This window comes from Cupriavidus sp. CuC1, assembly GCF_044627735.1.
Lineage (GTDB): Bacteria > Pseudomonadota > Gammaproteobacteria > Burkholderiales > Burkholderiaceae > Cupriavidus > Cupriavidus ulmosensis.
In genome coordinates this window covers 1-54183 of record NZ_JBIUHC010000055.1, presented here as the reverse complement: position 1 = coordinate 54183, position 54183 = coordinate 1, and the positions used below count along the sequence as shown (strand labels likewise).

Annotated in this window: 57 protein-coding genes and 2 pseudogenes (1 of these 59 only partly in view); 33 read left to right on the top strand and 26 right to left on the bottom strand. The window is 65.9% G+C overall.

Annotation, left to right across the window (positions count from 1 at the left end):
* The 7 genes in view from ACGLHR_RS23185 to ACGLHR_RS23155 are tightly spaced (at most 34 nt apart) and all read left to right on the top strand, a layout consistent with a single transcriptional unit that may run on beyond the window.
* Positions 1-33, top strand: partial view of a glycosyltransferase family 39 protein gene (locus ACGLHR_RS23185; RefSeq protein ID WP_400096531.1) — the 3' end only. 1740 nt of this gene lie to the left of the window's left edge; only the last 33 of its 1773 coding nucleotides appear in the window; its start codon lies off the left edge, out of view; the stop codon is at positions 31-33.
* Positions 30-401: a multidrug efflux SMR transporter gene (locus tag ACGLHR_RS23180; protein ID WP_043355625.1), complete on the top strand. Its 372-nt coding sequence runs from the start codon at positions 30-32 to the stop codon at positions 399-401. Before ACGLHR_RS23185 ends, ACGLHR_RS23180 begins: the two co-directional genes overlap by 4 nt.
* A gap of 34 nt (positions 402-435) precedes the next feature.
* Positions 436-1599 carry a DegT/DnrJ/EryC1/StrS family aminotransferase gene (locus tag ACGLHR_RS23175; protein WP_400096530.1) on the top strand — a complete coding sequence of 388 codons (1164 nt, stop codon included), beginning with the start codon at positions 436-438 and terminating at the stop codon, positions 1597-1599.
* Positions 1578-2570, top strand: coding sequence for a glycosyltransferase (locus tag ACGLHR_RS23170; RefSeq protein WP_400096529.1), 993 nt, complete (start codon positions 1578-1580; stop codon positions 2568-2570). The genes ACGLHR_RS23175 and ACGLHR_RS23170 overlap by 22 nt, the downstream gene beginning before the upstream one ends.
* The gene (locus ACGLHR_RS23165; protein WP_400096528.1) at positions 2558-3517 is read left to right on the top strand and encodes a formyltransferase; all 960 of its coding nucleotides are present in this window, start codon (positions 2558-2560) and stop codon (positions 3515-3517) included. Before ACGLHR_RS23170 ends, ACGLHR_RS23165 begins: the two co-directional genes overlap by 13 nt.
* On the top strand, positions 3514-4566 hold the full coding sequence (locus tag ACGLHR_RS23160) for a bifunctional UDP-4-keto-pentose/UDP-xylose synthase (RefSeq protein ID WP_052495092.1): 1053 nt from the start codon (positions 3514-3516) through the stop codon (positions 4564-4566). The genes ACGLHR_RS23165 and ACGLHR_RS23160 overlap by 4 nt, the downstream gene beginning before the upstream one ends.
* A gap of 13 nt (positions 4567-4579) precedes the next feature.
* Positions 4580-5470: a polysaccharide deacetylase family protein gene (locus tag ACGLHR_RS23155; protein ID WP_400096527.1), complete on the top strand. Its 891-nt coding sequence runs from the start codon at positions 4580-4582 to the stop codon at positions 5468-5470.
* Positions 5471-5531: 61 nt separating this feature from the next.
* Here ACGLHR_RS23155 and ACGLHR_RS23150 read toward each other — a convergent pair whose 3' ends face one another.
* A complete protein-coding gene (locus tag ACGLHR_RS23150; RefSeq protein WP_400096526.1) occupies positions 5532-7955 on the bottom strand; it encodes a heavy metal translocating P-type ATPase in 2424 nt (807 codons plus the stop codon).
* Positions 7956-8113: 158 nt separating this feature from the next.
* Between ACGLHR_RS23150 and czcI the strand changes: the two genes are divergently transcribed.
* From czcI to ACGLHR_RS23130, 4 genes are all read left to right on the top strand, one after another.
* The gene (czcI, locus tag ACGLHR_RS23145; protein WP_400096525.1) at positions 8114-8509 is read left to right on the top strand and encodes a cation efflux protein, CzcI family; all 396 of its coding nucleotides are present in this window, start codon (positions 8114-8116) and stop codon (positions 8507-8509) included.
* 74 nt (positions 8510-8583) lie between these two features.
* Complete coding sequence (locus ACGLHR_RS23140; protein ID WP_400096524.1) at positions 8584-9852, top strand: TolC family protein; 1269 nt, start codon at positions 8584-8586, stop codon at positions 9850-9852.
* Between the two features lie 17 nt (positions 9853-9869).
* The gene (locus ACGLHR_RS23135) at positions 9870-11162 is read left to right on the top strand and encodes an efflux RND transporter periplasmic adaptor subunit (RefSeq protein WP_400096523.1); all 1293 of its coding nucleotides are present in this window, start codon (positions 9870-9872) and stop codon (positions 11160-11162) included.
* Between the two features lie 22 nt (positions 11163-11184).
* Positions 11185-14391 (top strand): CusA/CzcA family heavy metal efflux RND transporter, encoded by a 3207-nt coding sequence (locus ACGLHR_RS23130; RefSeq protein ID WP_400096522.1) that lies wholly within the window; start codon positions 11185-11187, stop codon positions 14389-14391.
* 164 nt (positions 14392-14555) lie between these two features.
* Here ACGLHR_RS23130 and ACGLHR_RS23125 read toward each other — a convergent pair whose 3' ends face one another.
* Entirely contained in the window at positions 14556-14804 is a 249-nt protein-coding gene (locus ACGLHR_RS23125; RefSeq protein WP_400096521.1) for a transposase, read from the bottom strand.
* 305 nt (positions 14805-15109) lie between these two features.
* Between ACGLHR_RS23125 and ACGLHR_RS23120 the strand changes: the two genes are divergently transcribed.
* Positions 15110-15343 (top strand): DUF2164 family protein, encoded by a 234-nt coding sequence (locus tag ACGLHR_RS23120; RefSeq protein ID WP_400096520.1) that lies wholly within the window; start codon positions 15110-15112, stop codon positions 15341-15343.
* A 105-nt stretch (positions 15344-15448) separates the two neighbouring features.
* Here the strand turns inward: ACGLHR_RS23120 and ACGLHR_RS23115 are convergent, their stop codons facing one another.
* Both ACGLHR_RS23115 and ACGLHR_RS23110 read right to left on the bottom strand, forming a co-directional pair.
* A complete protein-coding gene (locus ACGLHR_RS23115) occupies positions 15449-16894 on the bottom strand; it encodes a heavy metal sensor histidine kinase (protein ID WP_400096519.1) in 1446 nt (481 codons plus the stop codon).
* Positions 16895-16919: 25 nt separating this feature from the next.
* The gene (locus tag ACGLHR_RS23110) at positions 16920-17594 is read right to left on the bottom strand and encodes a heavy metal response regulator transcription factor (protein ID WP_318231020.1); all 675 of its coding nucleotides are present in this window, start codon (positions 17592-17594) and stop codon (positions 16920-16922) included.
* 156 nt (positions 17595-17750) lie between these two features.
* Here ACGLHR_RS23110 and ACGLHR_RS23105 point away from each other — a divergent pair, with 156 nt between their 5' ends.
* The 6 genes from ACGLHR_RS23105 to ACGLHR_RS23080 all read left to right on the top strand — a co-directional run bounded on the left by ACGLHR_RS23105 (position 17751) and on the right by ACGLHR_RS23080 (position 22476).
* Positions 17751-18269, top strand: a complete 519-nt coding sequence (locus tag ACGLHR_RS23105) for a hypothetical protein (RefSeq protein WP_400096518.1) — start codon at positions 17751-17753, stop codon at positions 18267-18269.
* Positions 18270-18356: 87 nt separating this feature from the next.
* Positions 18357-18719, top strand: coding sequence for a hypothetical protein (locus ACGLHR_RS23100; RefSeq protein ID WP_400096517.1), 363 nt, complete (start codon positions 18357-18359; stop codon positions 18717-18719).
* A gap of 9 nt (positions 18720-18728) precedes the next feature.
* The gene (locus tag ACGLHR_RS23095) at positions 18729-20189 is read left to right on the top strand and encodes a TolC family protein (protein WP_400096516.1); all 1461 of its coding nucleotides are present in this window, start codon (positions 18729-18731) and stop codon (positions 20187-20189) included.
* A gap of 2 nt (positions 20190-20191) precedes the next feature.
* Positions 20192-21493 (top strand): multicopper oxidase family protein, encoded by a 1302-nt coding sequence (locus ACGLHR_RS23090; RefSeq protein WP_400096515.1) that lies wholly within the window; start codon positions 20192-20194, stop codon positions 21491-21493.
* A gap of 29 nt (positions 21494-21522) precedes the next feature.
* On the top strand, positions 21523-22023 hold the full coding sequence (locus ACGLHR_RS23085; RefSeq protein ID WP_400096514.1) for a plastocyanin/azurin family copper-binding protein: 501 nt from the start codon (positions 21523-21525) through the stop codon (positions 22021-22023).
* Positions 22024-22113: 90 nt separating this feature from the next.
* A complete protein-coding gene (locus ACGLHR_RS23080) occupies positions 22114-22476 on the top strand; it encodes a copper-binding protein (RefSeq protein WP_400096513.1) in 363 nt (120 codons plus the stop codon).
* 8 nt (positions 22477-22484) lie between these two features.
* Here the strand turns inward: ACGLHR_RS23080 and ACGLHR_RS23075 are convergent, their stop codons facing one another.
* The 9 genes and pseudogenes from ACGLHR_RS23075 to ACGLHR_RS23035 all read right to left on the bottom strand — a co-directional run.
* Positions 22485-22817: an H-NS family nucleoid-associated regulatory protein gene (locus ACGLHR_RS23075; RefSeq protein WP_318231013.1), complete on the bottom strand. Its 333-nt coding sequence runs from the start codon at positions 22815-22817 to the stop codon at positions 22485-22487.
* A gap of 239 nt (positions 22818-23056) precedes the next feature.
* A complete protein-coding gene (locus tag ACGLHR_RS23070; RefSeq protein WP_400096512.1) occupies positions 23057-23455 on the bottom strand; it encodes a DUF350 domain-containing protein in 399 nt (132 codons plus the stop codon).
* A gap of 60 nt (positions 23456-23515) precedes the next feature.
* Entirely contained in the window at positions 23516-23845 is a 330-nt protein-coding gene (locus ACGLHR_RS23065; RefSeq protein ID WP_400096540.1) for a hypothetical protein, read from the bottom strand.
* Positions 23846-24030: 185 nt separating this feature from the next.
* Positions 24031-24120, bottom strand: a pseudogene (locus ACGLHR_RS23060) (hypothetical protein); the annotation flags it as partial.
* A 95-nt stretch (positions 24121-24215) separates the two neighbouring features.
* Positions 24216-25178 carry a phosphatidate cytidylyltransferase gene (locus ACGLHR_RS23055; protein WP_400096511.1) on the bottom strand — a complete coding sequence of 321 codons (963 nt, stop codon included), beginning with the start codon at positions 25176-25178 and terminating at the stop codon, positions 24216-24218.
* Positions 25179-25184: 6 nt separating this feature from the next.
* Positions 25185-25811 carry a lysophospholipid acyltransferase family protein gene (locus ACGLHR_RS23050; protein WP_400096510.1) on the bottom strand — a complete coding sequence of 209 codons (627 nt, stop codon included), beginning with the start codon at positions 25809-25811 and terminating at the stop codon, positions 25185-25187.
* 6 nt (positions 25812-25817) lie between these two features.
* Positions 25818-26288, bottom strand: a complete 471-nt coding sequence (locus tag ACGLHR_RS23045) for a hypothetical protein (RefSeq protein ID WP_400096509.1) — start codon at positions 26286-26288, stop codon at positions 25818-25820.
* Positions 26269-27690 carry a phosphatase PAP2/dual specificity phosphatase family protein gene (locus tag ACGLHR_RS23040; RefSeq protein WP_400096539.1) on the bottom strand — a complete coding sequence of 474 codons (1422 nt, stop codon included), beginning with the start codon at positions 27688-27690 and terminating at the stop codon, positions 26269-26271. Before ACGLHR_RS23040 ends, ACGLHR_RS23045 begins: the two co-directional genes overlap by 20 nt.
* Positions 27691-27713: 23 nt before the next feature.
* Positions 27714-28088 (bottom strand): annotated as a pseudogene (locus ACGLHR_RS23035) (CDP-alcohol phosphatidyltransferase family protein); the annotation flags it as partial.
* 501 nt (positions 28089-28589) lie between these two features.
* Between ACGLHR_RS23035 and ACGLHR_RS23030 the strand changes: the two are divergent.
* The gene (locus tag ACGLHR_RS23030; RefSeq protein ID WP_400096508.1) at positions 28590-28856 is read left to right on the top strand and encodes a hypothetical protein; all 267 of its coding nucleotides are present in this window, start codon (positions 28590-28592) and stop codon (positions 28854-28856) included.
* 23 nt (positions 28857-28879) lie between these two features.
* Here the strand turns inward: ACGLHR_RS23030 and ACGLHR_RS23025 are convergent, their stop codons facing one another.
* Together ACGLHR_RS23025 and ACGLHR_RS23020 are read right to left on the bottom strand one after the other, a co-directional pair.
* Positions 28880-29722 (bottom strand): 3-keto-5-aminohexanoate cleavage protein, encoded by an 843-nt coding sequence (locus ACGLHR_RS23025; protein ID WP_400096507.1) that lies wholly within the window; start codon positions 29720-29722, stop codon positions 28880-28882.
* A 45-nt stretch (positions 29723-29767) separates the two neighbouring features.
* Positions 29768-30745, bottom strand: a complete 978-nt coding sequence (locus ACGLHR_RS23020) for a 3-hydroxyacyl-CoA dehydrogenase family protein (protein WP_400096506.1) — start codon at positions 30743-30745, stop codon at positions 29768-29770.
* A gap of 196 nt (positions 30746-30941) precedes the next feature.
* Between ACGLHR_RS23020 and ACGLHR_RS23015 the strand changes: the two genes are divergently transcribed.
* Positions 30942-31868 (top strand): LysR family transcriptional regulator, encoded by a 927-nt coding sequence (locus ACGLHR_RS23015; protein ID WP_400096538.1) that lies wholly within the window; start codon positions 30942-30944, stop codon positions 31866-31868.
* Positions 31869-32105: 237 nt separating this feature from the next.
* On the opposite strand, the gene ACGLHR_RS23010 is transcribed toward ACGLHR_RS23015, so the two are convergent.
* The 3 genes from ACGLHR_RS23010 to ACGLHR_RS23000 all read right to left on the bottom strand — a co-directional run bounded on the left by ACGLHR_RS23010 (position 32106) and on the right by ACGLHR_RS23000 (position 36455).
* On the bottom strand, positions 32106-33677 hold the full coding sequence (locus ACGLHR_RS23010; protein ID WP_400096537.1) for a sensor domain-containing diguanylate cyclase: 1572 nt from the start codon (positions 33675-33677) through the stop codon (positions 32106-32108).
* A gap of 242 nt (positions 33678-33919) precedes the next feature.
* Entirely contained in the window at positions 33920-34561 is a 642-nt protein-coding gene (locus ACGLHR_RS23005; protein ID WP_400096536.1) for a GntR family transcriptional regulator, read from the bottom strand.
* Between the two features lie 94 nt (positions 34562-34655).
* Complete coding sequence (locus ACGLHR_RS23000) at positions 34656-36455, bottom strand: IlvD/Edd family dehydratase (RefSeq protein ID WP_400096505.1); 1800 nt, start codon at positions 36453-36455, stop codon at positions 34656-34658.
* Positions 36456-36700: 245 nt separating this feature from the next.
* On the opposite strand from ACGLHR_RS23000, the gene ACGLHR_RS22995 reads away from it, so the two are divergent.
* A complete protein-coding gene (locus ACGLHR_RS22995; RefSeq protein WP_400096504.1) occupies positions 36701-37729 on the top strand; it encodes a tripartite tricarboxylate transporter substrate binding protein in 1029 nt (342 codons plus the stop codon).
* A 210-nt stretch (positions 37730-37939) separates the two neighbouring features.
* Complete coding sequence (locus ACGLHR_RS22990; RefSeq protein WP_400096503.1) at positions 37940-38494, top strand: hypothetical protein; 555 nt, start codon at positions 37940-37942, stop codon at positions 38492-38494.
* A 156-nt stretch (positions 38495-38650) separates the two neighbouring features.
* Here ACGLHR_RS22990 and ACGLHR_RS22985 read toward each other — a convergent pair whose 3' ends face one another.
* Positions 38651-39073 carry a hypothetical protein gene (locus tag ACGLHR_RS22985; protein WP_318230999.1) on the bottom strand — a complete coding sequence of 141 codons (423 nt, stop codon included), beginning with the start codon at positions 39071-39073 and terminating at the stop codon, positions 38651-38653.
* Positions 39074-39480: 407 nt separating this feature from the next.
* On the opposite strand from ACGLHR_RS22985, the gene ACGLHR_RS22980 reads away from it, so the two are divergent.
* The 5 genes from ACGLHR_RS22980 to ACGLHR_RS22960 all read left to right on the top strand — a co-directional run bounded on the left by ACGLHR_RS22980 (position 39481) and on the right by ACGLHR_RS22960 (position 42617).
* Entirely contained in the window at positions 39481-39684 is a 204-nt protein-coding gene (locus ACGLHR_RS22980) for a diguanylate cyclase (RefSeq protein ID WP_400096502.1), read from the top strand.
* Positions 39685-39905: 221 nt separating this feature from the next.
* The gene (locus ACGLHR_RS22975) at positions 39906-40658 is read left to right on the top strand and encodes a head GIN domain-containing protein (RefSeq protein ID WP_400096501.1); all 753 of its coding nucleotides are present in this window, start codon (positions 39906-39908) and stop codon (positions 40656-40658) included.
* A gap of 397 nt (positions 40659-41055) precedes the next feature.
* Positions 41056-41961 (top strand): NAD(P)-dependent oxidoreductase, encoded by a 906-nt coding sequence (locus ACGLHR_RS22970; RefSeq protein WP_400096535.1) that lies wholly within the window; start codon positions 41056-41058, stop codon positions 41959-41961.
* 250 nt (positions 41962-42211) lie between these two features.
* Entirely contained in the window at positions 42212-42394 is a 183-nt protein-coding gene (locus ACGLHR_RS22965) for a glycine zipper 2TM domain-containing protein (protein WP_400096500.1), read from the top strand.
* Between the two features lie 64 nt (positions 42395-42458).
* On the top strand, positions 42459-42617 hold the full coding sequence (locus tag ACGLHR_RS22960) for a DUF3309 family protein (RefSeq protein ID WP_183034576.1): 159 nt from the start codon (positions 42459-42461) through the stop codon (positions 42615-42617).
* Positions 42618-42744: 127 nt separating this feature from the next.
* Here the strand turns inward: ACGLHR_RS22960 and ACGLHR_RS22955 are convergent, their stop codons facing one another.
* From ACGLHR_RS22955 to ACGLHR_RS22935, 5 genes are all read right to left on the bottom strand, one after another.
* Positions 42745-43917 (bottom strand): acyl-CoA dehydrogenase family protein, encoded by a 1173-nt coding sequence (locus ACGLHR_RS22955; protein WP_400096499.1) that lies wholly within the window; start codon positions 43915-43917, stop codon positions 42745-42747.
* Between the two features lie 7 nt (positions 43918-43924).
* The gene (locus ACGLHR_RS22950) at positions 43925-44899 is read right to left on the bottom strand and encodes a tripartite tricarboxylate transporter substrate binding protein (RefSeq protein ID WP_318230993.1); all 975 of its coding nucleotides are present in this window, start codon (positions 44897-44899) and stop codon (positions 43925-43927) included.
* An 86-nt stretch (positions 44900-44985) separates the two neighbouring features.
* The gene (locus ACGLHR_RS22945; RefSeq protein ID WP_400096498.1) at positions 44986-45963 is read right to left on the bottom strand and encodes a Bug family tripartite tricarboxylate transporter substrate binding protein; all 978 of its coding nucleotides are present in this window, start codon (positions 45961-45963) and stop codon (positions 44986-44988) included.
* Positions 45964-46076: 113 nt separating this feature from the next.
* On the bottom strand, positions 46077-46472 hold the full coding sequence (locus ACGLHR_RS22940; protein WP_400096497.1) for a cupin domain-containing protein: 396 nt from the start codon (positions 46470-46472) through the stop codon (positions 46077-46079).
* A 302-nt stretch (positions 46473-46774) separates the two neighbouring features.
* Positions 46775-47638: a hypothetical protein gene (locus ACGLHR_RS22935; protein WP_400096496.1), complete on the bottom strand. Its 864-nt coding sequence runs from the start codon at positions 47636-47638 to the stop codon at positions 46775-46777.
* A 302-nt stretch (positions 47639-47940) separates the two neighbouring features.
* Between ACGLHR_RS22935 and wrbA the strand changes: the two genes are divergently transcribed.
* The 6 genes from wrbA (at position 47941) to ACGLHR_RS22905 (ending at position 52512) form a co-directional block, all read left to right on the top strand.
* Positions 47941-48540 carry an NAD(P)H:quinone oxidoreductase gene (wrbA, locus tag ACGLHR_RS22930; protein WP_400096495.1) on the top strand — a complete coding sequence of 200 codons (600 nt, stop codon included), beginning with the start codon at positions 47941-47943 and terminating at the stop codon, positions 48538-48540.
* 50 nt (positions 48541-48590) lie between these two features.
* Complete coding sequence (locus ACGLHR_RS22925) at positions 48591-49037, top strand: ester cyclase (RefSeq protein ID WP_400096494.1); 447 nt, start codon at positions 48591-48593, stop codon at positions 49035-49037.
* Positions 49034-49807 (top strand): SDR family NAD(P)-dependent oxidoreductase, encoded by a 774-nt coding sequence (locus ACGLHR_RS22920; protein WP_400096493.1) that lies wholly within the window; start codon positions 49034-49036, stop codon positions 49805-49807. Before ACGLHR_RS22925 ends, ACGLHR_RS22920 begins: the two co-directional genes overlap by 4 nt.
* A gap of 37 nt (positions 49808-49844) precedes the next feature.
* Complete coding sequence (locus ACGLHR_RS22915; protein WP_400096492.1) at positions 49845-50798, top strand: quinone oxidoreductase family protein; 954 nt, start codon at positions 49845-49847, stop codon at positions 50796-50798.
* A gap of 92 nt (positions 50799-50890) precedes the next feature.
* Positions 50891-51550, top strand: a complete 660-nt coding sequence (locus ACGLHR_RS22910) for a hypothetical protein (protein WP_400096491.1) — start codon at positions 50891-50893, stop codon at positions 51548-51550.
* A 311-nt stretch (positions 51551-51861) separates the two neighbouring features.
* On the top strand, positions 51862-52512 hold the full coding sequence (locus ACGLHR_RS22905; RefSeq protein WP_400096490.1) for a DUF3841 domain-containing protein: 651 nt from the start codon (positions 51862-51864) through the stop codon (positions 52510-52512).
* A 128-nt stretch (positions 52513-52640) separates the two neighbouring features.
* Here ACGLHR_RS22905 and ACGLHR_RS22900 read toward each other — a convergent pair whose 3' ends face one another.
* Together ACGLHR_RS22900 and ACGLHR_RS22895 are read right to left on the bottom strand one after the other, a co-directional pair.
* Entirely contained in the window at positions 52641-53078 is a 438-nt protein-coding gene (locus tag ACGLHR_RS22900) for a DoxX family protein (protein WP_400096489.1), read from the bottom strand.
* A gap of 107 nt (positions 53079-53185) precedes the next feature.
* Positions 53186-54079 carry a pirin family protein gene (locus ACGLHR_RS22895; protein WP_400096488.1) on the bottom strand — a complete coding sequence of 298 codons (894 nt, stop codon included), beginning with the start codon at positions 54077-54079 and terminating at the stop codon, positions 53186-53188.
* Positions 54080-54183: the final 104 nt, after the last annotated feature.

Genomic DNA, 54183 nt, shown 5'->3' with positions numbered 1-54183 from the left:
GTCCCGCAGCAAGAACCGAACCGCGCGCCATGACGCTCTCTACTTTCGCTTTTATCTTCACCGGCGTGCTGCTCAACGCGTGCGCGCAGTTGCTGCTCAAAGCCGGCACCAACGCCGTGGGCGCCATCACCATCGAGCGCGCGACGCTGTTTGCCACGGCGTTTCGCGTGCTGACGCAGTGGCCGGTACTGGCTGGGCTGACGCTGTACGTAGTCAGCGTCGGTGTGTGGATCGTCGGGCTGTCGCGGGTCGACGTATCGATCGCTTACCCGATGCTGTCGCTCGGTTATGTGGTAAACGCCCTGGCAGCCTGGTGGCTGTTCGGTGAAATGATTGGCCCCCTGCGCGTAGCAGGCATCCTGCTGATCCTCGCCGGCGTGTTCCTCATCGCCCGTTCCTGATCACCGTACCACCCGCACCAAGAGCCTGATTGCCATGACCGCTTCCGCTGCGCAAGCCTTCCTGCCCTTCGTCAAGCCGAATATTGACGCCGATGCCATCGCCGAGGTGGGCAAGGTGCTGGCTTCGGGCTGGATCACCTCCGGCCCCAAGATGCACGCCTTCGAGGCCGCGCTGTCCGAGTTGTTCGGCGGACGCCCGGTGCGCACCTTCGCCAACGGCTCGGCGACCATGGAGATCGCATTGCGCGTGGCCAATATCGGCCCGGGCGATGAAGTCATCACCACGCCGATCACCTGGGTCGCCACCGCCAATGTCGTCATCACGGTGGGCGCCAAGCCGGTCTTCGTCGACATCGACCCGCGCACGCGCAATATCGATCTCGACGCCGTGGAAGCCGCCATCACGCCGCGTACCCGCGCCATCATGCCGGTCTACCTGTCGGGCTTGCCGGTGGATATGGACCGCCTCTATGCCATCGCGAAGAAGCACAACCTGCGCGTGATCGAGGACGCCGCACAGGCCATCGACTCGCGCTGGCGCGGCCAGCGCATCGGCGCCTTCGGCGACCTGGTCAGCTTCAGCTTCCAGGCCAACAAGAACATCACCAGCGTCGAAGGCGGCTGCCTGGTAATGAACTCGCCCGAGGAAGCCGAGCGCGCCGAACGCCTGCGCCTGCAAGGCGTGATCCGTACCGGCATGGACGGCATGGATGTGGAGGAACCCGGCGGAAAGTTCAACCTGACCGACGTCAACGCCGCCATCGGCCTGTCGCAACTGGCGCACCTTGACGCCATCACGGCACGCCGCGCCGAACTGGCCGAAACCTACTACCGCTGCGCCGCCGCCAGCGGCCTGGCCGAGCTCGGCATTGAGCTGCCGCTGCCGCGTGACGGCGAGCTGGCTACCACCAACTGGCATATGTTCCAGGTGGTGCTGCCGGCCGAACGCATCGAAGGCGGGCGCACCGCGGTGATGGAGGCCATGCGCGAGCAAGGCGTCGGCACCGGCGTGCATTATCCCGCCGTGCACCTGTTTTCTTATTTCCGCTCCCTGGGCTGGCGCGACGGCATGCTGCCACACGCCGAGCGCATCGGAAGGGGCATCGTCACGCTGCCGATGTTCCCCGCCATGCAAGCCGCCGACGTGGAGCGGGTATGCGCAACTCTTAGTGAAACATGCAAACGCCTCTTCAAATGAGCCCTGTCGAAGTCTCCGTCGTCATTCCCGTCTATAACGAGGAAGACGGCCTGCAAGCCCTGTTCGACCGGCTCTACCCGGCCATGGACGGGCTCGGCTGCAACTACGAGATCATCTTCGTCAACGACGGCAGTCGCGACCGTTCGGCACAGATCCTGGCCAGCCAGTTTCACAAGCGCCCGGACACGACGCGCGTGGTGCTGTTCAACGGCAACTTTGGCCAGCATATGGCCATCCTGGCCGGCTTCGAGCACACCCGCGGCCAGATCGTGATCACGCTGGACGCCGACCTGCAAAACCCGCCGGAAGAAATCCCGCGGCTGGTGGCGACCATGCGCGAAGGCCATGACTACGTTGGCACCATCCGCCGCGAACGCAACGACACGGCGTTCCGCCGCATTGCGTCCCGCGCCATGAACCGGCTGCGCGAGCGCATCACGCGCATCAAGATGACCGACCAGGGCTGCATGCTGCGTGCCTACGACCGCAATGTCGTCGACACCATCAATGCCTGCCGCGAGGTGAATACCTTCATCCCGGCACTGGCCTATACCTTCTCCGCCAATCCGGTGGAGATCGTGGTGGAGCACGAGGAGCGCCACGCCGGCGAGTCCAAGTATTCGCTGTTCCAGCTCATCCGGCTGAACTTCGACCTGGTAACCGGCTTCTCCATCGTGCCGCTGCAGTGGTTCTCCGCCATCGGCACCTTGCTGTCGCTGGCATCGGCGGGCCTGGTGGCGGTCCTGCTGGTTCGGCGCTTCGTGCTTGGCGCGGAAGTGCAGGGTGTGTTCACCCTGCTCGCCTTCAACTTCTTCCTGGTTGGCATCATGCTGTTCGGCATCGGCCTGCTGGGTGAGTACATCGGCCGCATCTACCAGGAAGTGCGCAACCGTCCGCGCTATCGCATCCAGGCGGTGCTGGAAGGCACGCCGGAGCAGCAAAAGGCGACGGGGGTCCCGTGCGCGCAGTAGTCTTCGCTTATCACAACGTCGGCGAGCGCTGCCTGCGCGTGCTGCACGCGCGTGGCGTGGAGGTGGCGCTGGTCGTCACGCACCGCGACCGCCCGGATGAGAACATCTGGTTCCGCCGCGTTGCCGATACCGCCGCCGAACTCGGCCTGCCCGTCACCTACGGCGAAGATCCGGCCGACCCGGCGCTGGCCGCCGCGGTGGCCGCGGCGCGCCCCGACGTGATCTTCTCCTTCTACTACCGCGCGATGATTCCCGCGGCAGTGCTGGCGCTGGCGCCGCAAGGCGCCTTCAACATGCACGGCTCGCTGCTGCCCAAGTATCGCGGCCGCGTGCCGGTAAACTGGGCGGTGTTGCACGGCGAGACCGAGACCGGCGCCACGCTGCATGCGATGGAAGCCAAGCCGGATGCCGGCTTCATCGTCGACCAGACGTCAGTGCCGATCCTGCCCGACGACACCGCCGGCGAGGTCTTCGAGAAAGTGACCGTGGCCGCCGAGCAAACGCTGTGGCGCGCCCTGCCCGCCATGATGGCCGGCAACATCACGCCACTGCCCAACCGCCTGGCCGAAGGCAGCTACTTCTCCGGGCGCAAGCCGGAGGACGGCCGCATCGACTGGCAGCAGCCGGCCGCGCAGGTCTACAACCTGATCCGCGCAGTCGCGCCGCCCTATCCGGGCGCCTTCACCGATGTCGGCTCGCGCCGCTTCGTGGTGGCGCAGGCGCGCCTTGCGCATGCAGGCAGCGCAGCCGGAGCAGCACCATTGCAGTCCACCAGCGCCGCCCACCCGGGCTTGCACGTGATCGACGGGCAGATCGTCGGCGTGTGCGGCGATGGCGGCCTGATCCTTGTACGCGAACTGCTGGACGATGGCGCCCAACCCGCGCCCGTCTCGCCCGCCGCGCTTTCCACATTTCTTACCGCATTGTCCAAAGAGGAAAACCGATGAAAAAGGTCCTGATTCTTGGCGTCAACGGCTTCATCGGCCACCACCTGACGCGCCGCATTCTCGAAACCACGTCGTGGGAAGTCTACGGCATGGACATGTCCAGCGATCGCCTTGGCGACCTGATCGACCATCCGCGCATGCACTTCTTTGAAGGTGATATCACCATCAACAAGGAGTGGATCGAGTACAACATCCGCAAGTGCGACGTGGTGCTGCCGCTGGTGGCCATCGCCACGCCTGCCACCTACGTGCGCCAGCCGCTGCGCGTGTTCGAGCTCGACTTCGAAGCCAACCTGCCGATCGTGCGCGCCGCCGTGAAGTACGGCAAGCACCTGGTGTTCCCGTCCACCTCCGAGGTGTACGGCATGTGCCACGACGACGAGTTCGATCCCGAGACGTCCGAGCTGATCTGCGGCCCGATCAACAAGCCGCGCTGGATCTATGCCTGCTCCAAGCAGTTGATGGACCGCGTGATCCACGCCTACGGCATGGAACAAGGCCTGAACTACACCCTGTTCCGCCCCTTCAACTGGATCGGCGCCGGCCTGGACTCGATCTTTGAATCGAAGGAAGGCTCCTCGCGCGTGGTCACCCAGTTCCTCGGCCACATCGTGCGCGGCGAGCCGATCAAGCTGGTGGACGGCGGCGCGCAGAAGCGTGCCTTTGCCGACGTCACCGACGGCATCAGCGCGCTGATGCGCATCATCGAGAACCCGAACGGCATTGCCACCGGCAAGATCTACAACATCGGCAACCCGCGCAACATCCACTCCGTGCGCGAACTGGCCGAGATGATGCTGAAGATGGCCGGCGACTACGCCGAGTACGCGGAAGAAGCCAAGAAGACCCAGATCGTGGAAACCTCGTCGGGCGACTTCTACGGCAAGGGCTACCAGGACGTGCAGAACCGCGTGCCGAAGATCGACAACACCGTGGAAGAACTCGGCTGGAAGCCCGAGGTCAGCATGGAAGACGCGCTGCGCGCCATCTTCGAGGCTTACCGCAGCAAGGTGATCGAAGCGCGCACCCTGGTCGATTCGGCCAACTGAGCGCGCGCACCCGATGGCCCGTATTGCCCTGAAGGTCGACGTCGACACGCTGCGCGGCACCCGCGAAGGCGTGCCGGCGCTGCTCGCCATGCTGGCACGCGTGCGGGCCGAGGCCACCTTTCTGTTCAGCCTCGGCCCCGACCATACCGGCTGGGCGCTGCGGCGCGTGTTCCGGCCCGGCTTCCTGAAGAAGGTGTCGCGTACCTCGGTGGTGTCCAACTATGGCTTGCGCACGCTGATGTACGGGGTGCTGCTGCCCGGCCCCGACATCGGCCGCAAGGGCGCGGCCGAGATGCGCGCGGCGCGCGCGGCGGGACACGAGTGCGGCATCCACACCTGGGATCACGTCTACTGGCAGGACAACGTGCGCGAGCGCGATGCCGCCTGGACGCGGCGCCAGATGCAAAGCGCATTCGACCGCTACGTCGAGATTTTCGGCGAAGCGCCGCCTACCCATGGCGCGGCCGGCTGGCAGATGAACAATGACGCCTTCCGCCAGATCGACGACTGGGGCATGGTGTATGCGTCCGACGGACGCGGCACCGCGCCGTATATCCCCACGGTCGACGGCATGGCATGCCGCCATGTGCAGATGCCCACTACGCTGCCAACGCTGGACGAACTCATTGGCGTCGATGACTTGACCGAGGACAACGTGCACGAAGCCGTGCTGCGCCTGAGCGAAGGCGAGCGCGACCACGTCTTCACCCTGCATACCGAACTCGAAGGCGGCAAGCTCGCGCCGGTGTTCAACCGCCTGCTGGATGGCTGGCGCGCGCAGGGGCACGACCTGATCTCAATGGGCACGTTCTATCGACACCTGGATCCGGCGAGCCTGCCGACGGCACCCGTTACCTGGGGCGCCATCGAAGGGCGCAGCGGCGAGTTGATTATCCAGCCCTGAATCGCCGCTGAATATCCGCCAAGAAATGACCGCGCCCCCATCCAATGGGGGCGCGGTCATTTCAGCTCCGCCCTGCTTTCGCCAGCCGCAAGCCGTTGAAGACCACCAGCAAGCTCGCCCCCATGTCGGCAAACACCGCCATCCACATGGTGCCCAGGCCCATGACCGTGAGCGCCAGAAAGATCGCCTTGATGCCAAGCGCCAGGACGATGTTCTGCTTCAGGATCGTCGAAGTCTGGCGCGACAGCCGGATAAAGGCAGGGATCTTGCGCAGGTCGTCGTCCATCAGCGCCACGTCGGCGGTCTCGATCGCCGTGTCGGTCCCGGCCGCGCCCATGGCGAAGCCGATGTCGGCGCGGGCCAGCGCGGGCGCATCGTTGACGCCGTCGCCCACCATGCCCACCACGACGCGCTTGCTGCCATTGCCCTGGATGCCCTGCGCCCCCTTCACGCTGAGCGCAGCGATGGCGTCGGCCTTGTCCTGCGGCAACTGGTTGCCGCGCGCCTGGTCGATCTGCACCTGCGCGGCGATCGCTTGCGCGGTATGCGGGTTGTCGCCCGACAGCATCAGCGTCTTGACGCCCAGCGCATGCAGCTGCGCCACCGCCTCGCGGCTGCTGTCCTTGACCGTATCCGCTACGCCGAACAGTGCCTCGACGCCGTGATCCGCGCCCAGCAGCACAACGGTCTTGCCTTGCCGCTCCAGCGCTTCCAGCGTGGCTTCCAGTTCCGGCGAGCACAGCCCACGGTCGTGGATCAGGCGGTGGTTGCCCAGGTAGTAGCTACGCCCGTTCACGGTACCGCTGACGCCATAGCCCGGCAGCGCCGCAAAGTCCTGCACGTCCAGCGGTACCAGGCCTTCCGCGCGCGCCGCGTTGGCGACAGCCATCGACACAGGATGGTCCGAGCGGGCAGCCAGGCTGGCGGCGATCAGGCGTGCGGCAACGCTCGCCGCCGCGCCGCCGGCGGCGGTTGCGCCCAGCGGCTGGAAATCGGTCTGGGCCGGCTTGCCGTGCGTGATAGTGCCGGTCTTGTCCAGCGCCAGCCATTTCAGGTCCTTGCCCTGTTCCAGGTAGACGCCGCCCTTGATCAGGATCCCGCGCCGCGCCGCGGCCGCCAGGCCGCTGACGATGGTCACCGGCGTGGAGATCACCAGCGCGCACGGGCAGGCAATCACCAGCAGCACCAGCGCCTTGTAGATCCACGCGCTCCAGTCGCCGTCCATCGCCAGCGGCGGCACCACGGCCACCAGCACCGCGCCAAGAAAGACCAGCGGCGTGTAGATGCGGGCAAAGCGGTCGACAAAGCGCTGCGTGGGCGCGCGGCTGCCCTGCGCCGCTTCCACCGCGTGGATGATGCGCGCCAGCGTGGAGCCGCTGGCCGGCGCGGTGACTTCGTACTCCAGTTCGCCGGCCTGGTTGATGGTGCCGGCGAAGAGCGCATCGCCGACGGTCTTGTCGACCGGGACGCTCTCGCCAGTGATCGGTGCCTGGTCCAGCGTGGACTGGCCGCGCAACACGCGCCCATCCAGCGCTACGCGCTCGCCCGGACGCAGGCGCACCAATGCGCCGATGGCCACCGCGCTAGCCTCCACGGGCAGCCAGTTGCCATCCGGCTGCCGCACCGTGGCCTGCTCCGGCGCCATCGCCATCAGGCCGCGCACCGCGTTGCGCGCACGGTCCAGCGACGCCGCCTCGATGCGCTCGGCCAGCGCGAACAGCACCATCACCATGGCCGCCTCCGGCCACTGCCGGATCAGCATGGCCCCAGTGACAGCGATGCTCATCAGCGCGTTGATGTTCAGGTTGCCGTTGGACAGCGCAATCCAGCCCTTTTTGTAGACGCCCAGCCCGGCTATCGCCACAGCCGCCAACGCCAGCAGGGGCGCGAGCCATTCCTGGCCCGGCACTTGCTGCCACTGCACAGCCTCCGCGCCAAGCGCGACCACGCCGGCGAGCGCCAGCGGCCACCACGGCTTGGCGGCTTGCGGCGGCAGCGCAGCGGCCTGCTCCGATAGCGACTCGGCCTTCATGCCGAGGCTCTCGATGGCCCGCACCACCGGCTCCAGGGAGTCCAGCGTATGGTGCACCGTCAGCACGCGCTGCATCAGGTTGAACTGCAGCGCGGCCACGCCGGCCATGCTGCCCAGCTTGTTGCGGATCAGTGTCTCCTCCGTCGGGCAGTCCATCGCGTCAATGCGATAGCTGGCCGCGGCGGTGCCGGCAGGGACGGCTACAGCAATCTGCGGGGCCATGCTGGCGCTGCCGCAGCAGGCGGCGGCGGTTTGAGCGTGCTGATGGCCGTGATCGCCACTGTGATCATGGCCGTGGTCGTGCCTGTGGTCGTGGCCGTGGCCGTGCTGGTGCTGATGCTGGTGCTGGTGTGCTTGATCGTGCTTATGCGCATGTTCGTGTGCTTCAGAATGCTCATGATCACAACACGATTGGTCACGGAGCGAAGCTTGGTCTGGGGTTGCGCTAGGCATGGCGGTTTTCCCTGCTTGTTTTTGCTTACCGCCCATTTAAGACCCTGAAGCGACTACAGGGTCAAGCGCTGTCGATGCGGGCACCTGACATCGCCCTAGCGCCACGATTAAGCCACAGTCGTGCAAGGGTCATCCTTCCTGCCTATATAATCCGCCGCATGCGCCGTTTCCTGATCCTGCTTTTCGCCATCATGCTGCCGCTCCAGTTCGCCTGGGCCGGGGCCGCGGCGTATTGCAATCATGAAAGCGCGCAGCAAGGCAACGGCACCGCCACGGCCAGCGCCAACTGGCATTTCGGCCACCATAGCCACGCCCATCAGGGCAAGCTCAGCCAGCACGGCAGCAGTGACAGCAAGGAAGGCAAGGACAACATCAAGCTGCCCGACCTGGACTGCGCCGTGTGCCACTTTGCCAGCGCCCAGCTGGTCTTGCCGGACCTGGCCACGAGCGCCTCGCACCACGGCGTGGCCATCAGCTACCGGGCGCTAGCCGCGTCCTACCTGTCGGCGCCCGGCGCCACCCCCGACCGCCCGCAGTGGCCGCTCGCCGCCTAAACGGCGAGACGACTCCCTTTACCTCCAGACTCTCGTCTCGCCGAACTTCCCTGGCCTTTTCCCGGTGAAATTCGATGAGAACACTTGTGATGCCGCTCGGGCTGGCGGCAGCTTTGCTCAGCCCTACCGCGTTCGCCCAGAACGCGGCGACTACCCCATTGCCTGCCGCGCAAGCGGCGCAACAGATCGCGGAGCCAGCCGGCACGCTGACGCTGGACGATGCGCTCGCCCTCGCGGCCGGGCGCAACTTCACGCTCTCGGCCGCCGGCCATGAGCTCGATGCCGCCGAGGGCGGCATCATGCAGGCCCGCACCATCCCCAACCCGGAACTCGCGGTGCTCCTCGAGGACAACCGCCGCGACACACGCACCACCACGGCCCAGGTCAACCTCCCGATCGAGCTCGGCGGCAAGCGCGCCGCGCGCATCGGCGCCGCGCAGAAGGCGCGCGAGCTCGCCCAATCGCAACTGGGCGCCGCGCGCACCGACCTGCGCGCGGCCGTGGTCGGGGGCTTCTTCGCGGTGGTCATCGCGCAGGAGCGCGTCAAGCTGGCGCGGGGCTCGGCCGAGATCGCCGCCAAGGGCGCGCAGGCGGCAATCCGCCGCGTGGCCGCCGGCAAGATCGCGCCGCTCGAAGAAAGCAAGGCACGCGTGGAGCAAGCCAATGCGGAACTCGAGGTCGCCGACGCCGAGGCCGCACTTGCCATAGGACGCCAGTCGCTGGCCGGCCTGTGGGGCAGCAGCGAAGCCCGCTTCCTGGAAGCGGCCGGCAACCTCGATACCCTGCCCGCGCGGCCCGACGGCGCCAGCCTTAAGCAAGCGCTGGACAGCGCGCCGGAACTGGCGAGCCGCCGGCTGGAACTGGAGCGCCGGCAGGCCATCATCGGCGTGGAGCGCAGCCGCCAGTACCCCGACCTGACCGTGAGCCTGGGCAGCAAACGCGACAACGGCTCCGATCGCGGCACCATGCCGGTGCTGGGCGTGTCGCTGCCGTTGCCGCTGCTCGACCGCAACCAGGGCAATCTCTACGCCGCGCTGCGCCAGGCCGACAAAGCGGCCGACGAGTACCGCGCCACGCAGGTGCGGCTCGCCAATGAGCTGCAGCAAGCCACGCGGCAACTCACCGTATCGCGGACCTCGGCCGACTCGCTCAGGGGCACCGTGCTACCGGCTGCCCAGCAGGCCTATGAGGCCGCCACGCGCGGCTTCGAAGCGGGCAAATTCAACTTCCTCGACGTGCTCGATGCGCAGCGCACCTGGTTCCAGGCGCGCATCCGCTATCTCGGCGTGGTCGCCAATGCCTATCAGGCAGCCACCACCATCGACCGCATTCTTGGCCGTTGAAGCAAAGGAACTCCATCATGACAATCAACAACAAGCAAAAAACGAGCATCGCCATCATCCTGGCGGGCGGCGCCATCGCCGCCGCGGGACTGATTTTCGTCGGGCGCGGCAGCGGGGACGGCACGACCGAAGCCGCCCCGGCAGCAGCCGCGCATCGCGAGGCCGCTGCCCACGGCGACGGCGAGCACCACGGCAGCCCGGCCAGCGCGGCGCATGACGACACCGCCCGGCACGCCGACGGGGAGCACCACGAAACGCAAGAGAAAGAAGGCCACGTCGAGATGACCCCGGCGCAGATCCAGGCAGCCGGACTCACGCTGCGCACGGCTGGCCCGGCGCGCATCGAAGCCACGGTGTCCTTCCCCGGCGAGATCCGCTTCAACGAGGACCGCACCGCCCATGTGGTGCCACGCGTGGCCGGGGTGGTGGAAGGCGTATCCGCCAACCTGGGGCAACAGGTGAAGAAAGGCGATTTGCTGGCGGTACTGGCCAGCACCGCATTGTCCGACCAGCGCAGCGAACTGCTGGCCGCGCAAAAGCGCCTGGAACTGGCTGAATCCACCTTCCAGCGCGAGAAAAAGCTGTGGGAGGACAAGATCTCCGCCGAGCAGGACTACCTGGCCGCGCGCACCGCGCTGCAGGAAGCCCGCATCGCCACGCAAAACGCCACGCAGAAGCTGACCGCCATCGGTGCCAGCGGCAGCGCTGATAGTGGCAAGTCGCTCAACCGCTTCGAGCTGCGCGCGCCCTTCGACGGCACCGTGGTCGAGAAGCACCTGGCGCTGGGCGAAGCCGTGGCGGCCGACGCCAACGTGTTCATCATTTCCGACCTCAGCACGGTATGGGCCGAGTTCGTGATCGCGCCCAAGGACCTGGATCGCGTGCGGGTCGGCGAGAAGGTGAAGATCGCCTCCACCGCCTTCGACGGCAAGGCCGAGGGCACGGTCTCGTATGTCGGCTCATTGCTGGGCCAGCAAACGCGCACCGCCACCGCCCGCGTCACCCTGCCCAACCCCAAGATGGCCTGGCGTCCTGGCCTGTTCGTCACTGTGGGCGTGACCGACTCCAGCGCCGAGGTGCCGGTGGCGATCGAGGCCGAAGCCCTGCAAAACAACGGCGATCAGCAGGTGGTGGTGGTGTTCGCTGTCGTTCCGGGCGGCTTCCAGGCGCGGCCGGTCAAGACCGGCCGCAGCGATGGCAAGCTGGTGGAGATCACCGACGGCCTGAAGTCCGGCACGCAATACGTGGCGGGCAACAGCTTCGTGATCAAGGCCGAGCTTGGCAAGGCCGGCGCCGAGCATAGCCACTAAGCCACTAAGCGGAGACTCCCTCATGTTTGAAAGACTGATCCGCTTTGCCATCGAGCAGCGATGGCTGGTGCTGCTGGCCGTGTTCGCCATGGCCGCGCTCGGCATCTACAACTACAGCCGGCTGCCCATCGACGCCGTGCCCGACATCACCAACGTGCAGGTGCAGGTCAATACCTCGGCGCCCGGCTATTCGCCGCTGGAAACCGAGCAGCGCGTCACCTACCCGATCGAGACGGCGATGTCCGGCCTGCCGGGCCTGGAGCAAACCCGCTCGCTGTCGCGCTATGGCTTGTCGCAGGTGACGGTGATCTTCAAGGACGGCACCGATATCTACTTCGCGCGCCAGCTGGTCAACCAGCGCATCCAGGAAGCCGCGCAGAACCTGCCCGCAGGCGTTGCGCCACAGATGGGCCCGATTTCCACCGGGCTTGGCGAGATCTACCTGTGGACGGTGGAAGCCGAGGACGGCGCCAAGAAGGCCGACGGCACGCCCTACACGCCCACCGACCTGCGCGAGATCCAGGACTGGGTCATCAAGCCGCAGCTGCGCACCGTGCCAGGCGTGACCGAGATCAACTCCATCGGCGGCTTCGCCAAGGAGTACCTGGTGGCGCCCAGCCCTGAACGACTGGCCTCCTACGGCCTGAGCCTGCAGGACGTGGTGGCGGCGCTGGAGAAGAACAACGCCAACGTGGGCGCCGGCTATATCGAGCGGCGCGGCGAGCAATACCTGGTGCGCGCGCCGGGGCAGGTCAAGTCCGTCGACGATATCCGCGAGATCATCGTGGGCAGCGCGCAGGGCCAGCCCATCCGCATCCGCGACCTGGCGGACGTGGGCATCGGCCGCGAACTGCGCACCGGCGCGGCCACTGACAACGGGCGTGAAGTGGTGCTAGGCACCGTCTTCATGCTAATCGGCGAGAACAGCCGTGCCGTATCGCAAGCGGTGGACCAGCGCATGGCCGCCATCAACCGTTCACTGCCGGCCGGCGTCAAGGCCGTCACCGTGTACGACCGCACCGTGCTGGTGGACCGCGCCATCACCACCGTCAAGAAGAACCTGGTCGAGGGCGCGATCCTGGTGATCGTGATCCTGTTCCTGTTCCTTGGCAACATGCGCGCCGCCATCATCACCGCGCTGGTGATCCCGCTCTCCATGCTGTTTACCTTCACCGGCATGGTGACCTACAAGATCAGCGCCAACCTGATGAGCCTGGGCGCGCTGGACTTCGGCATCATCATCGACGGCGCGGTGGTGATCGTGGAGAACTGCGTGCGGCGCCTCGCCCATGCCCAGCAACAGCTCGGCCGCCCGCTCACGCGCAGCGAACGCTTCCACGAGGTCTTTGCGGCCTCGCGGGAAGCACGCCGCCCGCTGATCTTCGGCCAGCTCATCATCATGATCGTGTACATCCCCATCTTTGCGCTGACCGGCGTGGAGGGCAAGATGTTCCACCCCATGGCGATGACCGTGATGCTGGCGCTGATCGGTGCAATGATCCTGTCGGTGACGTTCGTCCCGGCGGCGGTGGCGCTGTTTATCGGCGACAAGGTAGCCGAGAAGGAAAACCGCGTGATGCGGTGGGCCAAGCGCGCCTACGCGCCGATGCTCGGCAAGACCATCGCCAACACACCGGTGGTGCTGACCTTCGCCGCCGTGGCGGTGCTGCTCAGCGGCCTGGTGGCGACGCGGCTGGGCAGCGAGTTCATCCCCAACCTGAACGAAGGGGATTTCGCCGTGCAGGCACTGCGCATTCCCGGCACCAGCCTCACGCAATCGCTCGCCATGCAGCAGCAGATCGAGACGCGCCTCAATGAGAAATTCCCCGAGATCGAGCGCGTCTTCGCCCGCACCGGCACCGCCGAGATCGCCTCGGACCCGATGCCGCCCAACGCGTCCGACGGCTACATCATGCTCAGGCCACGCGCAAAGTGGCCCGATCCCTCCAAGACGCGAGAGCAATTGCTGGCAGCGATGGAGGCCGAGCTGGCGACCCTCCCCGGCAACAAGTACGAGTTCTCGCAGCCGATCCAGCTCCGCTTCAACGAGCTGATCTCCGGGGTGCGCAGCGACGTGGCCGTGAAGATCTTCGGGGACGACAATGCCGTGCTGGAGGACACCGCGCAAAAGGTCGCCACCGTGCTGCAGGCCATCCCGGGCGCAACCGAGGTCAAGGTCGAGCAGACCAGCGGCCTGCCGATGCTGACGGTAGACGTGGACCGCGCCCGCGCGGCCCGCTACGGCCTCAACATGATCGACGTGCAGGACACCGTGGCCATCGCCGTGGGCGGCCGCGACGCCGGCATCTTCTTCCAGGGCGACCGCCGCTTCAATATCGGCGTGCGGCTGCCGGAAGGCATCCGTGCCGATGTGGAGGCGCTGCGCCGGCTGCCGATTCCCCTGCCGAAGGGAAGCACGGCAACCGCCAGCTATATCCCGCTGGGCGAAGTGGCAACCCTCACGCTGGCCCCGGGCCCCAACCAGGTCTCGCGCGAGAACGGCAAGCGCCGCATCGTGGTCAGCGCCAATGTGCGCGGGCGCGACGTGGGCACCTTCGTGCCCGAGGCGATGGCGACGCTGGACCGCCAGGTCAAGATCCCGGCAGGCTACTGGGTTACCTGGGGCGGCACCTTCGAGCAATTGCAGTCCGCCACCACGCGGCTGCAGATCGTGGTACCGGTGGCGCTGCTGATGGTGTTCGTGCTGCTGTTCGCCATGTTCGGCAACGTGCGCGATGGCCTGCTGGTCTTCACTGGTATCCCGTTCGCGCTCACCGGCGGCATCCTGGCGCTGTGGCTGCGAGGCATTCCGCTGTCGATCTCAGCGGCGGTGGGCTTTATCGCCCTGTCCGGCGTGGCGGTGCTCAACGGGCTGGTGATGCTGTCCTTTATCCGCAGCCTGCGCGAGGACGGCAAGCCGCTCGACGAAGCCATACACAAGGGCGCGCTGACCCGGCTGCGCCCCGTGCTGATGACCGCGCTGGTGGCTTCGCTGGGCTTTATCCCGATGGCGATAGCGACCGGGACCGGAGCCGAGGTACAGCGTCCGCTGGCCACGGTGGTGATCGGCGGCATCCTGTCTTCCACCGCGCTGACCTTGCTGGTGCTGCCGGTGCTGTACCGGCTGGCGCATCGGCGCGATGAGGATGAGGCTGGCGTTGAAGATGACGCAGGCTGCGAACGCCTGGCTGGCGACTTGCCGGTGCCACCGGCATTGCCCAACGGCTAACCCTGGCGACAGCAGGAGCGGCACGCCGCTCCTGCCATCAAGCACCGCTACGCCTCAGTGCAACCAGGTGCCTGGCGGCGCCAGCACGATTTCCACCCGGCGGTTCATTGCGCGCCCGGCCGCGGTGGCATTGTCGGCAAGCGGCTGCACATCGCCACGGCCAGTCACCTGGATCCGGCTTCGCGCGACCCCAACTCCTTGGGCAACATGCGCCAGCCGCAACCGGAACGCACCAAATAGCGCAGCGCATTGATCACCTCGCGCAGATTGCACTGCCTGCGACGGCCACGGGCAAACGACTTGGGGAGCAAGCCCTCCATCGCACCCCACACAACGTCCGTTGGATCGCTCGGATACCGCTTTGTCGTGGCCGCCATGTTCGCCTGCCGCTCTCGATGTTCCTTTTTCCACATCGGAACGTTAAGCCACATCTACCGGGAGCTTTCAAACGGGCTCTTACTTCTGGCCTGAAGAATCCAAAATGAAGATCTGAATTTTCCGAATCCTGCCGGCGCTTGAAATCGATATTCTTTGCCGGGCACCGATTCTGGTCGAGCTTGCAACGCCAAAGCGCTTGATGCACGAGCGCTTGGTGCGCTGGCTTGAATCGCCCGCACACATCGACCGGGCGCTTGGCTTGACAAGCAGATCATGTAAATCGATCACCGTTCGCGCACGGCTCCGTGAAATTCAAATTCCCTACATTTTAGGAGACACCATGGATAGTGATAAATTTGATTTGATTAAGTTTTCTTCAGAAGTCCGTGACTTGCTGAAAAGTGAGTTAGAAGTTTCGGTTGGGAATATGGAGGTTGTTCCGTTCGGGGAAAAATTGTACAAATTGGTGCGATCCCATGCGTACAATGAAGGTGTGCTAGACGCGCAGCGTTTGCTGGATCGAAAGTTGTCCGATATTTCGGAACAACTTGATTTGTTGTTGCAGCATGAATAGTAGATATTTACTAGATAAAATAAGGGAGGTTTGGATTGACGCCTATCTAAATGGAGAGGTGGACTGGCTCTCATATAATTTTCGTCACCTTGAAAGGGGTGGCTCTTAACCCCTGCCCACCGAGTCTGTCGAGGACCGGGCATGTTGCACCGGAAACATCAGCTCCGCCACCGTTTCGCCGGGCCGGCTGCGCAGGCTCACGCTACCGCCATGCAGCCGCATGATCGTATCGACGATGGCCAGCCCAAGCCCGGTCGAACCCGCCGAATTGCTGCGCGCGGGGTCGCCTCGGTAAAACCGCCCGAACACGTGCGGCAGCGCCTCGGCGGCAATGCCGGCGCCTCCGTTGCCAACCTGGATCCGGGTAGCGGCGGCGTCCGCCACTACCCGGATGTCCACGGCGCTGCCGGCGGGCGCGTGCCGCAAGGCGTTGTCGACGAGGTTGGTCACCGCGCGCCGCAGCAGGGTCTGGTCAGCGCGCACGGTGCCTTGGCCCACCAGTTGCACCTTGATATCGCGGTCAGCCGCCACGGCTTCGTAGTACTCGGCGACCTTGTCCAGCTCCGCGCGCGTGTCAAGCTCACGCACCGTCATCGCTACCTGGGCATGGTCCGCGCGCGCAAGAAACAGCATGTTCTCGATCATGCGGGCCAGCCGTTCATATTCTTCCAGGTTGGATTCCAGCAGGTTCTCGTACTCCTGCACCGGGCGACTATGGCCCAGCGTGACCTGGGTCTGGCCGATCAGGTTGCTGATGGGCGTACGAAAATCGTGTGCAAGATCGGCCGAGAATTCGGAGAGCCGATGGACGCCATCTTCCAGGCGCGCCAGCATGTCGTTCAGCGCGGCGACCAGTGCGCGCAGCTCGGTGGGCGCCTGGCCGGCATCGAGCCGCGTGGCGAGCCGGCTCATGGTGACGGCCGAGGCGTCCTCGGCCATGCGCCTGAGCGGGCGCAGGCCGCGCCTGGCCAGCAGGTAGCCTAGCCCTGCCGCGACCGCCGCGCCGCACAGCGTTGCCCACAGCATCTGCGTCTGGTAGGCCTTCATCAGCGCCACGCGGTACCCGGCGTCACGCAGCACCACGATCTCTACCGCCCGCCCGGAATCGCCCAGCTGCCCCAACGCGGAGATGCCGCGCGAGGCGACGCCGTTGCGCGGATACCAGGTGTGCAGTTGTGATTTGTCGGGCGGCGTGGCTGCGGGCAGCACGGGCAATGCCGGCACCGGCTCATGGCGTGGGTTCAGGGTGACCAGTGGCTCGCCGCCGCTGCCGCGCACCAGCAGGATCAGGCCTTCGTGGCCGAGCGCGAGATCGGCGAAGCGATGCGTGTCGGCGCGGATCTCCGCCTCCGAGCCTACCTCGCGCAGCAGATGGCGCACCAGCAGCACTTCGCTGACCAGCTCGCTCTCGTCGCGATCCTGCAACTGGGCAGCAAGCGCGCTCGCCAGGTAGGTCCCAACGGCCACCAGGATGGCCACGGTGGCGGCGCCATAGGCCAGCGCAAGCCGTGCCGTGAGCGATGCCGGCAGGCGCAATACGGCGCGGATCAAGAGGCTGCCCCCGACATCCGCCGGCTCACAGCACTTCCTCTTCCAGCACGTAACCCATGCCCCGCCGCGTATGGATCAGCTTGGCGGGAAAGGGATCGTCAACCTTGGCGCGCAGCCGGCGGATGGAGACATCGACCACATTGGTATTGCTGTCGAAATTCATGTCCCAGACGTGGGAGGCAATCAGCGAGCGCGACAGCACTTCGCCGCTGCGGCGTGCCAGCAGTTGCAGCAGCGCGAACTCCTTGGAAGTCAGCTCCAGTTTCTGGCCGTCGCGCGTGACGCGGCGCTTGACGGTATCGATCTGCAGGTCTGCCACTTCGATCAGCTCGCTTTCACGCAGCGGGCCGCGCCGCAGGATGGTGCGGATGCGCATGACCAGCTCGGCGAAGGCGAAGGGCTTGACCATATAGTCGTCCGCGCCCAGCTCCAGGCCCTTGAGGCGATCGGAAAGTTCGTCACGCGCGGTGAGGAACAGCACAGGCGTATCGCGCTCGCGCCGCAGTTCCTGGAGCACCTGCCAGCCGTCCATGCCCGGTAGCATGACATCCAGCACGATCAGGTCGTACTCCTGCCCGCGCGCATGGGCGAGGCCGTCCACGCCGTCGCGCGCCAGGTCCACCACGAAACCGGATTCGCTCAGGCCCTTGCGCAGGTAGTCGCCTGCCTTGGGCTCGTCCTCGACAATCAATATGCGCATATTTATTCACTCCGGGCCGTCAACCGGCCCTGCAAGACCCACACGCTATACGAGGAAGCCCCGCCGCGGCTGAAGATGTCAGCAATGTCATGTTGGCGTCACGCTACCGCACCTTTCGATGCAGGTACAATATCGGCTGCTGATTCCCCTGCCCCGATGAAACGCTTCCTTAGCTACTTCCTGTTATGCCTTGCCATGATCGCGCTGCCCGCACAGGGTGTCGCGGCGGCAGTCATGATGGTCTGCAGCGCGGCGCAATCGGTGCAATCGGTGCGGACGCAATCCGTCGTACTGCCGGCCGATTCGCCTGCCATGGAATCGATGATGTTACGTCATGCGGCCATGAAGTCGCAGGCGGAAGCCGCGCTCGGCAGCCATGCCGGCGCGCATTGCCATGACGCGGCGGACCCGGCCCAAGAGAGGGACGGGATGACAGGTACGACTGGCACGACTGACCAGCCCGCCCATCAAGACCATCGGGATCACCACGCCAGCCATGGCGCCGGTGGCCCCTGCAACGCCTGCTCGGCCTGCGCACTCGGGGCCATCATGCCCACGATCCTGCCCGAACTCGCCCTGGCCAGCCACGGCCATGCCGCTCCGGTAGCCTCCCTGGCTGCCTACGCCGACTTCCTCCCCCCCCTCTCCGACCGCCCGCCCGCCGCACGCTGCTGACACCCGAGGTGCGTCCAGCGCACGCTCGCCCGCCGTTCGTTTTGCCCCGCGCGGTCATTCGCGCATCCCACGAACACTGAGGTTGTCATGCATTTCGTCCGCATTCTTGCGGCGGCTTGCCTGGTGCTCGGGCCGACCTTGTCGTCGGCCCAGTCCAGCGCGCCCGCTGCCGATCCGCTCGATCCCCGCGCATCCGTGCCGCCGCTGCCGGCACTGAACGTGCTGGCGGGCTATGTGCCGTTCCAGGCGCAAGCCATCGCCCCGTGGCGCGAGTCCAATGCCCAGGTCACGCCGCCGGCGGGCAAGGACGCACCGGGCGCCAATGCGCCCATGTCCATGTCCATGCCCATGTCCATGCCCATGCCCATGTCCATGCCCATGTCCATGCCCATGCCCGCGCCGACACCTGCGGCCAAGCCCGCCGCTGCCGCTCACGGCCACCACCACTAAGGAGGCCGCATGTCTCACCCATTGCCAATCCGGCCGGGACTGGCCGCGGCGGCCTGTACCCTGCTGCTGGCCGGCTGCGCCGGATTTACCGCCGACGGCGGCTTCGGCACGGCGGCGACCGCGGCGCGCGAGCGCCTCGGCAAGGACGCTATCTGGGTCCGCTCCGACCAGGACCGCGCCGCCGTCCACGAGCGCACCCAGGCCTTGCTGGCGCAGCCGCTCGACGCCGACAGCGCTGTACAGATCGCGCTGCTCAACAACGCCGGCCTGCAGGCGGCCTTTGCCGACCTGGGCATCTCCGAGGCCGAATACGTCCAGGCAACGCGCCTGCCCAACCCGCGATTCTCCTTCAGCCGCACGCGCCAGGGCGACGACCTCAAGATCGACCGCGCCATCACGGTCGGCTTGATGAACCTGCTGGTGCTTCCGCTGGCGGCCCGCATCGAGCAGGACCGCTTCACGCAAACCCGGCTCGCCGTGGCCGACACCTTGCTGCGGCAGGCGCTGGAAACGCGCAAGGCCTTCGTCAATGCTGTCGCCGCGGAACAATCGGCGCGCTATGCCGAGCAGGTCAAGAACGCGGCTGAAACAGGCGCGCTGTTCGCCCGCGACCTGGCGCGCGCCGGTAACGTCAGCGCGCTCGATCACGCGCGCGAGCAAGCCTTCTATGCCGACGCCGCGACCCAGCTGGCCCGTACGCGCCAGCAGGCACTGGCCGCCCGCGAGCAACTCACGCGCCAGCTTGGGCTGTGGGGCACCGGCGCGCAATACCGGCTCCTCGAACGCCTGCCGGACTTGCCGAAGGCGCGCCCGGCCATGGCGGACCTGGAGGGCTATGCCATGGCCAGCCGGCTCGACCTGCAAGCCGGCAGGCTGCAGCTGGACAGCCTGGCGCGCTCGCTTGGCCTGACCCGCGCCACGCGCTTTATCAGCGTGCTGGATGTGAGCTACCTGCACAACTCTGAAACCGGCAAGCCGCGCGAGACCGGCTACGGCATCGATATCGAGATCCCGCTGTTCGACTGGGGTGGTGCCCGCGTGGCGCGGGCCGAGGCGGTCTACATGCAGGCCGCCAGCCGGCTCGCGCAGAGCGCCATCAACGCGCGCTCGGAAGTGCGCGAGACCTACGCCGGCTACCAGGCGCGCTACGACATCGCGCGGCATTACCGCGACGAGGTAGTGCCGCTGCGCAAGCGCATCTCGGATGAAGGCATGCTGCGCTACAACGGCATGCTGGTCAGCGTGTTCGAGCTGCTGGCTGACGCGCGCGAGCAAGTCGGTGCCGTCAACGGCTATCTCGACGCGCTGCGCGAGTACTGGGTGGCCCAAACCGAGCTGCAAGGCGCGCTCGGCGGACGGCTGCCGGACGGCGCCGCATTGCCTCTCCCAGCCGCCCCTTCCACGGCATCTCCCGCGGCCCCTGCCAGCCCGCCATCGCCCGCCTCGCCTGCTTCGCCCAAAGGACAATGACCATGGTTACCCGAAGACAATTCCTGCATGGCTCCGGCGCTACCATGCTCGGCGCGGCGTTGGTGACGCGCGCCGGCGCCGCAGTGCTGCCCGAGGCCGCGCTGCAAGCCAGCCCCGCCACCCAGCCGCCGCTGGCGCCGGCCACAGGCCGCCCCTACAACCCGGTGGTGACCCTCAACGGCTGGACCCTGCCCTGGCGCATGCGCCAAGGCTGGAAGGAGTTCCACCTGGTGGCGGAGCCCGTCGAGCGCGAGTTCGCGCCCGGCATGAAGGCGCACCTGTGGGGCTACAACGGCCAGAGCCCCGGCCCCACCATCGAGTGCGTGGAAGGCGACAAGGTGCGCATCTTCGTCACCAACAAGCTGCCGGAACACACCACCGTGCACTGGCACGGCATCATCCTGCCGGCCGGCATGGATGGTGTCGGCGGCCTGTCGCAGCCGCATATCCCGCCCGGCAAGACCTTCGTCTATGAGTTCGAGATGAAGCACGCCGGCACCTTCATGTACCACCCGCATTCCGACGAGATGGTGCAGATGGCGATGGGCATGATGGGCTTGCTCGTGGTGCATCCGAAGGACCCCGCGCAGATGCGGGTCGATCGCGATTTTGTGTTCCTGATCTCGGCCTACGACATCGACCCCGGCTCCTACACGCCGCGCGTGGCCGAGATGACGGATTTCAATATGTGGACGTGGAACAGCCGCGTGTTCCCGGGCATCGACACGCTGCCGGTGCGCCTGGGCGATCGCGTGCGGATCCGCTTTGGCAACCTGACCATGACCAACCACCCGATCCATCTGCACGGACACCGCTTCGAGGTGAGCGGCACCGATGGCGGCTGGGTGCCCCCGTCCGCGCGTTGGCCGGAGGTGACCACCGACGTGGCGGTGGGACAGATGCGCGCCATCGAATTCATCGCCGACAACCCCGGCGACTGGGCCTTTCACTGCCACAAGTCCCACCACACCATGAACGCCATGGGCCACCAGTTGCCGACCATGATCGGCGTCAAGCAAAAGGACCTGGCCAAGCGGATGAACGCGCTGGTGCCGGAGTACATGGCGATGGGCGAGGCCGGCATGGCGGATATGGGCGGCATGGAGATGCCGTTGCCGGACAACACCTTGCCGATGATGACCGGACGAGGGCCATTCGGGCCGATCGAGATGGGTGGCATGTTCACGGTGCTCAAGGTGCGCGCCGGCCTTGGCCGCAACGACTACCGCGACCCGGGCTGGTATCGCCATCCCAAGGGCACTGTTGCCTTCGAATATGCCGGCACGCCCGGCGCCAGCCAATGACCACGTCAGCCAGAGAAAGGAAAGACAACATGCGAAACAGGAAATCCCGTGCCGCTACCGCCTTGGTGGCGGCGGCCAGTGCCGTTGCCCTCGCCCTGCCGTGCGCCAGCGCCGTCGCCGCCGGCAGCCACGGCGGCCCTCATGCCGGCGAGGCCGCCAGCGCTATTGGCGAGCCGGGCGACGCCGCCAGCGTGAGCCGCACCATCCAGGTCGACATGACCGACAACATGCGCTTCAGCCCGGCCGACATCAAGGTCAAGGCCGACGAGACCATCCGCTTCGTGGTGCGCAACGCTGGAAAACTACGGCATGAGATGGTGCTTGGCACCGAGGCCGACCTGAAGGCGCACTACGCCGAAATGCTGAAGATGCCTGAGATGGAACACGCCGACCCGAACGCCGTCACGCTCGAAGCCAGCCAGCGCGGCGAAATGGTGTGGCGCTTTACGCGCAGTGGCCGGGTTGATTTTGCCTGCCTGCAGCCCGGCCACTATGACGCCGGCATGCGCGGCAAGGTCAGCGTGCGCTAAGCGTTTTTAGCGTCCAGGCGACAAAACACCCTGTATTCAACACCAACCAACCAACCAACCAACCAACCAACCAACCAGGAAGGAATGCAAATGAACACCAGCAAGAACCTGCTCGCGCTGCTGCCGCTTCTGGCGGCCTTCGCAACCCTGCCGGCCGGGGCCGCCCCCGATACCAGCGACGCCTCCTCCGCCCCGGCCAGCGCGGCACAAGCCGAGGCTGTACCACTGACCAATGGGGAGATCCGCAAGGTAGATGTCGCGGCCGGCAAACTGACCATCAAGCATGGCCCTATCGCCAACCTGGGCATGGATGCCATGACCATGATCTTCCGCGTGCAAGACCCGGCCCTGCTGGGGCAGGCCAAGGAAGGCGACCGGGTGAAGTTCAGCGTGATCCGAGCCAACGGCGCGCTGACGGTGACCACGCTGGTGGTACAGCCACCGGCGCAGTAAGGGGATTCTTATCCGACCCGGAAGAAATCGACCGTTTGCCCCGCGTTGACAGCCCGCTGCAGCCACTCCGGCCGCTCGCCGGTACCGTCCCAGCTCTGGCCCATGGCGTTACGGTAAAGCACCCGGGCTGGCTTTTCCGCCTCGGCGGCCACTGCCGGCGCGGCAACCGGGGGCGTAACGGCCAACGTGGCGCTCGGCACCACCTGAGCCGGCGCCGGCGGAGCCGGGGGTGCAGCAAAACAGCCCGCCTCAAGTAAATCGTCGAGCGTGAGGCCGTGGCGGTCCATCTGCTCACGGACCCACGTCGCCGCGGCTAGTTTGGCTTCATCAGACTCTGACATGACTTTCGTAATTGACTTTGCCGGCGGACGGATGGCCGGTAAAGCGGAGGAAGGGGGGGTAATCCAGCGGGTCAAGCCGCCTGTAATGCACGATTTTACAGGGTCTTGCGCCTTTGCTGGCGCAGACATTTCCTAAGCGTTAATGCCAGTTGCCGCGCGGCCCTTGGCACCTTCGCACATCCCGCGAGGTGCATATTCCGTCTCTCGGCGCCCTCCCTCACGCCAAACCAGCGGCGATGCTATGCCAGGCAGGCGGCATTGACGATGCCCGCCGCCAGCGATACCACCCCCATCAGCGCACCCATGCCGCGATTGTCCGCGGTGATTTCCTCGCTGACGCCGCGCAGCGCCCGCGCCACGATCACATAGGCCAGCACCTGCACCACGAACGCGCCAAAGCCCCACAGCACGAACATCGAGAAGGCGGCATTGTGCTGGATGCTGGCCGAGAGCGTCAGCGAAAACCCCAGCACCGCGCCGCCCAGCGACAAGGCCGCCGCCACGTTGCCCTGGCGGATCAGATCGAACTCGCGGTGCGGCGTGATCCGCGTGTACACCAGCAGAAACAGCCCCAGCATGGCGAAGCTGGCGAGAATGTAGATCAGGTAGGCGTAGACCGGCTGTAGGGGAAAGGTCATGTGGGTTCCTGGTTGGGTTGGACCGGATGTGAAGCGAATCTGAAAAAATGCGATGCAGCCTTAGCCGCCGCCGGAGCGGCCAGACCCGCCAAAGCGGCTGGCAAAGCCGCCGCGCGAGGACACGGCCGGCGCCCGGCTGACGGCGGCCGAGCGCATCGACATGCCGCCGCTCGCGCCGCGCCCGAGGCTGCTGCGGCTCAGCGTGGCCTCCTCGACCATGGTCGCATGCGGCGTGCCCGGCGCCTGGCTGACGCGGGCCAGGTTGCCGTTGCTGTCATAGACACCCATGGGACGGGCGACGCCGCTCGACATGTCGCGCCGGGTCTGCGTGCCGTCTGGGTGGTAGACGGTGCCGGACTCGGTGTAATACGGCCCGTACCAGCGTGCCATGCCGCCGTGATACCCGCCGTGATACCCGCCGTAGTAGCCACCGCCATGGCCACCGCTGCTCGTGCTGGCGCTGCTGCCATCGTTGCCGGTGCCACGGTGGCATGCAGCGGCATGGCGCCGTACTGCCGGGCCAGCGCCAGGCGGTGGGCGTCCATGACCCGGTCCACAACCGTGACCGCCGCTTCCGGATGCGCCTGCGCCAGCAAGGGCAGGATGGCCTGGCCGATACAGCCAAAGCCGACAATGACGATATGCTCGATGCGCTTGCTAGACATGATGACAACGTGCAGGACCCAACACGCGGTTTGGGCCGGCAAAATTCAGGGAGAAATAAAAAGCCAAGGCGATGGGATCAGCGAGGGCGGCGCCCTCAGGGCACCCACCAGTACCGCGTGATATGGAAGAAGATCGGCGCGGCGAACACCACCGAATCCAGCCGGTCCAGCATGCCGCCATGGCCCTGGATCATCTGGCCCCAGTCCTTGATGTTGCGATCGCGCTTGATGGCCGACATCACCAGCCCGCCCAGGAAGCCCATCAAGGCAATCACCAGCGCGATCAGCCCCGCCTTCCAGGGCGAGCCATAGGGCGTGATCCACCACAGCGAGGCGCCCAGCGCGGTGGCGCTGGCCACGCCGCCGACAAAGCCTCCCACGGTCTTGGACGGCGACAGCAGCGGCGCGATCCTGGTCTTGCCGAGCAGCTTGCCCCACACGTACTGCAGCACGTCGCTGCCCTGCACCACGATCACCAGGAATGCGATCAGCAGCAGGTTGCGATCCTCGAAGCCGGGAATCGGCAAGGTCAGCAAGGCCGGCACATGCGACACGCAGAACACGCAGATCATCACGGCCCACTGCACCCCCGCGCAACGCTCCAGGAAGCGCGTGGTTTCCGCCGACAGCGCGGAGAGGATGGGCAGGATCAGGAAAGCGTAGACCGGGATAAAGATGGAAAACAGCCCATACCAGCCGGTGTACACCAGCACGTATTGCAGCGGCAGAAAGACGAAGAAGGCGGCGACGATGGCACGGTGGTCGCCCCGCCGCGTGGTGGTGATGGTGATGAACTCACGCAAGGCGTAGAACGACAACAGGTAGAACAGCACGATGATGGCGGTCCGCCCCATCGCGAACGCCACCCCTAGCACGCCGATCATCCACCACCACGCCGATACGCGCGCGGCAAGGTTGTCGATGACCGCGTGCGGGCCACCCCGGGCCACGCGCCAGCGCAGCAGCGCGGTCACCGTGGAAGCCAGCACGAGTACGCCCAGCACGCCGCCGAACAGCAGCCAGGTCTCATGCATCATGGTCAGGTGAGGAAAGGTCATAGGTTCTTAGTCCAGCGCGGGCGCCAGCGACAACAGGCCTTCGCGGCAGCGCGCCAGGAAGTCATCCTTGGCTTCTTCCGCGCCAAGGGTCAGCGGCTTGCCGAAAGTCACGGTGCACAGCAGGGGCACCGGCACGAACTCGCCCTTGGGCATCACGCGGTTGAGATTGTCGATCCACACCGGCACGAACTCGATGTCTGCGCAAACCTTCGCAAGGTGGTAGATGCCGCTCTTGAAGGGCAAGAGCCGTTCGTCGGTGGTGTTACGCGTGCCTTCGGGAAACAGGATCAGCGAGTCGCCCTTGCGCACCACCTGCTGCATCAGGGCCACAGGATCGCTGCCCGGCTCGCTGCGGGTGCGATCGATCAGCAGGGCGTTGAACACATCCCTGCCGATAAAGCGCCGCAGCGGCGACTTGTTCCAGTAATCCGCGCCGGCCACCGGCCGCGTGAGCAAGCGCAAGTCCGGCGGCAGGCAGCCCCAGATCAGCACGAAATCGCCGTGGCTGCTGTGGTTGGCAAAATAGATACGCTGCACTGCGGCGGGCAGGCAGCCGTTCCAGTGCGCCTGCATGCCGGTCAGCAAGCGTGCGAACAGGATGATGGCGCGCGCCACCAGTTTGGAAAGCCACATCGTGTGTTATCTCAGCAGCAGTAGCAGCAAGGCCACCAGTAATTGCAGGGCGGCGAGTCCCGCGGCCCAGTGGAGAAAGCGCAAAGCGCCGCGAGCGCGCTGCACCAAGGATCGCCCGCCGCCCTCGGGCCCCGCCCAGCCGAGCTGCACCAGCGCCTGGTCCAGCGAGGCCAGCGTCGAGACCGGGTCGGCGATGCGCAGGGCCTCGGCAAGCGCCGCGAACAAGCGGCGGTCGATTGCCGCGCGGATCAGCAGCCACAGCTGGACCGCGCCGAGCAGCGCCGCTACGATGCCGAGCACCAGATAGACCTGCCCCGCCGGCGACAGGGTACCGGCCAGCAGCAGGTTGATCAGTGCCAGCACCAGCCCGGCCCAGAGCACACGGCCCGCGCCATCGAGGCCCCCCGCCGCGGCCTGCGCCACCCAGTGCCCGGCGGCAGCGTCAAGGTGGTAGTCGTCATGCATCGGAACCGACATGGCCTGCTCCCCCTGGAAACTGTGCGGCCGCCTGCCGGCGGCGGATGAAGTGCGACAGCGCAGCCACGCTGTCCGGGCCCAGCACCACGGCCGGACGCCCCTTGCGCAGCAAGGCCAGCGCTTGCCCGGCGTCGTGCGCGCCGGCGTGGCCGGCGAGCCATGCGGCGGCCACCAGCGCGCTGCGCGAATAGCCAAGCGCGCAGCATACAAGCACATTGCGACCATCGCGGTGCCAGGCTTCAAGCACGGCCACGGCTTCGTCCAGTTGCGCCTGCGCGGGCACGGTCAGGTCCAGCACCGGCACGCATCGATACAAGGTAGCATCCGCCAGCCGCGGCAGCTCGGCGGTCAGGTCGAGCACGGCATCCGCCCCTAGGCGGCGTAGCTCGGTACCGCCCGGGAAACGGCCGACCCAGAGGCCGGGCACGATCTGGCTGGCGCCGGGCTGGCGGCGCGTCCACCAGCGTGAGTTAGCCAACGCGCCCAGCAGGTAAGGCGCCAGCACCCAGCGCGCCGCCATCGGCATGGTGCCGTCGTGCCGCTTCTGGAACAAGGCCGGAATGCCCCGCCGGTAGATCGCCGCGACGCAAGCCAGCGACAGGGCCAGCCAGCCTAGCAGCAACGCTGCGAGGGCCGAGGTAGACGACAGCGCCAGTGCCGCCGCCCCGCCGGCCAGTGCACCCATGGCGTAACGCCTGGCAAGCTGCCGCGTGCGCGCGCTGGCAGCGGGCTCTGCAGTGCCCTGCCCCTGCCCGAAGGGAAACAGGAAGACGCAGAACCAGCCCAGCAGCCAGCCCGTGGGCACGTCGATGACATGGTGCTGGTAAGTGGTCAGCACTGACACCCCGATCAGCGCGAACCAGCCGTGCAGCAGCCAGCGCCAGCCGCCGCGCGCGTGCATGGCGTAGGCCACCCACAGGATCACCAGCAGGCTGATGTGCAGCGATGGCGCCTGGTTGAACGGCTTGTCAAAGCCGCCCAGCAGCGTGAAGAGGTGGCCGGGCACGCCGCCGGCCTGCGGGCGATCGAAGGCAAAACGCAGCGGAAAGGCAATAAAGCAGGCAACCGAGATCAGCTGCGCCGCCAGCAAGCGCTTGGCATGGACGAGCAGATCGGCACGCCTGCGCCAGAGGAAAAAGGACAGGCCGTAGAGCAGGTCGATCGACCAGTACGGCACGATGCTCCAGGGCACAAAGGGAATGTGCCGCTCCCATTCAAAGTAGAAGAACGGGACGTCGGGACGCTGGCTCGCCAGCCAGTTGGCCAGCCCATAGGACGAGAAAAACAAGGCGCCCATGCCGGCCAGCAGGACCAGGGCAAGGCCCCAGGGGCGAGCCCCGCCAGCGCCCGGCTCCCCCGCGGCGATGTCCGCGGCCCCGCCTTCGGCCTGCTGGCGCAGCATCATGCGACCCTGCGCGCCAGGCTGACCGTGAGCAGCGCGAACACCATGATTTCGCCGGCACCAAACGGCGCAACCAGGGCAAACGGCAGGATCAGCGCAATATCGGAGACGATGTCCCCAAGTTCATTGAGATAGGCGCCAAGCACGCTCTGCTGGCCGTGCTCGCGCGCCAGCATGCCGTCGATGGCGTTCAGCGCCATGCGCACGAACAGCCAGATCGGCATCAGTAGGAAGACGCCGGGCAGCCAGGCCAGCGCGGCCACCAGGGCACCCACCACCAATGACCCGCCCGCCGCAGCCAGCGTGACCTGGTTGGCGGTGACGCCGCGCGCGGCGAGGCGCGTCACCAACGGCCGCAGAAGGGCCTGGAACTTCGGTTTGATCTGGTAAAGCGTCATGTTTCTCGACCTTTTCAGGCCTTATGTGATTGCCGGCCATGGTGTCCGCGCCCGCGCCCGCGCCCGCGGCCACCGGCCATGCCGGCCCCCTTGCCCAGCCCCCGCAGCCGCCTTTGACGACCAGATGGTGTGCCGCGTGCCCGACAATCGGGCAAGCATAGCTTGATTGCGCGTTTCCGCCAATCATTAAGAATTTATGAGATTTTTGGCACATTTCGACACGATTTGGGCGTGCCTGAGCCACGTTACGCGCCAGGATTTGCGAGGTAACGCCTGTTGGCAAAAGTTGGGGCGCTGCGGCAAGAAATTGCGCGAACTTGGAAGGAATTGGAGGTTGCGGAAAAACGCAGGGGCGGTGGACAAGGAATGCCGTCCGGGCAAGGCGTGCTGCATGACAGCATTGTCATGTGCCGGTCATGTTGTCGTCGGTGCCTGTTTCTTAGACTGCCAGCACGGTCGATCGAAAGAGATCGCCCACCCCTCGAATCCTCGGAGAAAACGATGCGTACTCTCAAGCAAGCCCTGCTCGCCGCCGCCCTGGCCGCCACCCTTGGCGGTGTCGCCAGCCTCGCCAGCGCCGCCCCGCGCAGCGTGGACCCGTATCTTGATGGCGCGGCCACCAGCCAGGCGCGGGACATCTACACGCAGGGCGCCAGCAAGCTCGGCCCGCGCGACCCGTTCACCGACGGCGCGCGCGCCGGCGCGCGGGATCCGTTCACCGACGGCGCTCGCAACGGCACCCGCGACGCCTTCAGCGACGGCGCATGAGCACCGGCGCTGATCGCCGCCGATCAGCGAATCTCGCTGTAGATCTGCCTGGCCTCGTCGGCCGAAGCTAGCGGGCGCCCAAGCGTGCGCGCGCCTTCGGCCGCCTGCCCAACGAGGGCCGCGTTGCCTGGCGCGGTGCTGCCGTCGCGCAGCTTCAGGTTGTTCTCGAAGCCCACCCGCACATGCCCGCCGAACGCGGCGGCGGTGGTCACGCAGGCATTCTCCTCGCGCCCGAAGGCGCAGATCGCCCACGGCAGCGTGCCGTCATAGACCTGCAGGAACGGCAGCAGGTCGCGCGGCGACGATACCTGTCCCGCCGAATACCGGCCCAGCACAAACAGCACCGACCACGCGCCCGGCGGCACCAGCCCGCGCGCGCGCAGCGCTTGCCAGCGCGCCACGTCGGCCGCGTCGTACAAGATGACCTGGGTCATCACCCGCTCGCGCGCCAGCCAGGCCAGGAAACCGGCCAGCTCGGCCTCGGGGATGTCCGGCACGGCGATCTCGCGCAGCCCGATGGAGACTGCCTCGGGCCGCAGTTCGCGCACCATCGCGATCTGCTCGGCCGCGCGGTAGATGCCGGCGGCTTCGCTGGTCACCTGCACCAGCAGGGCATCGCCCACTTCCTGCTTCACCACGGCAAGCGCTTCGCGATAAATCTGCGGATCCAGGGAATGGCGGCCGTCGGGCTGGCGCACATGCATGTGCATCATGGCCGCGCCGGCTTCCAGGCATGCCCGCGCGTCTGCCGCCAGGGCCGCCGCGGTCAGCGGCACGGCCTGGTGGTCCTTGGCGGTCTTGTAGGCACCATTGGGCGCGACGGTAATGATCAGCGGCGAATTCGCCAACAAGGTGTGTTCACTCATATTGCGCTCTTGGTGTTCCTGGTGCTCTTGGCGACCTTGTGGGGTTCAGGGTTCGATCTTGGGCAGTTCCGGCGCGATCAGGTCGAGCCCCGCGCGCAGCAAGCGATCATAGCGCTCGCGTTCCGCGGCGATGGTCTCTGGCGTCCAGCGATAGAAGCCTTCGCCGCTCTTCATGCCGTGGCGGCCGTCCGCCGCGCGCTCGGTCAGGCAGCGGGCCGGTTCGGCCGCGTTGTTGAAAGTGGGATACATGGTAGCCCCGGCCGCCGCGTGCACATCGATGCCGGCGTGGTCGCGCTGCATGACCGGCCCGGCCGCCAGGAAGCGAAAGCCGAAGCCAAAGCGCACCGCCGCATCCACATCCTCGGGCGAGGCGATGCCGCGGTCGATCAGGTCGAAGGCTTCGCGCGACAGGGCGTGCTGCAGGCGGTTGGCGAGGAACCCCGGCAGGTCCTTCTTCACCTTGACCGGCACCATGCCGCAACGGCGCATGAAGCCGATCAAGACGTCGGCAGCGGCCTCGGCGCTGCCCTCGCCCAGCACCACCTCCACCAGCGGCACCAGGTGCGCCGGCATGAAGAAATGCAGGCCGAGCATGCGCTCTCGGGTGGGCAAGCCCTCGCCGATGGCGCTGATCGGGAAACTCGAGCTATTGCTGGCGAGAATGGCATCCGGGCGCGCACGCACCGCCAGGTCGGCGAACAGCGCGCGCTTGATATCGAGCCGCTCGGGGATGCACTCGATCACCAGGTCGACCGTGCCCCAGTCGATCGCGTCGAGCCCTGCGGCTACCGTCAATCCCGCCAGGCCGGCCTCGGCAGCCGTGCAGATGGCCGCGAGATTGGCGGCGACCCTTGCCGCCACCGCGCCAGCGCGCTGCGCGTCAGGCTCGACCACGGTAGTGCGGCAGTGCGCGCGCGTGAGCACCACGGCCACGTCTGCGCCCATGGTGCCGCCACCTACCACCACGGCGTGTGCGGTGCCGGGAGCGGCTAGCGAAAAGTGGGCGGCGTCGGGCATGGGCATCCTTTGTACTGTCTGGCGTTGTCGTTGGGCGACTGAACCCGCCATTGCCGCAAAATATGGCTAAAACGGCGCTTTTCCTGTATCACGGCCCGGGTTCAGCAGAATTGACCATGAGTGTAGACAAGCCGCTTTGATTGATGAATCAGATTTTCTGGATAGAATGATCGACTATCAAGATCAATCTGCCATCCATGCCGTGAAGATCAACCTGTCGATGCGCGATGTCGAGACCACCCTGGTGCTCGGCCGGACCCTGAACTTCCGGCAGGCGGCGGGACAGTTGCACCTGTCGCAATCGGCGCTGTCCACCCAGATCCTGCGCATCGAGGAGTCCCTGGGCGTGCGGCTGTTCGACCGTACCACCCGCACCGTGCGGCTGACCGCGGCGGGCGAGGTCTTCATGCAGCAGGCAGCGATCCTGCAGGCCGCTTTCCGGGACGCCATCGACGCGGTGAGCGGCATTGCCAGCGCCGAGCGCGGCCACGTTGCGGTGGCCGCCCTGCCCTCGCTGGCCGCCCGCCTGCTGCCGCGCGTGCTGATGGCCTACCGGCGGGAGCATCCCAAGGTTACGCTCAAGGTCTTCGATACGCTCTCCGGCCCGGCCTTTGACCTGGTGCGCGCGGGCGAGGTCGACTTCGCGCTGACCGCGGCCGACCCGCAACAGGCGGACCTGCACTACGACCCCATGATGTCCGACCGCTTCGTGCTGCTGATTCCCAGCGAGCACCCGCTGGCCCACGGCAAGGGGCCGGTGCGCTGGGCCGATACGGTTGACGCCGCGCATGTTTCCATGACGCACCCCAGCAGCGTGCGCCAGCACGCCGAATGGGCCTTCCTGCAGAACCGCATCCGTTTCCAGCCGGTGTTCGAAGCCGAGCACCTGGCCACCATCGCGGCCATGGTCGAATGCGGCTTCGGCGTGGCCGCGCTGCCGGAGATCGCGGCCGGCACGGTGCGCCAGGCCGGCATCGTCGAGCGCTTGCTCACCGCGCCCGTGACGGAGCGCTCGATCGGTCTGGTGACGGCGCGCAACCGCAGCCTGTCGCCCGCGGCGGCGGCGCTGGTCGGCGTGCTGCGCGCCCACCTGGCCCAAACCGGCGGCGGCGTGGCCGAACCGGCATGAGCGAGCCGGGACGGGATCGCGCGAAGCGGTAAGCAAAACGCACAAGGCTTGAAAGCGCGCGCGATATCGCGGCATGTTCGGAGCCGACAGCGCCTGGCCGGACTGGCCTTGGCCGAGGGCGCGCTGACGCTGGCGCTGCCCTATCCGCTCTATCTGCTCGCCGACCAGTTGCTCGGCGTGTCCGGCGTGGTGGCCGTGGTAAGGGCCGCCCAGCGCCAGGCGGCGCTACCGGCACGATCAGGGGGAATCCGCCAGGGCAGCCGGCTCCGGCTGGTACCGGACTGTGTGGTTGCGCCCGTGGCGCTTGGCCTGATAGAGCGCGATATCCGACTTTTTCAGCACATCGCCGACCTCTTCCGCCGACGCAGGAAAATGCGCGACGCCAAGCGAAATCGTCACCATGCCACCGGTGGGGTTGGGCGCCTTTTCCACGGCCTCGCGCAAGCGCTCAGCAATCAGGAACGCATTCTCCACGGTCGTGCCAGGCAGCAAGATGACGAACTCCTCCCCGCCGCTGCGGCATGTCACATCGCCGCCCCGGGAACCGGCCCGCATCAGGCCAGCGATGTGCTTGAGCACCTCATCACCGACATGGTGCCCGTAACGGTCATTGATCGACTTGAAGTGGTCCACGTCGAGCGTGATGACGGCAAAGGACTGCCCGCTGAGTTCGTACAGGCTGAGTGCGTTGCCCAGCCCGCGGCGATTGCGCAAGCCCGTCAGCGCATCGGTGATGGTTTCATGGTTGAGCCGGTCCAGCTTGCTGCTGGTCAGGCTCATGCCCCGCAGCAGTGCTTTCTTCAGGCGATCGGCTTCGACATACCTGGCCTGGATCCGCTCGATCCTCTCCATCCCATCGGGCGTGGTCCCCATCCTCGCGTGATCGGCCAACTGTCCCAGCGGCCGCGAGATCCAGCGGGAAAACCACAAGATAAGGACCAGCGACAGGAGCAGGAATGGCATGCTGTTGCCGAACGTCACCAACACCAGGTCACTCAGATCGGCCAGCGTGGCTTGCGTGGATCTCTGCGCCACGATGCCCCACCCGGTGGACGCGACCGGCGCATAGCCGGCAAGCATCTCGACACCATATTGGTTCAGTATCTGCTGGGCGCCCGCCGTGCCGCTGGTTACCGCCAGTACGACTGCATTCTTGAAGATCGACTTGCCAACATGGGAGTCGTCCGGATGAAAAATCACCGTGCCTTTGCGGTCGACCACATATACGTAAGAGCTATCCCGATAATAATGGCTATCGAGAATCTTATGCAGCAGGTTCTTGGCATTCAGATAAATCGTGCCCCCGACATAGCCGAGCAGCTTGCCCGCGGAATTAATAATGGGGTGGGAAATAAAGATAATCAACCGCCCGCTGGCCGAAGTGAAAGGCTCGCTGATTGCCGGGGTGCGGGTAGCCAGGAGCTTATGCCCCCAATCGGTCTTTACGCTCGATCCGGCCCGGCGCAGGGCCGCTGGCGACACCGCAAGCACCATGCCGTCCTCGCGGACGATGGCAACCGAGTTCAGGCTCTTGGTCTGCAAGCGCAGGCGCTCCGCCTCCTCGCTCACGCGGGCCGGATTATCCATGCCCCTGGCGAGCACGCTGGCGCTATACGCCAGTTGCTGCATGGTGCTGTCGAGATGGGTTTCCGTGGACTCCGCCAGTTTTGCCGCATAAACGCGATTGGCTTCCAGCGTATTGCGGATCAGCAGGTCACGCTGCACGCGGTAACTGGAGTACAGCGTATTGGCCATGGTCAGCAGGACCGACCCCAGGGCCAGGAGCAAGATCAAACGGCCAAGCCCCATTTTGGGCGAGCGCTCCGGAAGCGGCTTACACGGTTGCGCTGACATCTCTTTTGCAGACCGACAATCTTCAGAAGGTGCCGATTTTAGCACGGCCCGCCGGCTAATATTCCTGCTGCAACGCGCAAATGCGGGCTCGCGAGGTTAAAGATCCGAACAAGAATTTCAAGTTTCCCCTCGAGCGGCGTATTGATTCATTTCAATATTTCTATTAACCGCGCCCATGAGACAAATAATGTAATGTACTAAGCGGGCCCTCCGGCACGCTCCCGCTCCGCCGCCAGGTAAGCATCGCGCGAAGGCAGCAGATGGCTACGGCATAGCGCGACAAGATCCTCGCGCCGGCCCGCGCGCAAGGCCTCGATCATGGCCCAGTGTTCCTGCCTGGCACGCTCGCGATAGCCCGCTGCAGCCAGCGAGCCAAAGCGGATCGGATGGGCGCGGCGGGCGTATTCCTCGATGGCCTGCCGCAGCACCGTGTTGTCGACCAGGGCGAACAACTCCCGGTGAAAGCGCTGGTTGATGCGAAACACGGCACGCGCATCACCCGCCGCCACCGCAACGTCGTGCTCCTGCTGCACGGCCACCAGCGCCTGCAACCGCGCAGCCGGTACCGGCAGCGCAATCAGGCTGGCGGCGTGCGTTTCCAGCACTTCGCGCAGTGCGTACAGCTCCATGACCTCGCGCGCCGGAAAGGCGCGCACCACCGCGCCAACGTTGCGCTTGCGTTCGACCAGGCCCATGCCTTCGAGCGTGGCCAAGAGTTGGCGCACCACATGGCGCTTCAGGTTGAAGCGCGCCATCAGGTCGTCTTCGACCAGCCGCTCGCGCGGACTCAGCAAGCCAAAGACGATGTCTTCCTCAAGGATCGCGGCGGCGGCCAGCATGGCATGCGCGCTACCGCCGGAGGCATCGCCCTGAATGCCATGCGCCGCTTGTGTGTGCGTACCGGCACGGGTTGGTCGATCCATGGCAGGACTCTCAGGACTTGCGCGGCACGGTTTCGCTGGTCTGCGCGGCACGCAGAAAATCGAAGTCCACGCCCTGGTCGGCCTGCGTCACCGTGGCCAGGAACAACTTGCGATAGCCGCGCTCGGCGGTGGGACGCACCACTTCGTGCTCGGCCGCGCGGCGGGCCAGTTCCGCGTCGTCGATCAGCAGGGAGATTTCGCGCCGCGCCACCGACAGGCGGATGCGGTCGCCGTTGCGCGCGTGGGCCAGCGGGCCGCCGATGGCGGCTTCCGGCGTCACGTGCAGCACGATGGTGCCGGCCGCGGTCCCGCTCATGCGGCCGTCCGAGATGCGCACCATGTCCTTCACGCCGGCGCGCGCCAGCTTCCTGGGAATCGGCATGTAGCCGGCCTCGGGCATCCCGGGCGCGCCGGTCGGCCCGATGCGCTTGAGCACCAGGATGTCGTCGGCATTCACGTCCAGCGCATCGTCGTCGATGCGCAACGCCATGTCCTCGGCATCTTCGAACACCACGGCGCGCCCTTCATGCTCCATCAGCACCGGATCAGCGGCGGACTGCTTGATGATGGCGCCGCCCGGAGCCAGGTTGCCGCGCAGCACGGCCAGGCCGCCCACCGGATAGATTGGTGCGTCGAACGGGCGGATCACATCCTGCGCGAACGGGGCGGGTGCCGCGTCGAGTTCTTCGCCCAGTGTGCGGCCGGAGACCGTCAGCGTGTCCAGATGCAGCAGCGGGCGCAGCTCGCGCAGCAGCGCGGGCATGCCGCCCGCCGCGTGGAAGTCTTCCATGTAATGCTGGCCGGAGGGCTTCAGGTCCACCAGCACCGGCGTCTCGCGGCTCATGCGGTCCAGCCCCGCCAGGTCGATGTCGATGCCTAGGCGGCCGGCGATGGCGGTCAGGTGCACGATGCCGTTGGTGGACCCGCCGATGGCCAGCAGCACGCGGATGGCGTTCTCGATAGCCTTGCCAGTCAGGATGCGGTCCGGCGTCAGCCCGGAGCGGGCCATGGCCACGGCGGTGGTGCCGGTGCGCTCGGCCACCCGCACGCGGTCGGCGGTGACCGCCGGGGCCGATGCGCCACCCGCCACCATCATGCCGAGCGCTTCGGTCAGGCAGGCCATGGTGCTGGCCGTGCCCATCACCGAGCAGGTGCCCACGCTGGCTACCAGTTGGTTGTTTACGTCGGCAATCTCGGGCGCATCGATCTCCTCGGCGCGGTAGCGGCCCCAATAGCGGCGGCAATCAGTGCACGCGCCCACGCGCTCGCCGCGATGCGAGCCGGTGAGCATGGAGCCGGTGACGAGCTGGATCGCCGGCACCCCGGCCGAGGCCGCGCCCATCAACTGCGCGGGCACGGTCTTGTCGCAACCGCCGATCAGCACTACCGCGTCCATGGGCTGCGCGCGGATCATTTCCTCGGTGTCCATCGACATGAGGTTGCGCAGGTACATGCTGGTGGGCGCCGAGAAGCTCTCATGCACGGAGATGGTGGGAAAGTCCACCGGCAGGCCGCCTGCCAGCATGACACCGCGCTTGACGGCTTCCACCAATTGCGGCGCGTTGCCATGGCAGGGGTTGTAGCTGCTGTTGGTGTTGACGATGCCGATCACCGGACGGGAAAGCGCGTCGTCGGTATAGCCCGCGCCCTTGATAAAGGCCTTGCGCAGGAACAGTGAGAACCCTTTATCGCCATAGTTGGTCAGGCCCTTGCCCAGGCCGCTCTCGGCGTCATGCGCCGGCTCGAAGGGGTCCTGCCCCCCCTGTGCCGAGGCGAAAGGGTCCTTGGGGGAATCGTGGGGGCCGGCCATGCTTATCTCCAATAATATTATTGATAATCGAGGTGAGCATCATATCTGGCCTTGCCGCCCCGCCGCAATGGAAAGCTCCACCCCTCACCTTTAATTGAAAATACAGATCAGTCGATAGAAAACTTCTGATTCTTCCATCAAGAGACGGACCCTACACTCTGCCGTAGCGACGAGCCGGGCGTCCCACGCTGCACAGCCTTGCTGTGCCTTCCCATCCATATCAACCCGGCGCAGGAGATTCCCCTATGACCGGCATTCGACGCCCCGCTCGCCGCGGCGTTTTCGCGCGCAGGCGCCATCTGTTGCTTTCTGCCCTGGCCAGCGCCGGCGCCTTGCTGGCGGGCGCCTGGCCTGGCCCGGCCGCGGCCGCCGACTATCCCACCAAGCCGATCCGCCTGGTCGTGCCCTATCCGCCAGGTGGCGCCACCGACGTCATCGGCCGCACCCTGGCGCAGCACCTGTCCACCGCGCTGGGCCAGCAGGTCGTGGTCGACAACCGGGCCGGCGCGGCCGGCAATATCGGCGCGGAACTCGTCGCCAAGTCGCCGGCCGACGGCTACACCCTGCTGATGGGTGCGCTGACTAGCCACGCGATCAACGCGGCGCTATACAAGAACCGCGTTTCCTACGACATCGAAAAGAGCTTCGCACCGGTGGCGATCGTCGGCACCGTGCCGCTGGTGTTCGTGGTCAATCCCAGCGTCAAGGCGAACAGCCTGCCGGAGCGGATCGCGCTGGCAAAATCCACCCCTGGCGCGATCACCTTTGCCTCCGCCGGCAATGGCTCGCCGCAGCACTTGGCCGGCGAGATGTTCAAGCGCATGGCCGGCGTGGACATGCTGCATGTACCGTACAAAGGCAGCGGCCCCGCCATGACCGACCTGATCGGCGGGCAGGTGCTCAGCATGATCGAGACCGTGCCGGCGGCGCAGTCCTACGTAAAGGGCGGCAAGATCCGCGCGCTGGCCGTCACCACCAGCGAGCGCGTGGCCGCGCTGCCCGACGTGCCGACTGCCAATGAAGCGGGCCTGAAGGACTTCGAGGTCAACTCCATGTTCGGCATCGTGGCCCCGGCCCGCACCCCCGCCCCGGTGGTGGACCGGCTCAACGCCGAACTCAAGAAGATCCTGGCCGAGCCCGACGCGAAGGCCTCCCTGCTCAAGCAAGGCGCCATCGCCACCTGGACCACGCCGGCGCAGACCCAGGCCCGCATCAAGTCCGAGCTGGCGAAGTGGACCGCGGTAATCCGGGAAGCGGGCGTCAAGCCAGAGTAAGCGTCGTCGCGGGCCCCACCGCCCGATACCGGAAGCAGTTTGCCCGCCCCGCCCTCATGTGACGGGGCGGGCGCCTGCCATCTCACGCCTTGACACCCCGACGATTCCGCCTATGATGACTAGCGCAATGCTGCGGCGCAGCAAGTGACGATTGCCACCGACGAAATCCCTTCGGACGCGTTGCCTCGTCATGAACTATCGGAGACGCTCATGGCTACCCCCTCTCACGCTGAACTCGTCGAGGCGCCTCTGCCTTACCCGGTCATCGATTTCGGCCTGGCAAGCCCCTGGGCGCAGGTGGCGCAGAAGATCAGCGCGCTGAACCTGCAAACGGCAAAGACGCTCATCGCCGAGGGCACCGACTACCTGCGCGAGGCGGCCGCGCAACCCTTCAGCTTCACCACGTTCCGGCCCGAGCTGGCCGACGTGATGGCGCAGCACATTGCCGCCTACACCCACAGCCTGATCGAGATCGTGTTTGGCGCGAACGCTGATTTTTCCGACAATGTCCAACGCCATTTCGCCGCGATCGGCGGCCAGGACCCGTTTCAGTGGTGCTTGATGGGCCGGGATTTCCTGCCGGAGTACAGCAACGGGCTGCCCACCATGGGCGCGGCGATAACAGGGTGGGTCGCGGCCTACCTGCCAGGCGGCAAGCCGCTGCCGCAAGCAACAGTCGAAGCCGCGCCGCGCAAGACAGCGCTGCTGGTGGCACCGGCCGACGTTGTGGAGCCGGTCGTGGAGCCGGACAAGCCAGCCGAATAAACCCGGCGCCCGGCGCGGTACTTGTCGATGACCAGCATCGAGGCCGCCGCATCGCCGGTCACGTCTTCCAGCAGCAATGCGCTGCCCGCCTCGCTCATCAAAAAAAGCGCTGATCCGGTAAGCCTGGATCAGCGCTCGCGCAGGCTCCATGTTGCGTCATTGGCAGGCGGTGCCGGGCACTGGCTTGCCCGAGTTGGTCATGCCCTGGCAAGCGTCGCCGACAATGGTATCGGCGTCGAAGGCCGCGTTGTTATATGGCTTGAGCCTGCCCGCTACCGTGCAGCAAAAGCGCGGCTCGCCCGGGACGGGCGTTGCAGGCGGCGCGCTCTTCGCCATGCGGGAGGACATGGGCGCTGGCACCTGGCTGGCGGCGGGCACCGGCGCGGGAGCAATGCGAGAGGCTGGCGGCTTGGCGGGCTGGTCGACGCTCTGGTCGTCGTCATCCGGAGACATGCATTGGCCCTTCTGGCAGATCCGATCCCCTTTGCACTGCATGTCATATTGGCAACCCGCTGCGTATGCGTGCAGCGGCGACGCCATCGCCAACGTGGTGGCGAACAGCAAGCCCAGCGTTCTCATGTTTCCTCCTACTCAACTGCCAACGCGAATCGTACGAACCGCCCGCGCCGGATCGTGCATTCCGGCCCTGGCACAACGCCGGGCATCGCGGCGTTTTGCGCTGGGATACCCGACTTCGGCGACGACCGCCACTTCAGTCGAAGCGATCCACCGCCACCTCTAGCATAGGCATCGGGACCCGCCACAGGGAACCCCGCGATGCAGGCGTGTGAGCGCCGCGCCACCAAGCGCGGCAACGGAAAATGAGCGCCCCGCTCCGTGCTCGGCCAGGGCGTCGAAACGCCCGTGTGAAACTGGTTGCGCCCGGCGCCCGCGCGCTTCCAGTCCTTGCATGATTGCCGCTGGATTCGTTATTCGTTGTACGGCCCTGCCCCACCTGACCATCTGATCCTCCAGAGGCGAGTCGAATGGTGTTTCGCACCGTTGAGTCCGCGTTGCTGAACAAGCCGGTGCAGGACATCGACGACTTCAAGAAGGTCAATGACCGCTATGGCCACGACATCGGCGACGAAGTGCTCAAGCACGTGGCCGCTGGGATCAAGCTGGTGATGGGGATTGCCAGTACGCGCGCCTGGGCGCAGAAGAATTCGGCATTTATCTCAAGGGGATGACGCGCGCCGAGACGGAAATCCGCATCGACCTGCTATGCGGCAGCATCCGGTACGTGCCATCGGCGCACCCGTGACCATCAGCATTGGCGTCACCCACCTGGTCTGCGGCGACACGCTCACCAGGCGCTCATCAAAGCCGATGAAGCGCTCTATGATTCAAAGAGGACCGGCAAGGACAAGTACACGTTTCACCGGGAAGCCAGCCAGCCTGAAGGATCGACATGACCCGCATCAACCTGCTACGCGCCACCTGGGTGGCATCCGGCTGCCTTGCCAGCGCGGCGCTGGCCCAGCAAAGTACCGTTGTCATCAACCAGAGCGGCATTTCCGCATCGGGCGCATCCGGCAGCAGTGTCGTCATCGTCAATGGCCAGGTGGTGACTTCCCATGACGCTACCAAGGGAGGTGGCCCCGAGAAGACCGAGCAGCGCCTGGTCGGCGCGTTCTCCAGCGTGCAGCTCAATGCCCCGGTCGATGCGCTGTTCTCGGCTTCGCGCACGCACTCCGTTTCCATCACCGGCCCCGCGGACGTCCTGCCGTTGGTGCTCACCACCCTGGCCGACGGCAAACTGACCATCGGCCTGAGCGCGCCGGTCGTGCTCGCGGCGCCGCTCAGGGTAGCCATTACCGGGCCATCGCTGCAGGCGGTCAGTATTCCCGGCGCCGGCACCCTGCGGGCGTCCGGCCTGCACGAGGCATCCATCGACCTGCGCCTGTCCGGTTCCGGCTCGATCGTTGCCGAGGGCACGGTGGGCAGCTTGCGCGCCGCCATCTCCGGCTCCGGCGAGGTGGATGCCAGCGCCTTGCGCGCACAAAGGCTGGACGCGCAGCTCAGCGGCTCGGGCCGCATCCTCGGCTATGCGTCGGATGCGGCCAGCGTGGCACTGACGGGATCGGGCGACATCGTCGTTGCCGGCAAGCCGCACCAGCGCGCCGTCAGCCGTACCGGTTCGGGCCAGGTGTCTTTCGAATAGCCTGCCCCGCCGGGCCTACCAGGCAGCCAGCCCGTCCACCGCCTGCTGAGTGATGGCAACGCCATGCTGCGCCCGGCTGGCCAAGGCGGAGATCGCGCGCAAGGTGCAACGCCTTCTGGAAGACGCAGCGGCGCCGCTTGCATTAGCGCCGCGGCCACGTCGACTACCGTCAACCGGTTCGATCGGCGTGCCTTCAGCGCCATGAAGCCCGCTGCCTATCGGCAGCTAGCGCGGCCATCGCTTGGTAGTCAGTAACCGCAGCATGCGCTGAGGCTTGTTGGCCGGCTCGCTGCGCCCGACACGCGAGTACGCACGACAATTTCCCACGCCAGCGCTTGTTGACGTTGCAGTGCAAGAATGGCAGCATTCCCGGCTTCGGTGGGTTGCCCACCTGGCCATACACTCGCCCGCCGCCAAACTCGGGCTTCGGAGTTTTCAAGTCATGCGCGTTGCATTTATCGGCCTGGGTGTCATGGGCTATCACATGGCGGGCCACCTCGCCGCCAACGGCCATCAGGTCACCGTCTACAACCGCACGGCTAGCAAGGCCGAGCAGTGGGTCGCGGCGTTCGGCGGCAAGTCGGCTGCCACGCCGGCGCTGGCAGCGCAAGGCGCCGAAGTGGTCTGCTCCTGCGTGGGCAACGACGATGACCTGCGCTCGGTGCTCGCTGGCAAGGACGGCGCCTACAGCAACGCGCCGGAAGGCTGCGTGTTCGTGGACCACACCACGGCCAGCGCCAATGTGGCGCGCGAGTTGTATGCCGCGGCTAGCGAACGGGGTCTGCACTTTGTCGACGCGCCCGTCTCGGGCGGCGAAGTCGGCGCGCAAAAGGGCATCCTGACCATCATGTGCGGTGCCGACGAGGCCGTGTTCAGCCGGGTCGAAGCAGTCCTGGGCGCCTATGGGCGCGCCGTCACCCGCATTGGCGGCTGCGGTGCGGGCCAGCTGGCCAAGATGGTTAACCAGATCTGCATCGCTGGCCTGCTGCAGGGCCTGTCCGAAGCCATCGCCTTTGGCGAGCGCGCCGGCCTGGACATGAAGGTGGTGCTGGACGTGATCAGCAAGGGCGCTGCCGGCTCCTGGCAGCTGGAACACCGCGGCCCCACCATGATCGAAGACAAGTTCGATTTCGGCTTCGCGGTGGACTGGATGCGCAAGGATCTGGGCCTGTGCCTGGACGAGGCGCGCCGCAACGGCGCCAGCCTGCCGGTCACCGCCGTGGTGGACCAGTTCTACGCGGACCTGCAGCAAGACGGCTGCGGCCGTGCCGACACCTCCTCGCTGATCAAGCGCCTGCGTTGATCCTGCGGTGATCCTGCGCTGACCGAACGGCTGCCGGGCACGTGTGCTGCCCGCTTCGCCGGCTGTTCGTCACCCCCACCCTCCAGCTTCCTTCCTGACGCCGCGCTCGCGGCGTCATCCAATTCCTACATCCATATCAGAGGCCGTCCCGCTGGGCCGGTCTGCGCACCCGGCTATCTTGTAGGCATGGCAGGCGCGCCCGTTAGCGCCTTCAGTGCCGTACGCGGCATCAAGCACGTAGGAGACCAACATGTTGAGACTGGCAAGCGCGCTCATCGCGGGCGCCGCACTACTGATCGGATTGAACGCTTGCACGGCTACCGGCGCAGTGGCTGGCGGCGTGGCTGGCCATGAACTGTCGCACGGCAGCACCGCCGGCACGATTGGCGGCGCGGTGGTTGGCGGCGTCATCGGCCACGAACTGGGCAAGTAAAGAGACACAACGAGATCACGAGATAGCGCGAATCCCACGCTGATCCCCCATCAAGGAGCCAATCATGGCCATCGGTACGATCCTGCTTATCCTTCTTATCCTGCTGCTGATCGGCGCACTGCCAACGTGGCCGTACAGCACGGGATGGGGCTACTACCCCAGCGGCGGCCTCGGCCTGGTCGTGCTGATCGTCGTGATCCTGGTGGTCATGGGCCGGCTGTAGCGCAGGCTGACTTCCTGAAATGAAAATGCGCCGCATGGAAAATGCGGCGCATTTTTTTATTGTTTTCATCGCTGAAAGAATGGCAATGCCGCCGGACGGATTAGCAGGCAATGCATCAAGAGCGGGATCAATACGACTTCGGCAAACCCAGCACGCGCTCAGCGATATGGCACATGATGAGCTGCGCGCTGACCGGAGCAATCCGCGGGATATAGGACTCGCGCAGGTAGCGCTCCACCTGGTATTCGCGCGCATAGCCCATGCCGCCCAACGTCAGGACCGCGGTCTGGCAGGCCTGGTGCGCGGCCTCCGCCGCGAGGTACTTGGCGGTATTGGCCTCGGCCCCGCAAGGCTTGCCGTTGTCGTACAGCCAGGCTGCCTTCCACACCATCATGTCAGCGGCTTCCAGCGCCATCCACGCTTGCGCCAGCGGATGCTGGATGCCCTGGTTCTGGCCGATCGGGCGCCCGAACACGGTGCGCTCCTTGGCATACCGTGTTGCCGCCTCCAGCGCGACGCGGCCAAGGCCGACGGCTTCGGCGGCAATCAGGATGCGCTCGGGATTGAGGCCATGCAGGATGTACTCGAAGCCGCGCCCTTCCTCCCCGATGCGGTCCGCCACCGGCACCGTCAGCCCGTCGATAAAGAGCATGTTGGAGTCCACCGCGGCGCGCCCCATCTTGTGGATCTCGCGCACCTCGATGTGCTTGCGGTCCAGCGCCGTGTAGAACAGGCTCAGCCCCTGCGTCGGCTTGGCCACCTTGTCCAGTGGTGTGGTGCGGGCCAGCAACAGCATGCGGTCGGCGACCTGCGCGGTGGAGATCCAGATCTTGCGGCCGTCCACGCGATAGCTGCCGCCATCCGCCGACAGCACGGCCTGGGTCTTGAGATGGGTGGTGTCCAGGCCGGCGTCTGGCTCGGTCACGGCGAAGCAGGCCTTCTCGGTCCCGGCGATCAGCGGCGGCAGCGCCGCCTCCTTCTGGCGGTCGTTGCCGAACACCACCACCGGGTTGAGGCCGAACACATTCATATGGATGGCCGACGCGCCGGAAAACCCCGCGCCGGACGCCGACACCGTCTGCATGATCAACGCCGCCTCGGTAATGCCCAGCCCGGCGCCGCCATACGCTTCCGGCATCGCGATGCCGAGCCAGCCCGCCTGCGCCATGGCCTGGTGAAACGCGTGAGGAAATTTGCCTTCGTCGTCCAGCCCCGACCAGTAGTCGGCGCCAAAATCGCTGCATAGCTGCGTCACCGCTTCGACGATGGCGCGCTGCTCGGGGGTTCTTTCAAAGTTCATGCCTGCCTCACTCCGGCTGGATGCCAGCGTCCTTGACCAGCTTGGTCCACTTGACCAGCTCGCCGGCCACAAAGCCGGAGAACTGCTTGGGCGATTGCCCGAATGCCTCAAAGCCCAGCGCCTCGAAGCGCGGTGCCACTTCCTTGCTCGCGGCGATGCGCGACAGCTCGCGGTTGAGCCGCTCGACCACCTCCGCGGGCGCCTTCGCCGGCGCGAACACGCCATTCCAGGAAGTAATGTCGAAGCCCTTCAGCTCAGGCGTGTCAGCCAGCGGCGGCAGCTCCGGCAGCAGCCGGCTGCGCTGCGCGGTGGTCACCGCCAGCGCGCGCAGCTTGCCCGCCTTCACGTTGGCAATGCCGGCCGCCACGTCGACGAACATCATCGGCACCTGCCCTGCAATCACGTCGGTCATGGCCGGCGGCGTGCTCTTGTACGGCACATGCAACAGGTCCAGCCCGGCCATGCGCCCGAGCGTGGCGCCCGACACGATGCCGGTGCTGTTGCCGCTGGCGTAAGACATGCCCGGATGCGTGCGCGCGTAGGCAATCAGCTCCGCCACGGTCTTGACCGGTAGCTTGGGATTGACCACCAGCATGAACGGCAGGTTGCCCATGCGCGCCACCGGCGTGAAGTCGCGGATCGGGTCGTACGGCAGCTTCTTCATCAGCGAAGGGTTGGCCGAATGGGTCGTGTTGGTGGTCATGAACAGCGTGTAGCCGTCCGGCGCGGCCTGCGCGACGATCTCGGCGGCAATCGCGCCGTTTGCCCCGGGGCGGTTGTCCACCACCACATTGGCCTTGAGCGCATCACCGAGCTCCTTGGCGGTGATGCGGGCCACCGCGTCGGTGCCGCTGCCGGCGGCGAACGGCACCACCATGCGGATCGGTTTGCTGGGATACGCGTCTGCCGCCGCCGCGAACGGCGCCGCGGCGAGGCTCAGCAATGGCAGCGCGGCGCGCAGCAGCGTGGTGAGGCTTGGCATAGTGTTGTCTCCTGTTTTTTTGGCTAGCTATCTCGTTGTCGTGGATTAGCTTTGTCGCTGCGATGCCCACGGGGCGCCACGCCACTTCATGGCGCGGTCTTCTCTTTGTAGTTCGTGTCCTTTACCAGCTTGGCCCAGCGCGCGGCGTCATCGGCGATGATGGTGGCGAACTGCTCGGGCGTGCTGCCGACGGCCTCGTAGTCGATGGCGGCAAGGCGCTCCTTGATATCCGGCATCGCGACGATCCGCACGATTTCCTGGTTCAGCCGGGTGACGATTTCCTTCGGCGTGCCTGCCGGCGCCAGCAGGCCGGCCCAGGAATTGAAGTTCATGCCCTGGATACCGGCCTCCTGCATGGTCGGCACATCGGGCAGCGCCGGCGAGCGCTTGGGCGACAGCACGGCCAGCGGGCGCAGCCTGCCGGCCCGGATCATCGCCATCGAGTTGAACGGGTCGATGGTCATGTCGACCTCGCCCGCCACCACGGCCTGCATCTGCGGACCGGTGCCCCGGTACGACACGCTAACCACGTCCGGCGTGCCGGCAGTGGATTTGAACGTCTCCCCGATCAGCTCGATCATGCTGCTGCCAGCCGACAAGCTCAGCGGCCGGCTCTTGGCGCGAGCCAGCCCGACAAACTCCTGCACGGTCTTGGCCGGCACCGACGGGTGGACCACCATCACAAAACCGATGCTGCTGATCAGGCTGATGGGCGCAAAGCTCTTCAGCGGCTCGTAGCCGGCCTTGTACAGCACGGGGCTGAGCGTCTGCGCGCCGGCGGTGTTGAGCAGCAACGTATAGCCATCGGGCGCGGCACGCGCAACCGCATCGGTACCGATGATGCCGTTGGCGCCGGGACGGTTCTCCACTACCACCGGCTGCTTCAAGGCCTCCGCCAGCTTCTGCGACAGCAGCCGCGCCACTACGTCGGTGGCGCCGCCCGGCGCGTAAGGCACCACCATGCGGATCGGCTTGGTGGGATAGGCGCTGCTCCACGCCAATGCGGGCATGGCACTCCAGATAGCGGCGCACACCAGCAAACGGCGTCGGGAAGACAGAGTCATCGGGTTCTCCTACCAGGCTTGAACAACAAACGTCGCAGCGGGTGCAGGCACCCGGGCGGAATGGCGGCAATGCGCAGCGGTCAGCAGCGGTCGGCAGCGGTCGGCAGCTGTCCTCAGGCGGGACGGATCACGCGCTCCGGGGATTCCTCGTAAGGCGGGGCGTAGATCACCAGCAGCTTCACGGGCTCGTCGCTGATCACCGTGAACACATGCATGGCCTCGGCCGGGAAGAAGCAGCAATCGCCGGGGCCAAGCTCGCGCGACTGCCCGTTCACCTCGGCGCGCGCCCGACCCTCCAGCACATAGCAGTGCTCGATGCCGGGATGCGCGTGCGGCAAGGCGCCCTTGCCGCGCTCGATGGTGCCGTGGATGACTTCAAGCTGGGTGGCGCCGACATTCTCGCGTCCGATGATGCGGCGGTTCAGCGTGCCGACATGGTTGGCCGGATGGTAGCCGGGCACTTCCTCGGCACGGACGAAGTAAGTCGGTGAGGACGACGGGGGGGTCATTGCAGTCTCCATGCCGGCCAGGCCGCACCCCTTGTGGGGTGCCGTCAAGCCAAGCTGTTTTTCATGTTTGTGAAAGCTATTTTATGTTGATGAAAAAACTAGTCAACTGTTTCAGCCATCCCGGGAGCGCCGCGACCCCTGCGCAGGCTTGCGGCGAACCTGATCCATTCGCCGACCGGCCGATCGGTTAGTCAATTTCCCTGGCGGGAGGATAAACGCGGGAACGGGGCGACTCCCACCGCCTGGCCGCTGCGGCGGTTGGTGGCCAGCCCTTCCAAGCTGCGCCCTCGGGCCATGGCCAGCTATTCAATCTCCGCCACATCGACGATTTGCAGCCGATTCTGGTAGCGGACTTCCTGCCGCATGACGAAGCGCCGAGCCGGGCAATACCAGTCCGTCATATCGAGCAGCGTCGGCTCCAGTTCGACCACGATGTCGCCCAGCCGGAAGCTGCCCGTATCCACAAACTTGGTATAGCGGATCGGCCAGCAAAGAAGCGTGCCGGACGCGAGCGTCAGGCGCTGCAGAGCGCCAACCGTGCGATCGGACAAGGTCAGGCGGACATTGGAAGCGACCATTTCGGAGATGGTGGAGCCAGTACCACGATCGACGATACGAAAGTAGTAGCGGGATACGAAGGTCTCTGGAGGAAGCACCTGCCCTTCGACCAGCGCCGGCGGATAAAGCAGCAATCCATTCGAATTCGTACTCATTTCCCCGATCATTTCGCTATAACGGCCGTAAGCGTGAACGCGCGCGTTCACGCTGCTGACAAGGGGCTGCCCGGACCGCTCGTCGATCACGATGCGATGATGCTGTACCGTCTCCACAGGCGGCCCCATCAACCGGCGCAACGCCGACTTCGAGTAAATATCCAGGTCAAGCGCGCAAGTATCCCGCTCCAGGTCATTGACGTTGCTGAGGAATGCGAGCGTCGTCATCGGCGTCATTCCGTCCGCCTCGAAGCGGATTTTCCCGCCGTCATGGATGTAGGGCGCATCGCATATCTGGCCAGCGCTTGCGTGCCCACTTGTCACGCCCAGCAGGGCAGCGGCAAGCATGCCGGCAGCAAGGAACACGGCCCGGGAAAGCTTGGGCCGCCGCACCTGCCATGGCTGCCAATGGGCAACCCCGCCCGCCTGTCCGAAATCAAGCACGAGTCTCATGGTGTCGCGAAGAAACCGAAGCCATTGGATGGGATGGATGGGACTTGACGCCCCGAGCAGTTAGGGCGGCGTTCCAGCTGGCCCGCTCCCCATGCTGCATCTGGCAGCCCGACCTGGTCAGGAGCATACACCGGCGCTCAGGGCGTACCGCGGTCACCACCGGCCGCACGTCGCTTTGAGGGCGTCAATCCATCTATTTTCTAGATGCTTCTCATCGAAATAAATAGGCTACCTAGATGGATAGGCGGCCGCTACGATTCAACTCACACGGCTCGCGGAGCCGCGCCACCAGGAGAGTTCAGATGGCCAAGGTTCTTGTTCTGTATTACTCGTCGTACGGTCACATCGAAAAAATGGCCGATGCCATTGCCGAAGGCGCGCGCGCAGCGGGCGCTCTTGTCGACGTCAAGCGCGTGCCCGAGACCGTGCCGGAAGGCATTGCCAGGAGCGCTCACTTCAAGCTTGATCAATCCGCTCCGATCGCCACGGTTGCCGAACTCGAGCACTACGATGCGATCGTCGTCGGCACCGGTACGCGTTTCGGCCGCATGTCCTCGCAGATGGCAGCGTTTCTTGACCAGGCCGGCGGCCTCTGGGCACGCGGCGCGCTCAACGGCAAAGTCGGCGCGGCGTTCTCGTCGAGTGCGACACAGCACGGCGGCCAGGAAACCACCCTTTTCTCCATCATCGCCAACCTGCTTCACTTCGGCATGACGATCGTGGGCCTCCCATATAGCCATCAGGGCCAGATGAGCATGACGGAGATTGTCGGCGGTGCCCCGTATGGCGCGACCACCGTTGCCGGTGGCGACGGCTCGCGCCAGCCGAGCGAGATCGACCTCGCGGGCGCCCGCCACCAGGGGAAACTGGTCGCGAAGACGGCGGCCAAGCTTCGCGCCTGAACACGGCAAACCTCTCGCAGCAAGAGCTACCCCTACAAACGGAGGAAATCATGCAACAACAAGACATCGGCGAGATCGCCAAGGCCGTCGTGCGTCGCAATACCGCGGAAGTCCAGGGCGGCGGTGACTGGGCCCTGTTCGACGCGCTGTTCTCGGACGACTTCCTGGACCACACTCCGCAACCGAATTGCACCCCGGACAAGGCCGGCGCGTTGGGCCTGTATCGCAAGTTGCGCGAGGCATTCCCCGACTTCCACGCCGAAATCCACTGGCAGCGCGCGCACGGCGATGTGGTCACCACCTACAAGACCTACCACGGCACGCACAAGGGCGACTTCCTCGGTGTCGCGCCGACGAACCGCGCGGTGCAGTTCGAGACGGTCGACGCCATGCGCGTGCAAGACGGCAAGATCACCGAGCACTGGGGTGTCGCCAATCTGTTCTCGGTGCTTCAACAGCTCGGAGCATGGCCCATCGGATCGGGAGAGCCCACATGAACACCAGCATCCTCACTGGCAAGGTCGTGGTTGTGACCGGTGCGGCCAGTGGCATCGGCAAGGCGGTTGCCGTCCAGGCTGCCCGCCATGGCGCCAAGGCGATCATCGTCTCGGATCTGAATGCCGAGCCGCGCGAGGGCGGGCGCTCCACCCTCGACGAGATCGCGGATATCGGTGTGCCCGCACGGTTCCATCGGGCTGACGTCAGCCAGCGCGCCGACGTCGATGCGCTGGTCAACGCGGCAGAGGCGTTTGGCGGCATCGACGTAATGGTGGCAAACGCCGGGATCACGGCAAAAGCCGACGGATTCGACGTCACCGAAGAGGACTTCCATCGCCTGATGCGGGTGAACCTGGACGGTACGCTCTTCAGCGCGCAGGCCGCCGCCCGGCAGATGAAGGCCAACGGCAAGGCGGGAAGCATCGTGCTCATGGCCAGCATGGGCGGGATCGCCGGCGCAGGCATTACGGTGGGCTACTCCACCAGCAAGGGCGGGGTCGTGCTGATGGCCAAGTCCCTGGCCGATGCCCTGGGGCCGGACAGCATTCGCGTCAACGCCGTTGCCCCAGGGACCATCGATACGCACCTGCTGCGCACAAGCCCCGGTATCGCCCAAGCGGCAGAGGGCTTTCGCCTGCGCACTCCGTTGCGCCGGTTCGGGAAGCCCTCGGAGATCGGTGACGCGGTTGCGTGGCTGGGCTCCGATCTTTCCAGTTTTGTGACCGGCACCGCCTTGCTCGTCGACGGCGGACTGCTGGCCGTGATCTGAAGACAAGCACTACAGCCCATTTACAGGAGTACAAGACATGAGCACCGTCATCCGATTCCACGTCCACGGCGGCCCCGAGGTCCTTGAGGTGGAACAGCAAACCCTTGCGCAACCCGGCCTTGGCGAGGTTCGCCTGCGCCACGAGGCCATTGGCGTCAACTTCATCGACACTATCTTCCGCAAGGGCATCTACCCGGTGTCGTTGCCTTCCATCCCAGGCGTCGAAGGCGCCGGGGTCGTCGAAGCCCTGGGCGAAGGCGTACACGGGCTCGCTGTGGGCGATCGCGTCGCCTACTTCCTGTCTCCGGGAAGCTACGCACAAGAGCGGACCATTGACGCCCAAGCCCTCGTCAAGCTGCCACAGGATGTGTCGGCCGAGCAGGCAGCGGCAGTCCTGACCAAAGGCCTGACGGCATGGTCCGGCCTTCACGGGTTCCATCAGATCAAGCGTGGCGAAACCATACTCGTCCAGGGCGCGACCAGCGCGGTCGGCCGGCTCCTCTCGCGCTGGGCACGCGCGCTCGGCGCTACGGTGATCGGCACCGGCAGCGTTGCCAAGCAAGACACGCTGCGCGCGGATGTCGATCATGCACTGGCCTCGGACGATCCGGATCTTGGTGCGCAGATCCGCGACATCGCGCCTGCTGGCGTGGACGTCGTCTATGAGTTCGTGGGCCGGGCCACCTTCGCGGCTTCCGTGGCCGCGGTGCGGGATGGCGGGACGATCGTGAACATCGGCGCCGCCTCGGGCGCGCCCGAAATCGACAATGCCGCCCTCGCGGCTCGGCAAGTGCGTGTCGCCGGAGGACCGATGGCCCAACACCTGCAAGGCCAGGCGCGCGACGAAGCCGTCGCCGCGGTGTTCGAAGCGCTGCGTGCTGGTGTCTTCGGCGAGACCGAGGTTGTGCGCTACCCGCTCGCCGACGCGTCGCGCGCGCATGAAGACATCGCCGAACGACGCCGCTGTGGCACGGCAATTCTCATTCCCTGAGGCGCCCGCGGCGCAAGCACCCTGCCTCGTGCCGCGACGGTCGGCACCGGCGCCTGCCCGCCCCCGCCTCTAAGCTACCTGGAAACCCAACGATGCAACACACCACACTGATCAATGGGCGCACCGACCTGCGCACGGCAGACGCCCTGACCCTGATGAATGTCTCGCCGAGGTTCGACGTCACGGAATGGCCCAGGCAGGTGGAGAGGTTCCTGCATAACACAGAGAATCCTCTGCACAGGGCAATCCTCAAGAACTACCTGCGCCACCTCCTGCTGGAAGTATCCGGCTACTGGAACCAGATCATCGTGCCCGAACTCACCGTGGAAGAGCCCATGTACCGCGTGGGAGACCGGCGGGAAATGAAGTTGCTCACGGGCAAGGCCGCCGTCGAAGGCTTCTACCGCGAAGCGTTCGAAACCCGGACCAACGTAATGGGTGCGCGGACCATGAACATGGGCGTCGAAGACTATGGCGTCACCACCGAGGCCGTCTGGACGCACGTCGTTCCAGGTGCGACGCTCACGGGGCATGATATCGACGCGGATCCCGCGGCGCACTACCTCATGACACATCACCTGTTCCAGATCTTTACCTATACCAGCGAGGCCAGGCCCAGGCTGATCGCGGAGCGGATCTACGATGACCCGGAGAGCTACAGCTACGAAAAACTGGCGCCGGCAGAAGTCGTGACGCCGGAGATGGCCCGAGCACAGTTGGCACCATTCCTGGCGCGTGCGACGCTTGAGTAGGCTGGGCGGAGGAACGGCCGACAGGCACGCTGCATGGTGCGTCAGCGATTTGAACGCGACTGTTCTCGGCCGAGGTCGTTGTTGCAGGCGCGCACGCCATTGCCGGTCATTTGCTTTTGACCATCGGCGCCGGATGTCGGCTTTTCAACAGCGAACAGTCACCGCTCAGGTCGCGGTGTCCTCCCTCCACCATTGCTGCGTACTCGCGATCCGATTCGGAACATCAACGTCGCGTTATTCGGATAGCCGCCTTATAGTTAAACGATCATAAGTGCCGCGCACCACCGGATTGATGCCCGCCAGGAAATGAATTGCGCCTTTATACAATACAACCAGCAAACGTCTACCATGCTCTTCTTCGCGGGCAGTCGTTCCGATCGGAGCCGTTTGTTCATCCGGAGGCAGATCTCGACTTTCAGTCGGCGTATGACTGGCTCGTTGGCGAGATGGAGCAACGATGTGGACGCCGCCCGAGAGGGGTCACATATCCAGTGTGGGCTTGGTATTTGTGGGAAGGTAAGAAAAAGGCGCGTCCGGATTTGCGCTATCGGCGCGTCAGAGACAATGCGATCGACGGCGATGCCGTGCTCCTGACGCTTGATATTGGCGATGAGCGAGTTGTTCTCTCGGACTATGACGCATGGCATCATCCCCTGAACTACTGGTTTCTTGGAACGGCTGCACAGGCGGAGGTTTTCGAAGCCAAATGCTCGGCGGTGAGGCTTTCGGCATACGAGCATAAGCCTCTACCTCATCCGGCACTTCACTCAGAACTCATAGCGTCCTGGCGTGGCATCTTCAATAAGGACGGTGCACCATCGATGCTTGAGGGGATGACCGACCCCACCATTTCAATCCAGGCGACATTCTGGGAGCTACACCCAGGGGATGTCGTGGATGTCGTGGGCTTCGGCAGGATTGGGAAGACAAGGAAATTGCCGCCGCCCCGCGCCGCCTTTTGATCCACGGCGATTCAAGAATCTATGCGTCAAGATTTTCCACCTACCGATGCGGCGTCACGAACGTGGAAACACTGGAATCCGGGCAGCGAAGTGGTACCCCGACTATCCCGGGTTGCGAGACCTCGCCGTTATTGCGCCGCCACAGCCCGCGTCGCTGGCGTGCGGCGGCCGTCGAGGCTGAACGCGCCGGCGCCATAGTGCATCACCTGCACCAGGCCGCCGGCCATGGCCAGGTTTTTCAGGAAGTGGAACATCTGGTTCTGATCGCCCAGCGCATGGTGGAAGATCAGCGCCGTCACCACGGCGTAGACCGCAAGCAGCGCGGCCATCAGTCGCGTGCGGTAGCCGGCGATCAGCAGCACGCTGCCGGCTAGTTCGAGCACCAGCGCACCGAAATAGCCCAGCGCCGGCGCAGGCAGGCCGAGCGAGCCGATATAGCCGATGGTAGCGGCAGGCGCCATCAATTTGCCAAAGCCGCTGACGAGGAAAATGGCGGCGATGAGAGTGCGGCCGATCAGGGGAAGGGCCGGGTGCGCGTTTGCGTTGGTCGAATTCATGGCTTGCATCCTTTGTTTTAGAAATGTGAGGTGATGGGTAAGAAGTGAGTAGTAAGTCGTGGGTAATGGGTAATGGGTAATTAAGCGGAAAGTGCGTGTCCTGCGGCTGCTTCGGGTTACCGCAGGCGACCCTCGGCGCGCAGTTGCATGCCGATCCTGGCGATCTCGGCTTCGCCCTTGCGGAGCGCCTCGTCGGACGTATGGACGGAGTAGTAGCCAAGCGACAGGTCGTGCGGATGCGGGACTGCCGATGCGACGATGAAATCCGCATCTGACTGGGCTGCGAATTCGAGCGGGTCTTCCGATTGGGCGAAGACAACGAGTTCGTTGTGCAGGAACTCGTCGTCGACAGCCAGCGTGCCGCGGTTGGCATGTGCCCAGGCCACGGTGTGGCCTTCCGGCGGCTGGTAGCGCCAGCGCTCGCCGGCGGCCAGGCGCACGTGCTGCAGCGCCACGCCGGAAGGCGCGGCAACCGGGCTGTTCCTGCCGGACTGGGTGCCGAGAATCACGCGTGCCGGACCCGTGCGCGGGATCGACGAAGCGGGGAGGTACTGGCTATGCGGCAGCCCGTTCTCGAGACTGCGCGGCAAGGCGACCCAGAGCTGATAGCCTTGGAACCTCTCTCCCTTGGCGGGACTGGCGCCGTGCCAGATGCCATTTCCAGCTCGCATCCACTCCACGCTGCCTGAATGCAGCACACCGGCCGCACCGGTCGTGTCCTCATAGTTCAGTTCGGCCTCGATCAGCACGGTGAGCGTGGCAATGCCCGAATGCGGGTGCATGGGGAACAGCGCGTCGCCGGAAGGCGCGAAGTCGAAGTAGTCGAGAAAGACAAAGGGCTTGATCAGCTGCCCCACGTCTCCCGGGCTGACGATCCGCGTGACGGGGCCATGCCGGCGCCCTTTGGTACGCAGCACGATGGGACGGGTGGCTGCCGCTTGCGGCTGCGCCATGGGGTGCCGGGTCTGGCGCTCTTCTGCTGCGCGCCCGGCCTGCGTTGCGAATTTCATCAGTTTGCTCGGGAAACCTCGCCCTTTAGGGCAGGGATGGATAGCGCGGACGCCGAAGGCGTCCTCTCAAAGCGCCGGAACGATCTGGAATTGCTCAAAGTTGC

What these genes read in the sequence shown, in the direction of transcription:
- ACGLHR_RS23105 (WP_400096518.1), top strand. Translation starts at nt 17,751, where the DNA reads ATGAAACGCTTCCTTAGCTACTTCCTGTTATGCCTTGCCATGATCGCG.
- ACGLHR_RS22900 (WP_400096489.1), bottom strand. Translation starts at nt 53,078, where the DNA reads ATGCAAGCCATGAATTCGACCAACGCAAACGCGCACCCGGCCCTTCCC.
- ACGLHR_RS22985 (WP_318230999.1), bottom strand. Translation starts at nt 39,073, where the DNA reads ATGAGAACGCTGGGCTTGCTGTTCGCCACCACGTTGGCGATGGCGTCG.
- ACGLHR_RS23005 (WP_400096536.1), bottom strand. Translation starts at nt 34,561, where the DNA reads ATGCTGGCCGCCGCCGCGATCCTTGAGGAAGACATCGTCTTTGGCTTG.
- ACGLHR_RS23155 (WP_400096527.1), top strand. Translation starts at nt 4,580, where the DNA reads ATGGCCCGTATTGCCCTGAAGGTCGACGTCGACACGCTGCGCGGCACC.
- ACGLHR_RS23175 (WP_400096530.1), top strand. Translation starts at nt 436, where the DNA reads ATGACCGCTTCCGCTGCGCAAGCCTTCCTGCCCTTCGTCAAGCCGAAT.
- ACGLHR_RS23040 (WP_400096539.1), bottom strand. Translation starts at nt 27,690, where the DNA reads ATGCTGCGCCAGCAGGCCGAAGGCGGGGCCGCGGACATCGCCGCGGGG.
- ACGLHR_RS23070 (WP_400096512.1), bottom strand. Translation starts at nt 23,455, where the DNA reads ATGACCTTTCCCCTACAGCCGGTCTACGCCTACCTGATCTACATTCTC.
- ACGLHR_RS23140 (WP_400096524.1), top strand. Translation starts at nt 8,584, where the DNA reads ATGAGAACACTTGTGATGCCGCTCGGGCTGGCGGCAGCTTTGCTCAGC.
- ACGLHR_RS22915 (WP_400096492.1), top strand. Translation starts at nt 49,845, where the DNA reads ATGAGCACCGTCATCCGATTCCACGTCCACGGCGGCCCCGAGGTCCTT.
- ACGLHR_RS22990 (WP_400096503.1), top strand. Translation starts at nt 37,940, where the DNA reads ATGGCTACCCCCTCTCACGCTGAACTCGTCGAGGCGCCTCTGCCTTAC.
- ACGLHR_RS22940 (WP_400096497.1), bottom strand. Translation starts at nt 46,472, where the DNA reads ATGACCCCCCCGTCGTCCTCACCGACTTACTTCGTCCGTGCCGAGGAA.
- ACGLHR_RS23050 (WP_400096510.1), bottom strand. Translation starts at nt 25,811, where the DNA reads ATGTGGCTTTCCAAACTGGTGGCGCGCGCCATCATCCTGTTCGCACGC.
- ACGLHR_RS23020 (WP_400096506.1), bottom strand. Translation starts at nt 30,745, where the DNA reads ATGCCCATGCCCGACGCCGCCCACTTTTCGCTAGCCGCTCCCGGCACC.
- ACGLHR_RS23000 (WP_400096505.1), bottom strand. Translation starts at nt 36,455, where the DNA reads ATGGCCGGCCCCCACGATTCCCCCAAGGACCCTTTCGCCTCGGCACAG.
- wrbA (WP_400096495.1), top strand. Translation starts at nt 47,941, where the DNA reads ATGGCCAAGGTTCTTGTTCTGTATTACTCGTCGTACGGTCACATCGAA.
- ACGLHR_RS23110 (WP_318231020.1), bottom strand. Translation starts at nt 17,594, where the DNA reads ATGCGCATATTGATTGTCGAGGACGAGCCCAAGGCAGGCGACTACCTG.
- ACGLHR_RS23135 (WP_400096523.1), top strand. Translation starts at nt 9,870, where the DNA reads ATGACAATCAACAACAAGCAAAAAACGAGCATCGCCATCATCCTGGCG.
- ACGLHR_RS22945 (WP_400096498.1), bottom strand. Translation starts at nt 45,963, where the DNA reads ATGACTCTGTCTTCCCGACGCCGTTTGCTGGTGTGCGCCGCTATCTGG.
- ACGLHR_RS23055 (WP_400096511.1), bottom strand. Translation starts at nt 25,178, where the DNA reads ATGACCTTTCCTCACCTGACCATGATGCATGAGACCTGGCTGCTGTTC.
- ACGLHR_RS23065 (WP_400096540.1), bottom strand. Translation starts at nt 23,845, where the DNA reads ATGGCACGCTGGTACGGGCCGTATTACACCGAGTCCGGCACCGTCTAC.
- ACGLHR_RS23080 (WP_400096513.1), top strand. Translation starts at nt 22,114, where the DNA reads ATGAACACCAGCAAGAACCTGCTCGCGCTGCTGCCGCTTCTGGCGGCC.
- ACGLHR_RS23120 (WP_400096520.1), top strand. Translation starts at nt 15,110, where the DNA reads ATGGATAGTGATAAATTTGATTTGATTAAGTTTTCTTCAGAAGTCCGT.
- ACGLHR_RS22910 (WP_400096491.1), top strand. Translation starts at nt 50,891, where the DNA reads ATGCAACACACCACACTGATCAATGGGCGCACCGACCTGCGCACGGCA.
- ACGLHR_RS23130 (WP_400096522.1), top strand. Translation starts at nt 11,185, where the DNA reads ATGTTTGAAAGACTGATCCGCTTTGCCATCGAGCAGCGATGGCTGGTG.
- ACGLHR_RS23075 (WP_318231013.1), bottom strand. Translation starts at nt 22,817, where the DNA reads ATGTCAGAGTCTGATGAAGCCAAACTAGCCGCGGCGACGTGGGTCCGT.
- ACGLHR_RS23170 (WP_400096529.1), top strand. Translation starts at nt 1,578, where the DNA reads ATGCAAACGCCTCTTCAAATGAGCCCTGTCGAAGTCTCCGTCGTCATT.
- ACGLHR_RS22995 (WP_400096504.1), top strand. Translation starts at nt 36,701, where the DNA reads ATGACCGGCATTCGACGCCCCGCTCGCCGCGGCGTTTTCGCGCGCAGG.
- ACGLHR_RS22975 (WP_400096501.1), top strand. Translation starts at nt 39,906, where the DNA reads ATGACCCGCATCAACCTGCTACGCGCCACCTGGGTGGCATCCGGCTGC.
- ACGLHR_RS23090 (WP_400096515.1), top strand. Translation starts at nt 20,192, where the DNA reads ATGGTTACCCGAAGACAATTCCTGCATGGCTCCGGCGCTACCATGCTC.
- ACGLHR_RS23045 (WP_400096509.1), bottom strand. Translation starts at nt 26,288, where the DNA reads ATGTCGGTTCCGATGCATGACGACTACCACCTTGACGCTGCCGCCGGG.
- ACGLHR_RS22960 (WP_183034576.1), top strand. Translation starts at nt 42,459, where the DNA reads ATGGCCATCGGTACGATCCTGCTTATCCTTCTTATCCTGCTGCTGATC.
- ACGLHR_RS22925 (WP_400096494.1), top strand. Translation starts at nt 48,591, where the DNA reads ATGCAACAACAAGACATCGGCGAGATCGCCAAGGCCGTCGTGCGTCGC.
- ACGLHR_RS23180 (WP_043355625.1), top strand. Translation starts at nt 30, where the DNA reads ATGACGCTCTCTACTTTCGCTTTTATCTTCACCGGCGTGCTGCTCAAC.
- ACGLHR_RS23160 (WP_052495092.1), top strand. Translation starts at nt 3,514, where the DNA reads ATGAAAAAGGTCCTGATTCTTGGCGTCAACGGCTTCATCGGCCACCAC.
- ACGLHR_RS23125 (WP_400096521.1), bottom strand. Translation starts at nt 14,804, where the DNA reads ATGTGGAAAAAGGAACATCGAGAGCGGCAGGCGAACATGGCGGCCACG.
- ACGLHR_RS23100 (WP_400096517.1), top strand. Translation starts at nt 18,357, where the DNA reads ATGCATTTCGTCCGCATTCTTGCGGCGGCTTGCCTGGTGCTCGGGCCG.
- ACGLHR_RS22895 (WP_400096488.1), bottom strand. Translation starts at nt 54,079, where the DNA reads ATGAAATTCGCAACGCAGGCCGGGCGCGCAGCAGAAGAGCGCCAGACC.
- ACGLHR_RS22935 (WP_400096496.1), bottom strand. Translation starts at nt 47,638, where the DNA reads ATGAGACTCGTGCTTGATTTCGGACAGGCGGGCGGGGTTGCCCATTGG.
- ACGLHR_RS23150 (WP_400096526.1), bottom strand. Translation starts at nt 7,955, where the DNA reads ATGCCTAGCGCAACCCCAGACCAAGCTTCGCTCCGTGACCAATCGTGT.
- ACGLHR_RS22965 (WP_400096500.1), top strand. Translation starts at nt 42,212, where the DNA reads ATGTTGAGACTGGCAAGCGCGCTCATCGCGGGCGCCGCACTACTGATC.
- ACGLHR_RS23085 (WP_400096514.1), top strand. Translation starts at nt 21,523, where the DNA reads ATGCGAAACAGGAAATCCCGTGCCGCTACCGCCTTGGTGGCGGCGGCC.
- ACGLHR_RS23010 (WP_400096537.1), bottom strand. Translation starts at nt 33,677, where the DNA reads ATGGGGCTTGGCCGTTTGATCTTGCTCCTGGCCCTGGGGTCGGTCCTG.
- czcI (WP_400096525.1), top strand. Translation starts at nt 8,114, where the DNA reads ATGCGCCGTTTCCTGATCCTGCTTTTCGCCATCATGCTGCCGCTCCAG.
- ACGLHR_RS23030 (WP_400096508.1), top strand. Translation starts at nt 28,590, where the DNA reads ATGCGTACTCTCAAGCAAGCCCTGCTCGCCGCCGCCCTGGCCGCCACC.
- ACGLHR_RS22920 (WP_400096493.1), top strand. Translation starts at nt 49,034, where the DNA reads ATGAACACCAGCATCCTCACTGGCAAGGTCGTGGTTGTGACCGGTGCG.
- ACGLHR_RS22980 (WP_400096502.1), top strand. Translation starts at nt 39,481, where the DNA reads ATGGTGTTTCGCACCGTTGAGTCCGCGTTGCTGAACAAGCCGGTGCAG.
- ACGLHR_RS23095 (WP_400096516.1), top strand. Translation starts at nt 18,729, where the DNA reads ATGTCTCACCCATTGCCAATCCGGCCGGGACTGGCCGCGGCGGCCTGT.
- ACGLHR_RS23025 (WP_400096507.1), bottom strand. Translation starts at nt 29,722, where the DNA reads ATGAGTGAACACACCTTGTTGGCGAATTCGCCGCTGATCATTACCGTC.
- ACGLHR_RS22955 (WP_400096499.1), bottom strand. Translation starts at nt 43,917, where the DNA reads ATGAACTTTGAAAGAACCCCCGAGCAGCGCGCCATCGTCGAAGCGGTG.
- ACGLHR_RS22950 (WP_318230993.1), bottom strand. Translation starts at nt 44,899, where the DNA reads ATGCCAAGCCTCACCACGCTGCTGCGCGCCGCGCTGCCATTGCTGAGC.